Raw genomic sequence first — 57197 nt, 5'->3', positions numbered from 1 at the left:
AAGATACCCGTAAATACGGCAAACGACCAGATAATTTAAGCAGCGAAGAGCTGGCTAAACTATAAGCAGTATTAAGTTTTATAGAAAGGTCTGTATTGTAGATTTATTCTACAATATCAGGCCTTTACTTTTGTCTTTTTCATACTTACCATATACACCCCAACGAATACCAGTGTAGCCGCAATTCCCTTCGTCCAGTTCAGGGAATCTGCCCCAACCATGATGGCGAAGGTGATCGCGATAAGCGGTTGCAGGTATATGAATGCACTTATCGTTGATGCTGAAAGCTGCTTCAGGGCATAAATATTCAGTAAATAGGTCATAAACGTTGTTCCAAGAACCACAAATCCCATTTTCCAGATCGCATCCAATGGTAAATTGTTCCAGTCCACAGCAACAAATTCAGAATAAGTAATAGGAAGATTGATGAATACGGCGATTAAGAATAGCCACTTCATCAAAGTGATCGCATGATATTTTCTAGTCAGTGGTTTTACGAGTATAAGGTATAGACCATAAGAGAAGGCATTGACGATAAAAAGAACATTTCCTAACGGGATGTTAGGGGCGTTCTGGTTTTGATCTGAGCTAAAAAGCACCAACACCAGCGCACCTGCCATTCCTACAATGATCCCAATAGTTTTTAATAAGGTGATACGTTCTTTTATCAGGACGGAAGCAAGGATCAAAACCATTACTGGCGATAATGTAATGATGACCGAACTATTGATAGGTGTTGAAAGACTAAGCCCTTTAAAAAAGAACAGCATATTAATAACCATCCCAAAAATAGCACAGCCAATAATACGCGGCCAGTCAGAAGTTGCGATCTTTTCTTTCGGTGCAAAAATGCTTATCGACCAGAAAAGAATCGCTGCACCGGTCACTCGAAGTAATATAAAACCGAAAGGCTCGATATACAAAGGCATTAAACCTTTGGCAAGCGTATGGTTGATCCCGTAAATGGTGCTCGCTCCAATGGCTGCCAGAATGGCTAATAATCTGGTATTATCCATGTACAGAACTTTTTGCAGCTTCCACGGTCTTTTTAGAATTACCAATAAAAATTTTGTCTCCGTTAATGACCACCGGTCGCTTCAGGAATGTATAATGCTCCAGAATAAGTTCCTTATAATCAGGTTCCTCTAAAGACTTATTTTTTAGATCACGCTCTTTATACAACCTCGCCCTTTTACTGAAAAGACTCTCATAAGAACCAGCTAATAGATGCATTTCTTCCAATTGTTCCTTAGAAATAGCTTCGGTCTTGATGTCCTGAAGTTCAAAATCATCTGGAAGATCCAGCTCCTTCAAGATTCGTTTACAGGTATCACAGGTGGAAAGATGATAGACTTTTTTCATAACTGAGAGTTTTCGGAAAATGCAAAGAACGAATATTTTGTCGGGAAAACATATATTCTACGCCATCCTTAATCTTCAGATAAAACAGAAAGGTGATTGAGATTCCGTTTATTCACCTATTAAGATCATTAAAAAATCTGGATTTGAATTCCTTAATATCATTTAATAGGGTCAAAATTCACAAAATTTGAAGACATCTACGATCTATAAACTCACAGCAGTACTACGATATGGGTTGGAGGATTATGGCTCCTTCTGGCACCAATTCAGCCATTGATGCCCGATGATATCAATGGAGTTTACGAGCGATTTATTTGTAGTCTGCTGGTGATCTGGCCTGCAGTGATTTCCTATTATTTATGGAAGTCTGCTAATTTAGAAAATGCGAGTCACAATTAATTTAAACCGAAGCTATTTCAGATTTCTATATTACTCTTCTATAGTTTCTTTAGTCTTTAGATATTCTGAAATTTCTGCTCTGGAATAAGTCATTCTGAAACTTCCCGCGGAATAAGGAGCAATCTCATAAGCATTATAATGCAATACGATCTTCCCAGGATAGACACCGATATTAGCCGGAAGGTGGAACTTTTCATTTTCAAAGAAGAAACCGGTATTATTAATGCTCGCACCTTCAGGAATGTTCTGTTTAACGCGGAAATCCTGCTCTGCTTTTTTGATAAATTCCGAAGAAAAGAGGTCTTCTACGACTAATAGCTTGCCCGTTTCAGCGTCAAAATTGAGGTAACTCACACTATTATAGCCATGTGCACCACCGGTGAACATATCTGTAGTAAATTCCATGGAAACCAGCTCTTCGTTCTGCTGAATTACTTTTCCAAGCATCGTGGCTTCCCAAGGAAGGTCGTAATCGGGAAAGTCGGCTGCAGTTCTTTCATAATTCTGCAGAAATTGATCTACCAGTTTCCGGGGGGATTGTATACTATTAGCCTCTGTAAAATCCACAGTATTCTGGAGGAAGCTTTCCACTTCTAAATTGATCTTTTTCGAGATCTTTCCATCATTTTTTGCGACCGGGTAGCTGAGACTTATAAAAGTGCAATCTCCATTCTCAGGATCACAATTGTTATAACTGTTCTCAACGGTTTCCTGCTTAAATTCCAGGATTTCTATTTCGTCTTTTTTCTCCTCATCTGCACAGGAGAATAGAATCAGAATCATTAAAGCTGAAAGAATTGCTTTTTTCAAGGCTATTGGTGTTAAATTAGAGGATAAAGGTAAATTGAATTTTGTGAATGCTCAACGAGCTGATTACATTTGTTTACTACGATTTTCAGGCATTGAAAGGCTAATGTTCAAGAATGAACACAAGCACTTTTCGTAATTAAAAATTTTGCAATTTGAAGTTCAATACCAAGACTATACATGGAGGACAGGACAACGTGGATCCAGCTTATGGATCTGTCATGCCACCTATCTATCAAACCACGACCTATTCTCAAAGTTCACCCGGTGAACACAAGGGCTATGAATACTCCCGAAGTGCGAACCCAACCAGAACCGCACTGGAAAAATCACTCGCCAGTCTTGAAAACGGTGAATATGGTTTGGCATTTGGTTCGGGGCTGGCTGCAATAGATGCAGTGCTTAAAATGTTTAAACCAGGTGATGAGATCATCTCCACAAATGATCTTTACGGGGGTTCCTACAGGTTGTTTACAAAGATTTTTGAAGGTCTTGGAATAAAATTCAAATTCGTGGGAATGCAAGTTGCAGGAGATATTGAGCAGCATATCAATGAAAAAACAAAGCTCATCTGGGTAGAAACTCCTACCAATCCAATGATGAATATTATCGATATCGAGGCAGTTTCAAAGGTTGCGAAGAAGCACGAACTGCTTTTAGCTGTTGATAATACTTTTGCCACACCATATCTGCAAAGGCCTTTGGAACTTGGAGCCGATATTGTAATGCATAGCGCTACTAAATATCTGGGAGGTCACAGTGATGTGGTGATGGGTGGACTGGTCGTGAAGGACAAGGAACTTGCCGATAAATTATATTTTATCCAGAATGCGAGTGGTGCGATTTGTGGTCCTCAGGATAGTTTCCTTGTTTTGCGAGGAATCAAAACCCTGCATATCAGAATGCAAAGACACTGCGAGAATGGTCGAGCAATTGCAGGTTTTCTGAAGTCCAATGATAAAGTAAAAGACGTCTACTGGCCGGGTTTTGAAGACCATCCCAATCACGAGATCGCGAAAAAACAAATGTCAGGTTTTGGAGGAATGATCTCGTTCAATACAATAGAAAACACGCTGGAAAGCGCGCGTAAGATCGTTGAAAAATTGAAAGTTTTCACACTTGCCGAATCTCTTGGTGGTGTAGAATCGCTTGCAGGACATCCCGCCAGTATGACCCATGCCTCAATTCCAAAGGAAGAAAGAGAAAAAACAGGTGTGGTGGATTCCTTAATTAGACTTAGCGTGGGAATCGAAGATGAAGAAGACATAATCGAAGATCTTCGACAAGCTATTGGATAAATAATATTAATTTTAATTTCTGAAACCCCTCAAATGGGTTTCTTTATATATACCACGATGATTAAAACTTCAATTTTCTCACTATTACTTCTGCTAGTTTCAGGCTTTACTACTGCCCAGAATCTAAGTTCTCCAAATGCTGAACTTGAGATGAATTTTAGCCTGACCGATGCAGGTGAACCAACTTACGAATTGACGTATAAAGATAAGCCAGTGATCAAACAAAGTAAGCTAGGTCTGGCCTTGAAAGATTCAGAAGATCTGCTTAAGAATTTTGAAGTAGAAAATAGCAGTGAGACCAGCTTTGATAATACCTGGAATCCAGTTTGGGGAGAAACTAAAGATATAAGAAATAACTATAATCAACTTCAGGTTGAACTAATTCAGAAAGACACAGATCGTAAATTGATCCTTAACTTCAGACTTTTCGATGAAGGTCTTGGGTTTCGATATGAATTTCCGGAGCAACAGAATCTAACTTATTTTGTTATTGAAGAAGAACATTCTCAATTTGCAATGGCAGGAGATCACACCGCATTCTGGCTTCCCGGCGATTATGATTCACAGGAGTATGATTATACCGAATCAAAACTTTCAGAGATCAGTTCAAAATTTGATACGGCGGTTACCGGGAACGCTTCTCAGGAACAGTTTTCAAACACAGGAGTGCAGACTTCTCTTATGATGAAATCCAGGGACGGTCTATATATCAACCTGCATGAGGCCGCACTGGTTGACTATTCGCTAATGAACCTAAATCTTGATGAAGAAAATCTAATTTTTGAATCCTGGTTAACTCCGGATGCAGTTGGAAATAAAGGATACATACAGACTCCGGCAGTTTCTCCATGGAGAACGATCATGGTAAGTGACGATGCCACAGAGATCCTGGCTTCCAATATGAACCTGAACCTTAATGAGCCAAATAAACTGGAAGATACCAGCTGGATCAAGCCAGTGAAATATATTGGGGTATGGTGGGAGATGATCACAGGAAAAAGCTCCTGGGCGTATACAGATGAGTTACCTTCAGTACAACTCGGGAAAACCGACTATTCCAAAACAACTGCAAATGGCAAACATGCAGCCAATACAGAGCATGTGATGGAATATATAGACTTCGCCGCAGAGCATGGTTTTGACGCCGTTCTTGTGGAAGGCTGGAACGAAGGTTGGGAAGACTGGTTCGGCAAATCAAAAGATTACGTATTTGACTTTGTAACTCCGTATCCAGATTTTGATGTGGAAGCAATTCATAAGTATGCACAAAATAAGGGTGTGAAAATGATGATGCACCATGAGACTTCCGGAGCGATCAGGAATTATGAACGTCATATGGATACTGCCTACCAGTTCATGAATAAGTATGATTACCCTGCTGTAAAAAGCGGTTATGTTGGAGATATAATTCCGCGTGGTGAACATCACTACGGGCAGTGGGCGATCAACCATTTTTTATATGCTGTAACCAAAGCTGCAGATTATAAGATCATGGTAAATGCACATGAAGCGGTGAGACCAACAGGATTAAGGAGAACCTATCCAAACCTTATAGGTAACGAATCTGCTCGTGGTACCGAATTCCAGGCATTTGGAGGTTCCAAACCAAATCATGTGACCGTATTACCTTTTACAAGACTCATTGGCGGACCTATGGATTATACTCCCGGAATCTTTGAGATGGATATTTCTAAGCTGAATCCAGATAACAATTCCCATGTAAATAGTACGCTGGCGAATCAACTAGCTATGTATGTAACGATGTACAGCCCATTGCAAATGGCTGCTGATCTTCCTGAAAACTATATGAGATTTCCAGATGCTTTTCAGTTCATTAAAGATGTAGCATTGGATTGGGATGAAAGTGAATACCTGGAAGCGGAGCCTGGCGATTACATTACTGTTGCGAGAAAAGCAAAGGGAACCAATAACTGGTTCGTTGGAAACGTGAATGGCGAGAAAACGCGGACTTCAAAAATTGAATTTGACTTCCTGGATAAAGGTAAAACCTACATTGCAACGATCTACTCTGATACCGAAGATGCTCATTACAAAACAAATCCTCAAGCCTATGAGATCAAAAAGTACCGGGTGAATAGCAAATCCAGTTTGTCGCAGCAATCTGCTCCGGGTGGTGGGTTCGCGATCAGCATCATAGAAGCCGAAAAATCTGAAGTAAAGGACCTTAAAAAGCTATAATTTCAAATGGCCGGGATTTCTTTAGATAAGTTCCCGGTCATTAAATTTTCATAAGTGAAAAAACTTTTAGTAATAGTTCTGTTATTTATTACGGTTGAGTCATTCAGCCAGAGATACCGGGATTTTGAGGTGGGTCCAAGCATTAGTTATGCGCATACCTCCTTATATCTTTCTCAGAATGTTTTTGATAGCGGGGAGAGCGACAGCTTTACCAATTCAGGTTTTGAACCAAATTATGCAGTGGGAGTCTATGCGATCTATTACCTGTTACCAAAAGCAGGTTTTGGAGCTGAACTCTACTGGCAGCGAACTTCAGCTTCAGATCTTAGTGATAATGAACATTACAATTCTTTGACTTTTATGCCCTATGTTAATTTCGACCCCTTTAACCAGATCGAAAATGTACTCTTTGGGGCGGGAATTGGAGCGTCGTTTATTCAAAATGCTCCGGATTATGGGAATGTACTTGAAGAGGATATTCGGGTGATCACGATCCCGGCAAAATTATCTGTCTCCTACCGGGTTCGTAATCAATTTACTTTTGAAATCTCCGCACAGGCAGAGGTACTGGAAGTAGTAAAGGATCAGGTACGAAGAAACTCCATTTTACTGGGATTCAAAATACCTTTTAATCGTGTTTTCGGAAATTATCGTTAAGGCTTAAAGATCGTTTTAAAAACTTCTATCAGTTTATCAACTTCTTCCAGGGTATTGTAGTGTACCAGGCTCACTCTTATCACGCCGTTATTATCTTCCAGCTGAAGGTCCTGAATTAATTTTTTAGCATAGAAATCACCAAACCTGATCCCAATATTATGAGGATCTACTGCTTCTACAATTTCATTACTTCGGAAGTTTTGGTGCAGAAATGAAATAGTAGGCACTCTTTTTTCAGCAGCAGCACTGGGTTGTCCAATGATCTTTATTTCTGAAACTGAATTTAAATAATCCAGAAGTCTTGTGGCCAGCTTCTCTTCATGGGTAGAAATAAGCTCGTAGGTTTTATTCAATTTTTCCTTAAACTGAAGATCTTTTCCCTCGAAATGATGATCGTGCAATTCAGCATAGTAATCGGTAATTCCGGAAACCGCATAGGTAAGCTCGAAATTGAAATTTCCGGGTTGCAGTTTATAGGGAACAGCATTTTTATCTATAAAATAATGGTTGATACTTTCCAGCTCTTTCAGTAAGTCATACTTACCGTACATCATGGCCAGGTGTGGTCCATAAGTTTTGTACCAGCTAAATGTATAGAAGTCGACATCCAGCTCCTGAACGTCCACTTTTCTATGCGGAGCGTAGGCGACACCATCTACACAGATCAAAGCACCTGCTTTATGTACTATTTCAGCGTATTGCTTAACGGGATTGATCGTTCCCAGCACATTGGAGGCGTGAGTAACTGCAACGAGTCTCGTCTTATCTGTCAATAAATGTTCAAGATCTTTTATATCCAGTTCCAGGGATTCTGGATTTATCTGCCAACTCTTAACTTTGAAGCCAGACTGTTCAAGATCTGTCCATGGAGAAACATTCGCCTCATGGTCTGTATTGGTAACAATGATCTCATCTCCCTTTACCCAGTTCTTACTAATGCTTAGGCTAAGAATTCGCATAAGCATAGTTGTACTGGAACCCATCACGATCTCCTCAGGTCTGGAAGCATTGATAAGCTCTGAAACAACTTGGGTAGAAGCCTTTAATCTGTCTCCGGCTTCCTGGGAAACAGCGTAAGAAGCACCTAGCTGTACATTGGAATGAAGCAAATATTCTGTGATCTTGTTGGTGACCTGCTTTAAAACCTGTGATCCTCCAGCATTATCCATAAAAACGAAATCCCGTTCAAGCGCAGGAAATTGTTCTCTTACAAATTTGATGTCTATCATTCTTCCAATAGGTTTTCATTAAATAGTTCAAGTATTCTTCGGTATTCATCTGTCCAGCTACTAGGCTCCACGAATCCGTGATCTTCCACTGGATAAACGGCAAGTTCCCAGTTCTCTTTTCCTAATTCGATCAAACGCTGACTAAGTCGTACCACATCCTGAAAATGCACGTTTACATCTACCATTCCGTGAGCGATCAACAAATCACCTTTAAGGCCTTCAGCAAAATAAATTGGTGAGGAGCGCTTGTAGGCGATGGGATCCTGGGAAGGTTCGTTAAGAATATTGCTGGTGTAGCCGTGGTTGTAATGCGCCCAGTCTGTTACAGACCTTAAAGCAGCACCTGCCTGGAAAGTATCAGCTTCAGTAAATAAAGCCATTAAGGTGATAAATCCACCATAACTACCTCCATAAATACCCACTTTTTCAGGATTGATATCATGCTCATCTATAAGATATTTCACGCCATCCACCTGGTCGTTCAGGTCTTTTCCACCCATATGCCTGTAAATTCCAGTTCTCCAATCCCTTCCATAACCGGCACTACCACGGTAATCGATATCGATCACGGTGTAACCAAGATCAGTTAAGAGGTTATGGAACATATATTCGCGAAAATAGCTGGACCACCATTTGTGAGCATTTTGCAAATAACCTGCACCGTGTACGAAGACAACGGCAGCATCATTTTTCACATCTTCTTCAGGCAGGTATAGTCTGGCTGGAACTTTTGCGCCATCCTGCGCTGTAAATTTAATAAGTTGAGGTTCACGCCAGTCATAAGCCTTAAAGGCTTCAGATCTGCCATCGGTTACCTGGATCGTTTCAGCAGTCGTTGAGGTTTCTTTTAGAAATAGTTCTTCCGGTTTGTTCATATATGAATAGGTGATCGCCATTTGCGATTCATCTGGAGATAACCGTACATCGTTATTCCCGGTCATGGAAGTAAGTTGCTCCATGTTACCGCCCATTAAAGGCATCTTATAAAGATGTCTTTCCCCGGTATGAACTTTCGAAGAAGTGAAATACCAGTACTTTCCATCATTTGAGATCATAGGATCAAAAACTTCATATTTCCCGGGAGTAAGATCTTTCTTTTTCCCTGTTTTCGTATTCAGGATCACTAAATGAGAATAGCCTGATTCTTCAGTCTGAAAATAAATATGCTTATTATCTGGCAACCATCCCATAGTTTCATATCCGTAGTAAGTATAACCAATTCCCGGTCCTGCGAGCCATGCTTCATCCCTTTGATGGTCAAGCGTTTCAAATGTTCCGGTTTCAAGATTCACAGCCACGATCCAGCGGTCCTTATTATCTGTAGAACGTATATTTACTACCGCTTTGTCTCCTTCAGGACTAAATTTCATGGAAGATGGAATTACCGGTCGCGGCTCTTCTTTCCATTCTTTTTCAGGATAGTCTGCAGTATAATCAGGTAGTTTTGAAATTCCAGGTAGACTGGTGAAATCAAACTTTAGTACCGTATCCTTTTCAATTTGATAAAGCGCCAGTTCTGCGGAATATTTTAGATCTCCAACCTTGCTTCTGGCCGAAAGATCTTCAGTGTATCCACTTTCATCTACATAATTAGGAACGCCTGTGTTTTTTCCGCTTTCCCGGTCGATTAGGCTGAATGCAGCATATTTAGCATTTGGCGAGATCACGAAATTGCTCATGTTCTTGCTGTCCACGAAAAAAGTAAATTTTTCAGGATCGCTGGTAGATTCGCGGTACTTTTTCGATGCTTCCCTGTTCTCTCTACGCTCTCTCACAACCTGTAAAAGATCAAGGTTCTCGTCCTGAAGCCATTGATCCTTTTCGTTTAGTTTTTTATCTGCGGAAGCTTTTTTCGATCCAGATTTGATATTGGTTAGTTGCTGAAGCGTTCCGTTTTCGAGCTGATAGATAAATGCGTTGTCTTCAGCTTTAAAAAGAATTTCATTTTCTGAAGCTGAAAATTCAGGATCACTTATTCTGAAGGGCAAACTGATCAATTCCTTTTTGGATCGATCATTCATATCGTAGATGACGAGTTTTCCTTCATCTGTATACAGCATTTTCTTTCGGTCACTACTGAATTTACCGTAGGTTGGGATCATTGCTTTAGATTCTTCCGAAGAAACCTTTAAAATCTTTTGAGGATCATCTATCGTGATTTTATAAAGACTGTCTGCAGCATTCCCTTCAGGATTGTACTGAAAATAGACATTTTCACTATGAATTCCCCAACGAACTCTATCAGGAAAGTTACCCATCCATTGCGGATCCTGCATGATCTTCTCGACACTAAGTTCTGAAGTTTGGGCATTTAGCTGTAAAAATGGGAGGCATAGGATGGCGAGAAACGCGAATCTTTGAAGCATTGGTGAAAATTTACGATTTTGGAAGGCCAATATAGCCAAATTTTAACTCCGCATTAAACGTTTTCGTACCACTGCGGTCTAATTTCAAAGCAATTGTTCTAAAAAGAACGATATTGTAAAATACATCAACCAATCTTTACATTATGACAAAAAAATTATCCTTAGCCTTTTTATTTTTCATCTCCTTTTCGGCTGCATTTGCGCAAAGCACCCAGGAAATGGTGGAGAAAATCGTAAAAGAAGCAGAAGGCAATTCAGAACTTGAAAATCTTGCGCATGAATTACTGGACGTTGTAGGTCCAAGACTTGTTGGGACGCCTCAAATGAAACAGGCTAACGACTGGGCGGTAAATAAATACAAGAGCTGGGATATTGATGCGAGAAATGAAGAATGGGGAAAATGGAAAGGCTGGGAGCGCGGTATCACACATGTAGACCTTATCTCTCCAAGAATTCAGAGCCTTGAAGCACGACAGCTGGCCTGGAGTCCATCTACCGGTAAAAAAGGAGTACAGGCTGAAGTTATCATCCTTCCGGCAGCAAAAGACTCTATGGACTTCGTAAATAACTTGAAGTCGGTTAAAGGGAAATTCGTGATGATCTCGATGCCACAGCCAACAGGAAGACCGGATGATAACTGGGAAGAATGGGCTACAGAAGAGTCATTCGAAAAAATGAAAAAGGATCGTGATAGTTTAAGTGAAGTTTGGAGAGAACGTACTTCAGCCAGCGGATTATCCAGAAGAGAATTACCTCAGGCACTGGAAAAAGCAGGAGCAGCCGGGATCATTTCATCTTACTGGTCTCGAGGATTTGGAGTAAATAAAGTATTTTCTTCATATACAGAAGAAATTCCAACCATCGATATTTCACTGGAGGATTATGGGATGCTATACAGGCTTGCAGAATATGGTGATAAACCTGAATTAAAAGTAGTAGCTGAATCTCAGGAGCTGGGAGAAGTTCCTACTTTCAATACAATAGCAGAGATCAAAGGTTCAGAAAAGCCTGAAGAATATGTGATTCTTTCAGCACACTTTGACAGCTGGGATGGCGCAACTGGTGCAACTGATAATGGAACAGGAACTATCGTAATGATGGAAGCGATGAGGATTCTTAAAAAGTTGTATCCAAATCCAAAAAGAACGATTCTGGTAGGACACTGGGGTAGTGAAGAACAGGGATTGAATGGCTCCAGAGCTTTTGTGAAGGATCATCCGGAAATCGTTGAGAATACACAGGCATTATTTAATCAGGATAACGGAACTGGAAGGGTAGTAAATATTTCTGGAAACGGATTCCTGCATGCATATGACTATATAGGACGCTGGTTGTACGAAGTTCCAGAAAATGTTACTACGCATATTGAAACCAATTTCCCTGGATCTCCAGGAAGAGGAGGATCTGATTATGCATCCTTTGTAGCGGCTGGAGCACCAGCATTCAACCTAAGTTCATTGAGCTGGGATTACTGGAATTACACGTGGCATACCAACAGGGATACTTACGATAAGATCGTTTTTGACGATGTTAGAAATAACGTGATCCTTACAGCGGTACTTGCTTACATGGCTAGTGAAGATCCTGAAAAGACATCCAGAGAACAGATTAGCTTACCAAAAAGTCGTAGAACCGGAGAGCAGATGACATGGCCAGAGCCACGCGATGCAACTCGTAGAGGAGGTCTTGACGAAGATTAAAAATTAAATAATTATGGAAGCGGTCAATTTGCCAATTTCTTTTTGAGCACATTGGCCGCTTTTGTATATCCTCCATTTCCACCATCTATAAAGTGGATATGTTCATCTGTCTTTATGTTTCGAACATAGCAGGACATGATACTTTCTTCACTAATATGAAAACCATATTTAATGAGACCCTGTTTTTCAACACTATCAAGGTATTTGAAAAGTTCTTTTCTTTGATCTGCGCTACCGGTGATCACAGTATTAATTCTGCCATCGAGGCTTAGATTATCAGATAATTCCACCATTCGCTTTAAATATGTTTTTCCAAGATTGGTGTTTCTAAGATAAAACTCCCCGAACAGGCTAATCAAAACTCCTTTTAGAAATTCCGGAATATTACTGTCACCCCACTTAACCTTTACATCATTGCTAATTCGGTCAAAACTGGTGGACATTTTAAGCTTGTCTGTAGAGATTGGTCTTCTGCGTTGCGTGGAACCGTAGATCTCGTTGAGCTTTTCGAGAATATCTGAATAAACTTCCGGGTAGTTAGCATCACCGCATCCAGCTATAAGAAGGCTTAAAACTTCCTGGTTTTCCAATGGTGGTTTGATTTTGTCCCATTTACAATCCATCCCGGATAGATTCAGAGAAATTTGATCTTCTTCGATTTGCGGGGATTCAGGTCTTTCTTTGATAAGCTTTTCTGCAATTAGTAATCCCTGACCCATGATAATCGGGATCACCAGAGATTCTGTAGTACTTACGCGAGCTATCTTTAATTCGATCCCATCCCGATAAAGATCTTTCACAGGATAAGTTCCCAATGAAAGTTCGAATTTAAAATTCTTCTGAACGTTCCTGTTGTGTTTCTCAAGAACAGATAAAGCTTTGGTAGTTATACTATCAGGTATTAAAAAAGTAGCTCCATCGCCTCCAAAAAAGAATGGAACGGTGATCCCTTCAGAAATGGACAAATTTAGTATAGCGATCACACAGCCGGTAGCTACCAGGTTCACTTCTTCATGCCTGCCTTCGTTGACTGCTTTGGTAGAATCCCGAATATCTGCAACCAAGACATGCCAAGTTGGTGGAACCTCCTGAAAATTGCTTCTGTCTCGAAAAAGTTCATGAATAGCCAGATCACTAATCGGGACTTCGGTATAGAAATTACGATGCTTGTCCATCATAGAACTTCTGTCGAAATGGATGTGTAAAAATTTCGGATTTTAGAATTAATTGAGCTCAGCACCCACAGCTACTGAACAGTCATGCCCAGGTTGCCCGTGTGGAGGATTAATCGTTGGAGTGGCGCTCTGCATTCTAACAGGGCTAGTGGTCATAGGTTGGGCCGGAGTGTTTCCCTCACTTGTAAGAGGAGCTCCTACCGGTAGTTCACAACGATGACCTTCTACGCCATGAGCAGGATTGTATTTAAGCTCACTGCCTGCTGCCATATTCGTTTTCATCGAATTCGCAGTGCTTATGGTTTCTTTTTCTTCGGAAGTTTTCTCTTCTTCTTTTTTAGTCTCCTCACAAGCGATGAAGGCTATGAACAGAAGGCTTAAAAAACTAAATTTTATCAATTTTATCATATGGCTATCTTATTTAGTAAGTGTATCTAATTCTTCTTCTGAAATATTCAGAAGTCCTGATGCAGGCAATCTTTTGGTCATTTCTTTCCAGTTTTCATCTGCAGCGAAAACTTTCTTGAAAATTGGTTTTGCTTCTTCCATTCTCCCACTATTAGCAAGAGCTACAGCTTTCCAGTATTTCATTTCCAGGTTTTCAGGAAACATTTTTTCTGCAGTACCATATTCCTGAAGTGCTTTTTCCATATCGTTGGCTTCCACAGCAAGATCTCCTTTGTTCATATGCTCATAGGCACGGTGCACCTTCAGTAATCTCCCAAGTTCCATGATCGGAGTTTCGTGATCATCAACTCTAAGATCCACTTTTTTATCTTCCCAGCTTTTTTCGGTTTTTTCAGGACCTACGACAATAAGAGCAGCAGATTGTTTTCCTCGTATATCACCACCGGCTTCCTGCGCGGCCAGCATCACTGTGACCACTCTTTCAGCTAAAGCAAGATCTGAATTTGTAGCATAGGCATTTGCCATGGCAGGAACTACATTCTCATTTAACATCATATTTGCCTGTACAGAAAAATTATTACCCTGTATATCTTCCGCAGCCTGAACGCATTTATCACCAGTATAGGCAGAAACATTTCCGTTTATATCCAGAAATGCAACCTGACGGAAAGCACGGCCTTCATCTTCATCTACCATTTTAGCCAGCGCGATATCTGCAGGCATTCCATTTTCCATTAATTCAAGTCCCTGAGGACCGTAGGCCGGATTTACAAAGGATTGAGTAGCAACCACTCCAACACCAGATTTGCCCCAGGAAACTATAGAACCCACCGAAAACCAGTGACTTTGAACGCCTACAGCCATTTCACCGGTGACAGTATCTCTGGCAACAATTGAAAATGTATGCGCAAAAGCGCTTTTTTCATGTCCAATATTCTGTGCGTGAGTGCTGAATATCGATAAACAGAAAACTGCTAAAACTAATTTTTTCATACTTAACGAACTTAAAGTCTAAAGATATAGAATAAGACTGTAAATTTTAGAATTATGTGGTAGCGAAGTCTATGCCGATTTTTATAAATTCGTTCAATGGCCTCATAGTTCAATGGATAGAATAGAAGTTTCCTAAACTTTAGATCCAGGTTCGATTCCTGGTGAGGCCACTGGAAAGGGTATAGCTCAAACCAAAACCTTGTTAATCTTATGATTATCAAGGTTTTAATTTTTTTTTGGTATTATGTGAATTCATCTGAAATCAAGCATTTTGAAACGCAGATCGTCAACATTTTGTCAACAAAAATTCTTATCTTAGAAAGGCGTAAACCTGCGTAATCACTGATTTGACTTTCATATTAATGTTTCATCTAAACACGTCAAATCATGCGTACTTCGTCAACATTTTCAGTACTGTTTTGGATACACATCCAAAGAGCAAAGGGCGGTGAAGCCCCTATTTATGTTCGTATATCACTGTATAACAAAAAGTTAAACATTAGTTTAAAGCGTAAGATCGCCATAGAATTATGGGATTCCAAAAGGCAAAGATCAACGGGCGTTGACGCTTTCGATTTAGAGCTCAATGAGTTCCTAGACCAGGAATACTCTATGCTTTTTCAATATTACCAGGAATTAAGGATAGAAGGTAAGGTTCGATCCCTGGAAAATATCAAGAAAAAATACTTCGGGGAGACTGAAAAATTGTACTCTTTGGAGGATATATTCGAATACCATAATACAACTTGTTTTTCAAAGTTAAGGCCGAATACTAGGCGGCTTTATAATACCAGCCAGAACTATATCCGGAAATATTAAACAGGAGTTTGGTAGAAAGGATTATTACCTACAAGAGTTAGACTATAATTTCGTATTGAAGTTCGAAAACTTTCTAAGGATTCTAAAGCCAAAACATTATCAGAAGAATTTGCAACATAATGCGGTTATGAAGCATATTCAACGACTGAAGAAAATGATATCATTGGCTTACCGGATGGAATGGATCGATAAGAACCCTTTTTTAAAGTTTCAATCTACTTTAGAAGCCAGGGAGCGAGAATTTCTATCATCAGAGGATCTTAGGAAGATAGAAGACAAAGATCTTGAATTAGAAAGATTGGAAAGGGTACGGGATTTATTTGTTTTTAGTTGCTATACCGGGATAAGCTATGGAGATTTAAATTTACTGAAACCTGAAAATCTAACTATTGGCATTAATGGCAAACTATGGATTGTAACCAGAAGAATGAAAAATGGAAATTCTGTAAAAGTGCCCTTGTTGAGAAAGGCCGTTTCAATTATTGAAAAATATAAAAACGATATAAGCTGCCAGGTAAATGATTCTTTATTGCCTGTGATCTCTAATCAAAAGGTCAATCAATATCTAAAGGAAATCGCAATAGCTTGTGAAGTAAAAAAGCATGTAACTTTTCATTTGGCCAGGCATACTTTTGCTGCTACGGTAGCTCTATTTAACGGAATGCCTATTGAAACAGTATCGAAAATTTTAGGGCATAAAAACTTTCTACTACCCAGATCTATGCAAAGGTTGTGGAGAGAAAATTGAGCGATGATATGGATTTTCTCCAAAAAAGACTCGATGGAGAAAATGGAGATATTAGTAAAGAAGTTTCAATTAGCTGATTTTCCAAAAAAGAGGGAATATTGCATTGGCTGATGGCAGCAGGTCTTTGTTAGTTAATTTGATAAATCCGGTTTCGTTTGTTTTAGCTTGTTGAAAACATGTCTAATTATGGCACTTAGCGATTAGTATATTAGAGAGATACTTCCTCTCTTTTTCCTCATAAATTAAAACTCAATGAATCAATTTTTTTATTAAAATTCTTCTGCTTTATGCAAGAGAGTTAAATTTTTTTCTTCGATTTCAATCCTAGTTTCTAAATGGAATGGTCTGGAATTATTTCCTTTAGTGGAGCAAGCATGTCCAATAATCTAAGGTGAGGTTTAAAGAAACACTCACTAAATGCGTAGAGCATATACAACGCGTGGGTTACTCTTATTTTACATGATACCCTCAATATATCTTGCTGATTTTGGACGTATTTTATATTGAAATCCAAATTGCAATCCTATTCTAAAATAAGATAACTCATAACTGTAGGCACTATTATTATCTAGCAAACCAAGATCATATTCAGTTCGTAATTTTATACTGTAGGAAAATGAATCTGTTATTTGTTTTTCCAAACCGAACTGTCCTACCAAGCTGAGCTTTTGCTTTGAGAAAAATTCATCTTCAATCACACTTTTAACCATATCTTCATTTTTATTATAGAGTGTTCTTTTACCATTCTCAATGGTTATAATCTGAAGACGATCCTCAATTTTCAAAAAGTAATCGTTCAAGCTTAGAAATTGACCACCTAAACCAAAAGATATCCTAGTATCCTTTTTATATCCCATTGCCATCCATAATTTATTAGTAATGGAACTTTTATATAACTTAATTCACTAAGATAATGTGATCCTTCTTCAACAAAACTAAGTGCCTTACCGTTATAAGTTTGTTCCGAATACTGCATTCCCCCTTCTACCTGCCAGGAATCTGATGTATTATATTTAATTGAAATACCTAAATTATATCCTCCAGATAGGCCCTCACTTTCTACGTTAGAATCGCTCTCTGAATTTAAGGCTCCAAGAAAAAATGGGTTTAAATTAGCTTCTAATCCCCATTTGTTTTCCTGGGCTTTGACATTTAATGAAATCAAAATTATAGCAACTATGCCCATTTTTTTATCATCTATTCAATATTATTTGTTGGTTCGATTCATTTTTATCAATAATTATTCTTACACCAGATTAGTGGCACAGAGGCTGTATCAAAAATGCACAGGCACTGGTGCGCCTTGGTTGCATTTATAAGACAAGCAGTGTACCATTACTGTATTGGCACTGTACTACCAGTGAACAAGTACTGGAATCTTTGATAAACAATACAAACAGGCAAACAATAATAAACTTCCAAATGACTGGCAGGCATTTTTTACAAATTTAATTCTTTTGAAAAAAGCACCAGAGTCCAGGATTAAAGTTTCTATCTCAGGATGATTTTAGATGCTATTTCTTAGCTTTTAACTAGCCTTTGATGTATGATTATACTGATGAATAAAAAAATCATTAATTGCCCTTAAAATGCCGTATTTAAACGTTTAAATGTTTTCCATTGTATTAGGTTTAATTTATAGCAATTTGATGTTCCGCTAGTCATCAATCATGAATTCTCAGCTATTTTTTATCCATTCAAATAGCAATTTCGGAGTAATCCTGAATATCTAAATTCTAGATGCTCCAAAAAATGTTTTATTGATAAAAGTGTATTCTCAAACTTTTTACAATTAGTGCTTTCTTTTTAGAAAGTTCTGTTTGTTAAAAACAAGAATCCTATTTCATGGTAATTGCATTGCTGAAGAATGAATTAAATTACAAAATCATTTACTTTTTTTACCTGGCGCATTTTCCTTTTGCTCTTCATTGAATTTTGCATTCAGATCAAAATGAAACTAATAATGCCTTTTATCATTTACTTCTTTCAGAGCTGTATGCATTACCTTTTGATGCATGACGGCATTTCAGGATTTGAAATTAGAAATGGACTTATAAAAAGCGAAGCGGCTTTATGCAGTCCGCTAATTTCAAATGCTATTGATTTGGCATCAAAAGGTAAGGCTATGAACGATCAGAGAATTATGAATGATTGATCGGTCTTTTACAGTGAGCCCTTAATTATGGAAATCTATCCAGCGGACTTAAGTCATAAAAGTTCTTCGATTAAGTACTTTAGAAATCCATCATACTTTTTTGACTTGGGTCCAAGACGTTATGAATGAACCTCTTTTTCTGAAACGTAGCATTTGCGAAGAGAAAGGAAATGGGGTGAGTGGGATACTCTAAAATATTGTTTTTCCGTGAAAAATATATCCGTTTATAAGGCCTTCGAAGGGTTTTTCCGTGAAAAATTTTAGAGTAGAATTTCTAATTCATTCAATTTGTAGGCAATAAACCTCAAATAGACTTAAAACTAAGGGGGAATGGATTGTAACGGGGCTTGGCCCGTTACCCTCTTGCTATTCCATTCCTTCATTTCATTTTGGAATTCTCATATTATTTACCTAAACCTAATAGTTTTTAGAACGGAATTTCCATCATTGAAAAGAAGGAACATTAGAACCAATTCTTCACTTAAAAACTTCAACACTTTAATAGGAATTATTTAATTTTTTAGAATTAGATAAATATTTTTCTACATTAACCTTATTTACTTTCAGGGATTTAAATTGATCATAATATGAATATAAGTACTTACTTATTATATCCTGAGCATTTTCCTATTTTCAAGCTGAAGTTGTTTTTTCTAGTATTTAGACTAAAATCCAGAACAACCAATCCTCTCTATTTAATTTCTATAGCCTCTATAATCTTTCTGCTAATATCTTAAATAACACTCACAGCAGTCATGTAAGTAATCTAGGAGATGGAAGATTTTAAAAGTCTCATTTAAAACCAATCGAGCTATTTGGAGATTTCTAGGAGAACTTCCATAAAAAGTTTTTTCAGTTTTTAAGGAGGTTCAAGATTTGTTCAATGAAGCTCTGGTTCCAAAACGAAGTCATGTCGTAATAGAGGTTGATGGGGTTTTGGGTGTCATTACAAGTATTCTCTTAAAGTTTGTTCCTTTCATTGGGCTGAGTGTGTGTAACTCAGGTAAAGGAAGTTAAAGGGATCCCATTTATTGATCTCGTAAAAACTAAAAGGGTTGTGATAAAAATCACAAGGAAATTGAGAATAAACCTCTAGAAAATCACCTTAGGAACTCCTTAGCCAGGCATTCTTTTGTTATAATCACTATGAACAGCTAGTTAAAAAGGCGTAAAATCTTCAGTAACAACAATTGAAATAGCAATTTCCGAATTACAGAGATTTTTGAGTGATTACAGACATTATAGGGAGACTTACAATTATTTCCCTCTGAAAATTGAGAAACTATTAATGGTAGTGAAAGTTTGTCCTAAATGGATAGTCACTGGTTAAAAGCTTTTCTTTTTACTAATTTTATAAGCTAAAAAAAAGCCTATGATTTTAATCATAGGCTTTAAATGCGAATTTGATCTATTCCAACTAAAACATTTATTCGCATATTAGTTTTACCGTGAAAAAAGAGAAATGAAACTAGCTCCATCAGCTTCAAATTTTAGCTCTCCATTTTTCGGCTTTAATGATTTGCCTTTTTTAAAAGATTCCTTGCTATTAGTAGTATATAGGGTAAATGAACTTACACTTTCCGGAATTCCAATAATAGTAATTTCTCTAGTTGCGCTTTTATTCACCAGATGAAGAGCATATTCACCGTTTTTTTGATCTCCGAGGGCAGTAGCAGTAATCATTTCTTCTTTAGAAATAAGAGGAATAACGTTTAGTCCTTTAGGAGTGGTGCCCAGTTGTTTCAAATTAAAAAAGCGTTGTGTGGGATGTAATTCTTCTTCATCATTACCAAACACTCCACCGCCCGATAGCACCGAATAATCTGAGGTCAACTGCCATTGAAGAATACTCAAAGGCTGGGCTATTTTCAGTATTTTTAGGTAAATGCGTATTTCCTCAAGGGCATAAGTAGACTCTTCAAAGATCTGCGGATAACGCCATGCCCCTGCATCAATACTACCTTCACCAACAAAAAGAGGTTCATCAACACGATTCGCAATATCATGCCACTTTATAAGGTTTTCATCAGTCCAGCCTCTCCAGGAGTGAAAAGAGACACCGCCTATAAACGGTAGGCTTTCTGGATTAATCGATGCCTGAGTGGTAAAATCCCAGCCATTGGCATCTGCCGTATCTCCAAGAAGAAATTTGGTTTTTAGTCCGGCATTTTTAAAGTAATTTCCAAGTTCTTCTATTAACTGTTGATGTTCTTCAGGCGTTTGTCTCACATCAATTCCAAGGTCCGATTCATTAAAGGAGAACATCACGGTCTCCACGCCATATTCTTCTTTTAAAAATAAAATATAGGCAGTAATTGATTTATAAATTTCTTCCTTTTTGGACTGATCTAATTGATTCCCCCGGCTTCCGTCAAGATTGACTCCCTCTGCTCTTTTACCTATTATAGCCCAGTCTGGGGCAAACCAGGCAGCCAGAATCACTGGAATACCTTTTTCATCGAGTCGTTGCGCCATTTCCATGGAAGCTTTTACTTTCGGATCTAACTTTCCTTTTTTCGCCTCAGCTATTGGATCCTTGTCAGGGTCTGGATGCCACTGTTTCCATGGAAGTTCTACTCTGCTCCAGGCCACCCGTAAATTTTCCAGTGCATAATCTATCACCTGAGGATCTGCGTTCTGATTTTGTAAACGAAAGTTGCCTCCGATTCCATCAAAAGCATTTCCTTCCTGATCTGGATAAAGCTTCAAAGTCACCGGGGAATTATCCATTTCTCCGGAAACTTCAATATCAAAGGAGTTTTTATAAGTTTTATTTGCTGCAATATTTCCAGTTGCGATAGCAAAATTTAACTGGTATTCTGGATTTAGAGAGTCTGCCCCAGAAGTAATAATTAATTCGGTGGCCTCTTTTACGATAATTGTGATTTCCCGGTTTTCTGAATTGACAGTTACAGATTTTACAGGAGCTTTATATTCAGCATTTTTAAATTCTGAATGAAAATTTGAAACAGTAATCTTTTCGGGATTGCTAATTTTGAAACTGGCGTTTGTGCCAAATGCTTCCGGTAGTTTTATTCTGAAATACGCTCCCTGCAGAAGCGAGTCTTTTGGGGAAGTGAAATCTACCTGAATATTGGCTTTTCCTTCTCCGGTTGTTTGAAGCTTTTGATTCCAGCTGATGTCACGCATTCCGTAATTGAAGGTTTTAACTCCATTTTCCCTTTTAAAGTCCGTTTTCTGACCTTCCTTCCGGGTTTCCCACTCGTTACCGTTTTTATTTATAATCACAAGACTGGAGTTAAAATCGAAAAAACCGTTTTCCGTTCGAATTCCCGTAAGGTTGCCCCAGGTCTCGAATTCAGCCTGTGCTGAGACTTCCTGAGCCACACCCGTGACAAATAGTAGCAGGATTAATGTATGCTTAATTCTTAATTTCATCTTTAGTTAATGTATTTGAAAAATTATATATCTCTTTTACCCGTTCCGGGCTATTTGCAGTTTGTAGCCAGTTAGACCAGACCATAAACCAGGACCATTTTGGCTGTTTTTCCAGAATGTTTGGTTTTGGTAATTCACCCACTTCTCCAAGAGCAATAGGTTTACCCTCTGCGAGTTCCAAAAGTTCCTCATAATCTTTCTGTTCGTAATCATAATGATAAACATCGGTGGCCAGGATATCTACATATTGAGCTCCCGGATAAAAATCCTTATAAGGAAAAGCTTCATCGTAAGGAATATCACGGGGAGCATTCGCATTCCAAACCCAAATGAGGTTATTTAATTGGTGATATTCGGTTAAACGGTCGTAAAGCATTTTCCAAAGCTTTTTATAAGCCTCTGGATTATTCCCCCACCAGAACCAAACTCCGTTCATTTCATGATAGGGCCTCCAGAGAACGGGTACCCCGGCTTTCTGTAATTCTTTAAGATGCTGTGCAAGATTATCTACCTGCTTCAACCAATTTGTATGTGTAGGAGAATCGGGGGTAAGCAATTCCTGCCATTGCTCATCACTAAATTCATTCTGAACACTTTCACTCCAGCCATACGGAGGATTTTCGGATGGTCTCCCCACATGCCACATAAGGGTTATTATAGAACCTTCGTTATGTTTTTTGATGGTCGCTTTTACAATTCTTTCTCCCGGATCTTTTTCCCCATTCCAGTAAAAGGCGGTTCCCCAGACTGCCGGATATTTACCGGTAATTTCCTGGGCGAGATTATAAAACTTATCGGGGTCTTCGTTATAACTATGCTGCCCGGCTAAAATTTTGCCATTTAAGGAATAAATATATTCTAACAACTGTTTTGTTTCAGGACCGGTGTTTGGATTTACGGGTGTTTGCCCATAACATAGAACAGAGGCAAGCAATCCGACAAAAAGGATCATTTTTTTCATTTATTCTGATTTAAAAGTTGGTCTGCAGCGAGTACTAAAAAGATATAATCTGTAGTGCCGCCTCCTAAAACATATTCGGTTTGTTGCCAGAGAAATGGCCATTCCAGTAATTCAGGAAAATCTGGTCTTATTAATGCCGTTCCGGAGCCAATTCCGCCCGGGATAAACGAGAATTCCCCACGATTCACTCCATAGGCCTGGGTTAATGATCTCGAGCCAACTCCAGATGCGAAAGAGGAAGTATTCACGCCCGGGTGAGAACCAAGCACAAAATTCAGGGCATTCAGCATATATTTCTTCGGAAAGATTTCGGGATAGCTCGTATGGAAATAATATTGTTTCATTCCAAAATTCTGAATTCCCCAGCCGGCACCCCAAATATCCGGTTCATAAGGCATTCCGTAAGGTGTTTTTTTACCTAACTCTACCACCTCTTCATAATATTCCTGAACAGCAGCCTTTATCTGATTCTTAAAATTATCATTTTGGATTAGCGGTAGGGCAGGCCCGACGATCCATCCGGTATTGCTAATATTAGCTATTATTGCTTCCGAATTGTTCACAAGAAAATCTGAATATTCCTGTTTATTAGTAGTTCGAAGCATTTCAACGGCTAGTTCGCTTTTTTGAACAAATGATTCTTTCTTATGTGTGTTCCAGATTGATTCGGCGATCGATAGGCATTCTTCAGCAAGTTCTGGATTAGAATTTTTCAAAACTCTAGAAGCAGCTGCAAGGGCTGCAGCGGTAGAAAGTTCTCTCCCCGGATTTTCTTCAGTAAAAACCCAGCGATCATCTGGAGCTCCCTCTAGGCCTACAGGAATCTGTTCATCTGCTTCAGAATTCGAAAAAACCTTATTATCGCTATGATTTACGGGGTCTCCCAGTAGAATGTATTGTCTTTTGTTAGGCACGATGATTCCGCGATAAAAACGCCCCATAGACTTGTAACCTCCAACGATTGAAAGAACACCGTGTTCTATTTGCTGTAACATATCGGGTTTGCCGTCGGGTTGAAGAATTTCTACGATCCGGGTATTTTCATCGATGCTGGTATTGTCGTAATCTACCCCGAAAAGTTCATAAATATGAGACAGTCCCTGAACCGTTGAAGCCTGGGATTCCACTCTAAGGTCATAATCCCCTGCATCGTGCCAGCCACCAATATTTATTCCGGGCACGTGCTCTCCGGATTCATACTTCGTAAGAGTTTCAGAACCTTGTAAATAACCATCAAAATGGTTATAATCTGTAGGAGCCATTCGCGCATCATCCATATGGCAGAGGCCATGCCAAACCTTATACCGGTCGTTCACGCGCATATGACACATCTGGACTGGTAAAAAATACTCAAGTGTAGGTTGCCAGACATCCCTTTGATAAACATCTTCACTAATCTGAAAAGCTTCCGTTTGATAATCGCCATATTGAACAACATACATCCCCGGTTTTTTCACTTCGGTAAAATCCAGTTGATAATATTTATATCGGAGAAAATCGCCCCATTCTTCTGGTTGTTTAGAGATCACTTCAGTATAACCGCCCTCATTATCAATTCGAAGTAGTTTTGCTTCTATTTTTCTGCTATCATTTGGATCTATTTCAATAACCGCTATTTTTTCCTGGGCAGGATGGTAACCCACCTGGGAAACCTGTACTACTGGGGAATAAATGAAGTCCTTTAGCGTATTTGGAGTAATAAGCCATTCAATAGCATTTTTAGTTTTTCCTGCGGGTACCAGCGATCTTACTATAAACCAGCCGTTACTATGAATAGCTCTGCCATCTAATAATTCCAAGCTATTTTCACCTAAATTTTTAATACTTATGGTTTGTTTTGGAGTTCCGGGTGCGATAACGAGCTTATTTCCCGTTGCCATTGGTTTGAGACGAAAGTCCCCTTCTTTGGTGTTCTTTCCAGGACCATTCGCCTGAATATTAAATATGCCGAAATCATCATCCATATAATAGGATTTCCCAAAAAGGATTCCGGGAAAAAATTCAATGTTCATCCCTACTTTTCCAACCCATTCGTCTGGTAATGGTTTATCGAGATCGACTATAATTTTAAAAGATTTCCCCTGAGGCACAATTTTAAGATCGTAACTCATATCAAGCTCGGGGTAAATAATAGGATTAAATCCTGTCCGGTCTTTGGAAGGATCTGGATAGCTCATATGCACACTTATTTCCTGCGTATCACGATTTAGCTGTCGCTCTCCAACCTTCGGAACAGGCTGCCATTGGCCGGGAGCAGGTTCAAGCCTTAGATCTCCATTGGTCGCGACACGAATCCCATTCTGGATAATGCCAACTCCGCCCTGATGACTTTCCGGATAAAAATCGTGGGCAAGCATAACGTTTGCTCCCCGTCTTTCCAGGTATTCCAGGTCATTAATCCTGAAAATATCTATAGAATCGGAAGTTTTTTGAGCATAAATATTTGCTATGCCTAAAATTGAAAAGAGTAAAATAAAATTTCGCATCATCTAAAATTAGAAACTAAAAATAGGCCTATGTACGAAGCAGGACTTAATACTTTTTTATCTATTTCCCATAGGATATTTTCAGCCGTCTTTCTTATTGAAATCATTGCTATATATTTAATCTGAAAAATATTCCTTTATGAAAATACGATACTTTTTAGGACTCATGTTTCTTTCGGTTAGCACTGTTTTTTGTCAGGATAATACTTCGAATGAAGAATTCATCGCTGAAATGAAAACAGACGCTAAAGAAAATTTACTTGATAAATGGTATCCTCTGGCCATTGATAATGAGGACGGAGGTTATTACAGTGAAATCACCTATGATTTCAAACTGGGGGAAAAACATGATAAAATGATCGTGACCCAGGCCAGGCATATCTGGACCAATTCAGTAGCTGCTGAAGTATTTCCAGAAAATGCTAATTACCTTCAGTATGCCGAACATGGATTTAAGTTCTTAAGGGATGTGATGTGGGATAAGGAATATGGAGGTTTTCATAACCTGGTTTCTAAAACCGGGGAGCCAATTGCTAAAAAAGGTGAAGAGAAAACGGCTTATGGCAACGCTTTTGGATTATATGGTTTGGCGGCTTATGCCAGAGCATCGCAGAATGAAGAAGCGCTGGAACTGGCCAAAAAGACCTTTTACTGGCTGGAAGAGCATAGCCATGACTCAATTAGTAAAGGATATTACCAGTCCTTAAATATGGATGGATCACCAATTATAAGAGATTCCAGTTTTGATTCCACTTCAGACGTTGGTTATAAGGATCAGAATAGTTCTATACATTTGCTGGAAGCCTTTACGGAACTTTATAAAGTGTGGCCGGATGATCTTGTTGCAGAAAGACTGGAGGAGTTACTATTACTAATTCGTGATACTATTGTAAGCGACAAGAATTATATGAATCTCTTTTTTGAAAAGGACTGGACGCCGGTTACTTTTAATGATCAGTCAAAAGAAGTGATTGAAAAGCACTATTATCTGGATCATGTTTCTTTTGGACATGATGTTGAAACGGCTTATTTGATGCTAGAAGCTTCCGAAGCTTTGGGGCGTGAGGACACAGAAGAAACCTTGGTCAAAGGTAAAAAGATGGTAGATCATTCCCTGGAAAATGGATGGGATCCTGAATTGGGTGGATTTTATGATGGGGGCTATTATTTTGGTTCTGATAAAAATCTTACGCTGGTAAATAAAAATAAAAACTGGTGGTCTCAGGCTGAAGGTTTGAATACACTACTTATTATGGATCATTATTTTCCTGAAGACGAATATAATTACCGTTCCTATTTTAATAAGTTATGGGAATATACCAACACCTATTTTATGGACGAGCGTTTTGGTGGCTGGTATGAATGGGGACTGGATAGCAGACCGGAAACTAAGGATGACCTGAAAGGACATATTTGGAAAGCTACTTATCATAATTTCAGGGCACTCATAAATTGCATGGAAACTCTAAAGAAATAAGGTGATTACTGAAAAATGTATATCCGTTCTTCGTCATAATAGTTATCTCGTTACCCTGAATTTATTTCAGGGTGTCCATTTATAATTATGATTTACAAAACTCTAAGATTCTGAAACAAGTACAGAATAAGACCCTTTATTAAATTTTAGATACTTTAAGGACAATCAAACTAAAAAAATAAGGAAGGCGAAAATCTTAGATTTTCGCCTTCCTTATTTTAAATCATTTCCTCTTTACTTTTTGCTTAGCCTAAGCGTGATCACATCATGAGGTGGCACGACTGCTTTAAAAGGGGACTGAGTGTTTTTCAAATTTTTGTGTTTCCAAAGGTCTCTAATGCTATACGTTTCTGCATTAAAATCGACAGCATAATCAAAATCCGGATCTTTAATCTCATGATCTTTCCAGTTAAAATTTATTTCATGATCGGTATCCGAGCGATTTAAGAAGGTCACTGCCCAGTTTCCACCTGCTAAAGGCTTAAACCAGGTTTCAAGGCCGTCTTCACTGCTATATTTAAATCCCTGCACTCCAAGAGTATCCTGGTCTATAGCGATCACCTCTTTATTAGTAAGGATATTCACTGTTTCTTCACTCATATTACCCAGATCATTTCCGGCAATTAGTGGAGCAGCCAGCATTGCCCACATAGTAAAATGCGCCCGGTCTTCGCTCACGGACATTCCATTTCCAACTTCCATCATATCAGGATCATTCCAATGGCCGGGACCAGCATATTTTCTTAAACCATCCTGCATATCAAGTATTCTAAGTACTCCCCAGGAAGACCAATCGCCGTGATCTTCTTCACAATCCCAGCAAGGATAAATATCTCCCGTTGTCCTCCACAAATGCCCAATATCTTCAGCCCACTCCCAGGGCTGATTATCTCCCCATTCGCAAATGCTTAAAACAATTGGTCTGCCAGCTACATATAGTGCATCTCTCATGGTAAGGTAAGCTCCTTCAGCTTTTAAACCTTCCGTGTTACACCAGTCATATTTTAAATAATCCACTCCCCATTCAGCATAGATTTGAGCATCCTGAAACTCCCTTCCCCGGCTGCCGGGTTTACCTCCACAGGTTTGCCATCCGGCATCTGAATAAATACCAAATTTCAGTCCTTTAGAATGTACATAGTCTACCAGTGCTTTCATCCCCGAAGGAAACTTTTCCTTATCTGCATGAATAAACCCATTTTCATCTCTTTCACCATGCCAGCAATCATCAATCACAATATATTCGTAACCGGCATCTTTCATTCCGCTGGAAGCCATATTGTCTGTTGCCGTTTTGATAAGATCTTCATTAATGTCGCAGGCAAATTTGTTCCAGCTATTCCATCCCATAGGAGGAGTTTGAGCCAGATTATCAAATTTTTGAGCATTAGTTAGATGTGATCCTATGATAGTTATTAGAATAAGGAAGATTTGCTTTAAAGTCATTTCTATGGTTTCAATATTAAATTTTAAAAAAGAAATTCCCTACAGTTGCCCGTAGGGAATCAAATTATTTAGCACAAATTAAGCTAACACAAATAATCTTATAATTCTTCAAATCTTACATTGTCTATTGCAAAATTAAGTAGAATGTCTGCCCCTTCGAAGGCCATCCCAAATTCAGCATCTACCAGGCTGAAGTCTGGTACTCCTAGTGCGGTAGCGGGAATACTTACCGTAATCCAATCACCATCAGTATCCAGAGCATTTCCAGTTTCGTTCCATGGTTGCCAGTCATAAAATGCATCTACTCCATCTGAGTCATTAAATCTAATCCTGAACATCCCTGAATTAATAGGTTCGAAAATATTAATATCAAATTTTAATACATATTCATCTAGATTAGAACCCACCATGTTTGCACCATAGAAAGTAGCATCATTTCTCCAGAAAAGATCCTGCCATCCTGTTCCTCCAGTTTGAAAATTGGCTCTCCCATAATTACTTCCATCTAAACTAATAGAGGCATCATTTTCTACGGTTACATTACCCCAGTATGGGTCTTTTCCATCCCAATCAAAGAACACTGCCTCAGAATTAGCCACTGGTTCTGGTCCTCCACAACCGGGAGTATCAAAACGTACGTTATCTATTGCAAAATTTAAAAGTATATCGGCACCTTCGAATGCCATTCCAAATTCAGCGTCTATCTGGCTAAAATCGGATACCCCAATTTCAGATAAAGGAATCTCCACTGTTTCCCATCCATCTGTAGTGAATGATTCACCGAGATCATTCCATGGTTGCCAGTTATAGAAAACATCTTCCCCGTCTGCATCATTAAATCGAATTCGGAACATCCCAGCTGTAATTGGCTCGATGACATTTATATCGAATTTCAAGGAATAACCGTCAATATTATTACCTACAACACTAGCACCGTTAAATGTAGCGGCATCGTTTCTCCAAAAAAGATCTACCCATCCTGTACCTCCAGTCTGGAAATTTGCTCTACCATAATTTTCTCCATCCAGTGAAAGAGAAGGATCATTTTCTGCAGTAACATTTCCCCAATATGGATCTTTTCCATTCCAGTCAAAAAATACTAAAGATTCGTCTTTAACAGGGCATTGTCCACCTGCATCCGATTCAATCCCAAGAACACTTACTAAATCTGCCGGAATTAGAACTCTGTTTATTTCATGTAAGACTCCGTTAGTAGCGCCAATATTTGCATTAACGATTCCAGAAGGGATTGCTTCTTCAAATGAAGGGATTAATCTCGCATTTTCACCACTAAGATCTACAGTAATATTATCACCATATACTGTAGCAATACTTTCGCCGTCAGTTAACTGGCTAGACATTAATATTCCTGAATAAAGGTGATAAGAAAGTAGCTGTTTTAATGCTTCAATTTCTTCAGGAGTCTCAAAATCTTCTAAACTTTCAAAATTTGTAATTAATGAAAATAAAGCTGTAAAAGCATCATTATTAGGAACAAATACACTGAATTCGTCTGATTCAAGGGCACTTGTTAATCCAGCTTTTTCGGCGGCTGCAAGAAAAGAAGTATATCCTTTATCTTCGCTACGTTCCTTTAAATTTAAGGTAGCATCAAGAATTTGTTGAAATATGCTTTCTGGTAGAAGTACTTTATTAGTTCCGTGTACCACTCCATTAATTCCCTGGATATCGGTAGTAGTAAAATTACCAGTGGTATAACTGCCATCTGTTATCACTGCATCATCATTTATAGAAAAACTATCTCCCTCTAAGGTAGCCTGTTCTGTTCCTCCAATAGTTTCAAAAAGTGTATTCGCTCCACCTACCACGTGATACATTAATATTTCCTGTAGTATTTCTGTAGGCACATCGTTTAAAGATGACCACCCAAAAGCACCATTTAATTGCATCATTAAATTTTCAAAAGCTACATTCGTAGGAGCAAAAACTGTGAATGGGTAAGTTTCCAATTCAGGATCTGTCATTGAAAGAGTTTCAGAAAGGCCTGTCAATTCAATAGCTTCCGCCAGTTTTGAAAAATTAGGGTTTGCTTTCGTATGATCCAAAACTGTAGGAGGAGTTAATAGGTTATCAACAACATGTAAAACACCATTTGTGGAACCTACATCAAAGGAGCCTTGTACCGGAGTCGCCATCCCATTTAACTTCAAACCACCATCAGTATTAATAAATAGACTCAAATTGTTATCATCTGGTCCCGTTGCCATGGTGGGCGTATAACCCGTGGTTAGTGTAGAAGAGAAATCTGCGGTTGTGGTACTAAGTACATGATTCAACAAAAAGTTAGTAAGTTCCTCTTCACTCATTGAAGACATATCAAAATCACCAAAAGCTGCATTATTTGGAGCGAATAAGGTGTAAGTTGAAGTCGATCTCAACGTGGAATCCAATCCAACCTGGGTTAAGGCCTGGGCTAAAGTGGATAAATTCGCGTCATCGTTAACTATTTGAGTGAGATTCCGTGGATCGTCACCGAGTTGTGGATAAAGATCATCATCCTCATTACAAGAAGTTACTCCGGCTAAAAGAATTAGCATTACCACATAATATATTCTGGATAATTTCATCTTTTTTAATTTATTTTTATTTGAAAGAGATTCCAGAATTTCTAAATTCTGGAATCTTTATATTTTAAACTAACTATCATCAATTTAAAGAAGCCCAAAATCATCTACGTAAAATATATACTGAGCTTTACCTGTACCCGAAGCTTCCTGGAAATCCAGCCTTGTAATGGTAGCTGGTGCACCTCCATTTGGATAAAAACTTGACAAGGGTACCACGAATTTATTCCATTGATTCGGAATCAACACAAGGTTTACCTGAGCTGCAAAGTCATTTATTGCAAGATTTACAGAATCTCCAGCATCACCAGTTCCGTAGATTGAAAAGGTAAGGGCCTCATAATCATCAAATGGAATGTTCGGAGCCAAAAATGATAATCCAGACCATGCTTCACGTGTACTTTTAATAGAGAATTGACCTAAGGCAGGACTTGTATTTTCAATGTCAAAAGTTCCTCCCCATTGGCTCATTGTCCATTCTGGATTTAAGGCATCGATATAAATTGAATAACTAAATCCATAAGAATCAGATTGTGTAACTGCTCCTCTGGAGGTTTCCAGGTAAATAAATGCCTGTTCAATACCAGATGGCACTATAACCGTAACTTCAGTTTCGGAAACTGAAAGTATATCTGCCTCTATTTCCACGAGGTTCCCGTCTTCCTCTGAACCGGAGACGAAAGTTACCGAGTTTGTCTCTGAAAAATCTCCACCTAATAATGTTACTGTTTTAACTCCATCTATAGTAGCTTCGGTGAAATCATCTATAGTTAACAGTGAAAAGTCATAACTCGTAGACCCTGAAAGGTTCTCCAGCACTAACTCATTAGACTGCCCAACATAAGGAGCACTCTCAGGTACAGTTGCAAAAGTAAGATTATCTGTAGTAAGCGCAAGGTTAACACTTGCCTGGACACCATTGAAGTAAATAGCTTTAAGGGTAGAAAAATTTTCACCTCTAATGATATAGGTATTTTCCAATACACCCTGAGTAACTGCTACATCTTCCCTTGCTTCACTTACGCTGGTGATTACCGGCGGACCATCTCCGCCCTCCGGACTAATTACATCAAAATCACTGTCACATGAAAACAACAGACTAGCAAACAAGACCATGAATATTGGTTCAGCTATCCTAATTTTTATTAATTTGTTTTTCATAATATTTTTTTTAAAAAATTATTCATCATCACTAAAATCATAAGGCACCGGGGGCTCCAATAAAGCAGGGTTATTCTGAGTTTCGTTACTTGGATAAGGGAACAAAAGATCGTCCATAGTAGGTGTATACATTTCAGAATTTACAGTGGGCGGAGTAGTGTCATCATTAAAAGTACCTCGCTCCGTATTAGCTAGAAAATCTAAAGCAAATTCAGGTCCCTGACGAACTACATCATACCAGAATTCGAATTCAAAAGCTAACTCAATCCTTCTCTCGTGGAAAACATCTTCTAGAGTAGGATTTGCAATAGGGTCTAATCCGGCTCTTTCCCGAACTTTATTAAGTGATTTAACTCCTTCTTCATATGATCCCCCGCCGTTTAAAGCAGCTTCAGCATGTATTAAAAGTAGTTCTCCATATCGTAATATATAGGTATTATTAGGATAGCTTTGCTGAGCCCCACCACCATTAGTGGCAGCATTACCTACTACATACTTTTTAATACCCACGTTAGTACCTTGATGGTCCACATTTTCGGAAACGGTGTAACCTCCATTTAAATCCGGATAAAAAGATCCCGGATCCATAATCGTGGCATAATATCTTAAATCCTGTTCTTTGTCTTCATACGCATCCTGCAAATCCAAAGATGGTCCAATGGCTGAATATCCATCGGAAAATCCTGTTATTCCAGCCTGAGCAAACAAGGACTGGATACCGTTACCTTCAGAATATTGTCCAGAAGTAGACCATTGCAGCGCAAAGATTGATTCAGGATTGTTATCGTTAGCGGTTAGGAATAGATCATAATAACTTCCAGACGGATCTCCATCAGCTCCAGTACCACCATAAAGCTTAAATTCTCCCGAATTTATAACGTCATTTGAAAGTTCATATGCCCTGGCCCAGTTTTCTTCATAGAGATAGATCTTGGCGAGCATAGCTTTAGCAGAGCCGCTTGACACTCTAGCATTCAAATCGTAGTTGGAACCTCTGGTTTTATCATAGAGATTTTCCATTGCAAACATTAGATCCCTCTTAATGAATTCATACACGTCCTCAACAGGGTTTCTGGGAACTACAGGCTCCAAAACATAATCGGTATTATCAGCTATAATTGGCACAGAACCGAATATTCTTACCAAATAAAAATAAGCAGTTGCTCTAATGAACCTTGCCTCTCCCAACGAATTATTTACTACTTCCTGAGGAACACTCGGATCAACGGAATTAGGCAGAGTATTGATGAGAGAGTTGGATTGAGCAATGACAGCGTAAAGAGATTCCCATGATTGGGTTAAAGTATTATGTTCTCCAGTAATCGCGAAATTGTCAAAATCTGCATTTCTTGGATCCCATGTTCTTCCATTTCCAGAACTTAGTTCTCCAATGGCCCAAGCAACATTTGAAATAAAATTGTACCAAGGCCTGGAATAAAGATGATTAGCCGCGGCCTCTACCTGGTCCGTTGTTTTATAAAAGGTTGCTGCGCTATAAGAATCCTCCGGAGGTCTCTCCAGAAAATCTTTGCTACATGAAGGGAAGCATAAAAAAGCAGCGATCACTATTATAGTCTTTGTTTTTAAAAATTTCTTCATCATCATATAATTATAATTCTACGTTCAGTCCTATTGAAAAAGTTCTTGGGGATGGGTATCTTCCATTATCAACCCCAAGTAAAAGGGCGTTCTGATTGTAAGCACCTACCTCAGGATCGTAACCAGAATAATTTGTAAACGTGTATAAATTTTGAACACTACCGTATACTTTTAATTTTCTCAATCCTAATTGATCTGTGGTACTTGAAGACAAGTTATAACCTAAGGTCAAATTTTGAATTCGTAAATAAGAACCGTCTTCGATATAACGGTCTGAAATATTAATATTCGGAGTGTCATTTCTAGCCAACCTAGGGGCACCTGCATTTGGATTATCAATGGACCAATAATCTAAAACTGATGGCGATTGGTTAACATAATAACTATTTGCCGCGGTAAGAGTTCTTTTTACAGCATTAAAAATATCATTCCCATAAGATCCCTGTAGGAATAAGGAAAGATCAAAATTTTTATAAGAGAAATTATTTTGGAAACCAAATGTAAAATCTGGATGAGGATTACCTATAACTGTGCGATCATCATTGTTGATTAACCCATCACCATTGATATCCTTGAATTTAATATCACCAAGCCAGGTAGTTGAAAATAAAGCATCTTCAAAAGGTCTTCCAAATTGTATTGGAGCTCCTTCAATATCATCTGTTGTTCTGAAAAGTCCCTCAACCTGGTAACCATAAAACATACCAACAGGTTCTCCTACCTTGGTAAGTGTTAGGTTCTGGTTTGACTGGTTTAAACTAAGATCTCCGTTAATTGTTAGATCTCCCAATAGCTCGGTGACTTCATTCTGATAATGAGAGAATGTTAAAGTAGATTGCCAGTTGAAATCACTTTCTCCTAATGTTGAATAATTTATGGTTAAATCTACTCCTTTGTTTACCATTTCACCAAGGTTAACCCAAGGAGCCGTTATAGCTCCAGGTGAATTACCCCCTGTAATAAAATCGGTCACAGCTAATTGATAAAGAAAATCTTTTGAAACTTTGTTATATACTTCTATAGTTGTATTCAATCTTGAATCAAATAATCCAAAGCTCAAACCTAGATTCGTCTGAGTTGATGATTCCCAGGTAAGATCAGGATTTTCAAAATTGGCAAATTCAAAGCCTGTACCCAGTCCAGTAGATATGGTATTCAGTCTTACACCATACGCGAAATTTGGAATAGCCTGATTACCAACTTCCCCGTAACCACCATATACTTTTATATTCTGAATCGATTCAAAATCTTCCATAAAAGCCTCGTTGGAGAGTCTCCAGGATCCAGATACCGATGGAAAATACCCCCACTTGTTACCTTCGGCAAATTTAGAGGAGCCATCAGCTCTTAGGGATGCTGTTATATTATACCGATTATCGTAGGAATAAATCAGCCTTCCAAAATAAGATTCCAAAGCAGAACTTCCTATATACTGATCGTTAAAGTCATTAGCATCACCAGTTCCTAAAACTGGAATATCATTACTAACAAAATTACCATCCTGAGCTATAACTCCCTGCCATTTTGATTCTTGAACCTCCTGCCCCAGTAACATGGTAACATCATGTTTTTCATTGAAAGTATTATCATAAGTCAATAGGTTTTTAATAATCCAGAAATCATTATTTTCTCTTCGAACGTTTAAGGTACTTTCCCCTCTTTCCAATACTCCGTAAGTAAAAGTAGGTTGAAACCGATCACTTAAATTATTACCAAAATCTCCACCAAATTCCGTTCTGAAATTTAAATTATCAGATATATTGAACTGGGCAAAAATATTTCCGAAAATCCTATTTCTTGTTAAGGTATTACGGATGCTTAAAGCTTCTGCGATGGGATTACGAATTCCAAAAGCGATTTCATCGGCGGTTTGCGGACCAGCAAAAGTCCCGTCTGCATTGTAAACAGCAGTAGCAGGATTGTTCAATAATGATAAAGAAATGATACCATTACTAGAACTATTCAAAGTAATATCATCATTAGTTCTACTAGCAGTAAGAGCAACTCCAGTACTAATCCAATCATTTAAATCAGCATTAACATTCGTTCTAACTGTAATACGATCAAATCCAGAACCTATAACAGTACCTTCTTGATCGGTGTAAGAGGAAGAAATAAAATAATTAATCTTATCCGATGCTCCAGAAAAAGACAACTCGTGATTCATTTGCAGAGCATCATCAAAAATCTGCGCCTGCCAGTCTGTTCCAGGACCCAATAAATCTGGATTTAAAAATTCAATTTGTGGATCTAAACCATATATTTCACCAATAGTATTTTGAAGTCTTGCATATCCCGGCAGATCAAGCACATCAATCTTATTTGTAGGTCTTTGCATCGCAACATATGTGTTATAACTAAGTCTACCCGCTCCTTTTTTACCTTTCTTTGTTGTAATAATAACTACACCATTAGAACCTCTCGAACCGTATATTGCAGTAGCAGATGCATCCTTAAGAATATCAACAGATTCAATATCATTTGGGTTTAAAGCAGCCAGCGGACTTACATCTGTTGCTCCCGTACCATCTCCAATTCCACCATCGGCAGTTGACCTTCCACTGGTTGCGATATTTCTAGAATCTCCAGACACTGGCACACCATCAATAATATAAAGAGGCTCACTCGAACCGGTAATTGTATTAACCCCTCGAATCTTCACCGAGACGGCTGAACCAGGCTGCCCAGAATTCTTTGTAACCATCACTCCAGCAGCCCTACCCTGCATTAGTTGATCAACACTAACTTGAGGGATGTTTTCAAATTCCTCACTACTAATACTGGATACAGAACCGCTTATTTCTTCTTTTCGTTGAGCACCATATCCAATAACTACTACTTCATCTAAACTTTCAGAATCAGTATCCAATGTAACACTCAGTTTCTCACCTCCCGAAACACTCACTTCCTTAGTCAAAAATCCAACAAAACTAAAAACAATGACTGCATTATCATCTACACTAATTTCAAAATTCCCATCAAAATCGGTAGTGGTTCCATTCGAGGTGTTTTTCTCAATTACATTTACCCCTAATAAAGGTATACCTTCCGTATCAATCACTTTACCGGTCACAACGTTCTGCGCGAGACCAATTTGAGTGAAGGCACAAAAGAAGAGGGCAAAAAATAATATTTTGCTTCTAAGGCTACAGCTGCCTTTACATTGAAGTATCTTTCTTCGCATAAGAATTAAATTGGTTGATTTATATAAAAAATTACGGTATCAATAATATGAAAACAAAACAATTGTTATATTAACAAAAAAACACCCATATTTTTCCCATACTCAAAATTAGAAGGAAAGTTAAGGTCTTGTTAATATTATTTTATCAAATATTAATGATATTTTTTCCTACCTAGATTAATCTGGAATATGCTAATATTAATTTTATACGAAATTGGTAAGTTCAAAATATATTCAGCAGAAAAATAATAGAGAAATAGTGCTATTCAATAATTTTGGATCTGACATATTTTCCCGACTTACTAAGATTAGATAAGTCCTTTAATTCGTTATGCTTAGTACCAGGTTTAAGGGCTGCAGATGCTTCTTTTTTATCAGCTATAGACCAATTACACCATGACAAATTATTGTCATCCATAAAGTCTAACCATTTTTGAGTTTCCTCATAAAAAACTTCCCCATTACCATCGGCATTTGTAGTTCCAAATTCAGTAACAAAAATTGGTAGATTTTTCTTCATTGCATTAGCAGCTGCCTCTCTAAGTTCTTCGTGATGAGTACCTGCATAGAAATGTAATGTGTAACCAATATTAGCCTCATTAATAGGATCTTTTGCTGCGTAAACAACATCCTGTGACCATCTAGGTGTGCCACATATTATAATATTATCGGGATCGTTCTTTCTAATTGCTGAGATGATTTCCTGATGATATGGTTTTAGAACTTTACTCCAGGAAACTTCTAACGGTTCATTATAAGGCTCATATATTAAATTAGGGTATTGACCATATTTATCACTTAATTCAGAGAAAAATTTCTTTGCTTCTAAAAGATGATCTTCAGCATGATGATCATGCCAGTCTACGATAACATAAATTCCAAGCTCAATTGCTGCATCTACAACTTTATAAATTTTTCGCTTCTCTTTTTCCGGATTTTCCAGGAAACCTTCGTTTTCAATAGCCATAGCTGCTCTTATAACACTAATCCCCCAATTATCTTTCAATTGTTTTAAGGTGGTTTTATTATAATACTGCGGTTGCCATTGGCTCCAGAACAAAGACATCCCTTTTAACTGAACAACTTCTCCATGCTCACTAACCAATTTAATCCCATCGAAGCTTAACTGACCATACTTGGCTACCGGAGTCAAATTTTCTGTATTTAATGCTTTAACGGCAGATCCTTCGTTGTTTTTCTCTCTGGAAGACGAATCCATATTCATAGAAGAACAACCGCAAATAATTAATAACGGAAGTAAGAAAATAATTAACCCAGATATGCTTTTCATGAAGCCTTTAATAATATTTATAATACTCTTTTTATTCCACTAAATTCCTCCCTGTACTGGCTAGGTGTACAGTCCTTATTCTTTTTAAAAACTCGATTGAAATTTGCAATATTATTGAAACCACATTTAAAGGCAATTTCGGCTATACTTAGTTCCTTCTCAATTAACCATCGAGCAGCATAACCTATTCTTGTATCATTAACGTATTCAATAAAAGTTTTTCCGGTTCTCCGTTTAATAAATCGATTAAAAGAGACCGGGCTCATATTTACAACATCCGAGATCTCCTTCAAGCTTATCTTTTTTTGATAATTCTCCTGTATATACTCATATATTTTCTTAATCTTATCACTGTTTTCAAAGTTTTTATTTTCTGAAATATATGATGAAAGAAGGTGTTGATTTCTGGAATTTGCAAGGTCATGTAAGATGGAAATCAGCTCCAGAAAATAATCAATACTATCTATTTTAGATAATCTAAGTATTTTTGGTTTTATTTCTTTTGAAATCTTTTCTGAGAACAATATTCCGTGAGCAGACCTTTCAAACATATCCTTTATCGGTTTCATTATTCTTCGGCTTAACAGCCTATCATCAAAAAGGTCGTTATGAAATTGAATTGTTATTTCGTGAATTTTCTTATTGCTACAGTTGTGGATTTCCCAACCATGATTCAGGTTTGGCCCCACAAGTACTAATTCTATATTATCAATTTCCTCCAAACTATCACCCACTACTCGCCGAACACCTTTACCATTTAAAATAAAATTAAGCTCATACTCAGGATGAAAATGAATTGGAAAATCAAAATCATCCTTAATTCTATCAAAAACAAGGAAGCTATCTTCAGGGGCTAGGGGTGTAATTTCCCGGTGTATCTCCTTTTGCATATTCTTTTAATTACGATTGAGAAAAAATTTAATCAAGAATTGACAATATTCTATTAAAGTTCAATAACCTTGAAAGTTAAATTTGATATTTCTTAACATTTTAGGCGATTTAATTAAATTTTCCTTAAAATTTAGAGATTAAATATATAATAAGACAAAACTAAAGATAAAATATTTTACCAAAAAAATTCAAAATTTACACTTATTACATGAAATATATTGTCAAAATAGGTATTCTTCTAACATTTATTGTATGTATGACATCATGTAAAAGTATGTATCGAATAAAATTAGAGGACATTCACCTTGCTAATATTAAGGCATCAGAAAAAACTAAAATTTTATATGAAAGAATAAAAACCATTCCCAATGATGGTTTCGCTTTTGGACATCAGGATGCTACCATATATGGCATTAACTGGAAACAGCCAGATTCCCCTCTTAAGATAAGAAGTGATATCAGGGATGTTTCTGGAAAGCTTCCGGCGGTTCATGGGTACGATCTTGGGCACATTGAGTTAAATCATTCTTTCAATCTCGATACCGTTTCCTTTGTGCTTATGAGGGATCAGGTAAAAAAAATGTATAAAAAGGGTGCGATTATAACTTTCAGCTGGCACCTGGATAACCCGGTGACAGATGGGAGTTCCTGGGATACGACGGCAGCAGTTTCCGAAATTTTAAAGGGTGGTTTAAAGCGAGAAAAATATGAAAAATGGGTATCACGACTCTCGATTTTCTTTAAATCCTTAAAAGATGAAAAAGATCAGCCTATACCAGTAGTTTTTAGACCCTTTCATGAAATGAATGGCGGATGGTTTTGGTGGGGAGAAGGGAATTGCAGCGCAGAAGACTACAAGGAATTATGGAGACAAACTTTTATGCTACTTCAGCAAAACAATGTTCAAAATCTCTTATTTGCCTATTCTCTTAACATCATGCAAAGTAAAGAGGATTTTGAAAGATACTATCCCGGTGATGAATATGTTGATATTCTCGGGGTTGACATTTATAATTACGGCGGCAAAGAGGCATTCATAAAAAACATTCAAACAAATCTTGAAATCCTGAGATCTGAAGCTCAAAAAAGATCAAAGCCATATGCTCTTACTGAAACAGGAAATATTAATCCGGGCTCAGATCCTGACTGGTGGACAGAAAACTTATATCCTGGTATTAAAGATTCGGGTATTGCCTGGGTGCTACTTTGGAGGAATGCTAGGCTCGATCATTATTTCTCTACCTATAAAGATGATGTAACTGCAGAAGACTTCAGGGAATTTGAAAAACTGGAAGAAACTTTATTTTTAGATCAGGTAAAGAAAATCAACTTTAAACTTTAATTTATAATGCTACAGGGCCTTGATGTCATTATCATATTACTTTATCTCACAGGAACTATCCTTATAGGATTAGCGCTTAGAAAAAGAGCGCAAAAAAGTAAGGATGATTATTTAATGGGTGGTAAAAGCCTGCCGTGGTATATGCTTGGGCTTTCAAATGCTTCAGGGATGTTTGATATTTCTGGAACCATGTGGCTGGTTACACTAACTTTTGTGTATGGATTTAAAAGTGTCTGGATTCCCTGGTTATGGCCTGTTTTTAATCAGGTCTTTCTAATGGTATATTTGTCGGTATGGCTTAGGCGATCTAATGTAACTACCGGTGCAGAATGGATATTATTTAGGTTTGGTAGTGGAAGAGGAGGGAGACTCTCGCATACGATTATAGTAATATTTGCCATACTTAGCTGTTTGGGCTTTTTAGCTTATGGATTCATTGGGTTGGGGAAATTTGTAGAGATATTTATTCCATGGGAGGTTGTTTCAGGCTATGTGCCTTTTAATGTACCGGCCACATATATACCTCATTTCTATGGAATAATTTTCACCATGTTTGCCGTTTTTTATTCGGTTTTAGGAGGGATGTCAGGTATTGTATGGACAGATCTTTTACAGTATACGGTAATGACCATTTCATCTATTGCCATCGCAGTAATTGCATGGCAGGCAATGGGCACCAATACATTGGATGTTCCAGACGGCTGGATGAACCCATTTTTTGGCTGGGAACTCAATATGGATTGGAGTGGGATTATAGATGAGGTTAACACAAAAGTCACTTCAGATGGGTATACGCTATTTAGTATTTTCTTTATGCTCATGCTATTCAAAGGAATTTTATCAAGCATAGCTGGTCCTGCTCCCAATTACGACATGCAGAAAATACTATCTACCAAATCGCCTTTAGAAGCGGCAAAAATGAGCGCATTTTCGATATTAGCACTCATCCCCACACGGTATTTAATGGTTGGAGGCTTTGGAGTCTTAGCTGTACTATTTTACGATCAATTAGATCTTACCACAGCAGGGGTCTTGGATTTTGAAAAAATACTGCCTGCCGCGATTGAACAATTTGTTCCTGTTGGCTTACTTGGATTATTGCTCGCAGGCTTATTAGCTGCCTTCATGTCAACATTTGCAGGAACTCTTAACGCTGCCCAGGCCTATCTCGTTAACGATATTTATCTCAAACACTATAACCCCCAGGCAGCACATTCCAAAGTGAAACTGATGAACTATGGAAGTGGAATTCTTGTTGTAATTATTAGTATAATTCTTGGTTTCTTCATTCAGGACGTCAACTCCATCCTTCAATGGATCGTTTCTGCATTGTATGGAAGTTATGTAGTATCCAACGTCCTCAAATGGCATTGGTGGAGATTCAATGGAACAGGTTACTTTTGGGGAATGCTGTCAGGAATGCTTCCTGCCATGATCTTTCCTATTTTCACAGATACCCTTGATTTATATTATTTCCCGATCATACTTTTAATTTCTATTGCGGGAAGTATCATTGGAACTTATTCTGCTCCACCTACAGAAGAAGAGGTTCTTAAAGATTTTTATAGACGTACAAAACCATGGGGCTTCTGGAAACCAATCTGTGAAAAAGTTAAGGCAGAAGATCCAGCTTTCGAAAGAAACAAGGCTTTTGGGCGTGATATGTTTAACGTAGTAATTGGAACTATTGCTCAGACACTTCTGGTAGTAGCTCCTCTTTATCTTATTCTGCACAAAAATTTACCATTACTGGTTTCACTTGCAGTTCTAGGTATTTGCATATTAATCCTCAAAAAGAACTGGTGGGATAAAATAAAAATTGAAAATAATATTAGAAGTAAATACTAATACAATGGATTTTACGCAAAAAAACAAAGACTCCGGGAAAATGGTTAATTATGACCGTTTATTGAAAAATCATACGGAATTGCTCGAAAGACCAAATTTCCCGGAGGAATATTCTAATGGAATATTTGAAAGATACACTAATCCGGTAGTGACTGCAAGACACACTCCGTTAGCCTGGAGATATGATTTTAATCCGGAAACGAATCCTTTCGGTCTTGAAAGAATTGGTATCAATGCCACATTCAACCCGGGAGCTATGAAGTGGCAGGGAAAATATATTCTTGCTGTTAGGGTTGAGGGAAATGATAGAAAATCATTTTTCGCGATGGCGGAAAGTCCAAATGGCGTAGATAACTTTAAATTCTGGGAAAAACCAGTGGTTATGCCCCAATACGGTGAGCCCGATACTAATGTTTATGACATGCGCCTAACTCAACATGAAGATGGGTGGGTCTATGGTATTTTTTGTACGGAAAGAAAAGATAAAATGACTGGAGATACTACCGCAGCTGTTGCCAATGCCGGAATAGCCAGGACAAAAGACCTTATAAACTGGGAGAGACTGCCAGACCTTATATCAAATTCCGGTCAACAGCGAAACGTGGTGATGCATCCCGAATTGGTAAATGGGAAGTATGCTCTTTATACCAGACCTCAGGACGGATTTATTGAAGTGGGAAGCGGTGGCGGAATTGGCCTTGGATTTATTAAGGATATCACCAATCCTGTGTTGGAAGATGAAAAGATCATCAATCAAAAGGTGTATCATACGATCTATGAAATGAAAAACGGTCTTGGCCCGGCTCCTATCAAAACGGAAGAAGGCTGGCTACATCTTGCTCATGGGGTACGGAACACTGCAGGAGGATTAAGATATACGCTATATCTATTCATGACCGATTTGGACGATATTTCTAAAGTTACTTATCAGCCTGCGGGTTATTTTATGGCTCCAAATTATGAAGAAACTGTGGGAGATGTTCCGAATGTCCTCTTCGGGAATGGATGGATAAAAGATGACGACGGCAAGATTTTTATTTATTACGCCTCTTCAGATACCAGGTCACATGTGGCGGTGTCTTCATTAAAGAGACTTTTGGATTATGTAAAAAACACTAAGCAGGATGAATTTACCTCTGCTGCTTCGGTTAAAAACATTCTGTGTCAAATAGAGAAAAATAAAAAGTTTAAAAATGACTGATCTCTCTTCCGATATAAAAACTGAGCTAAATGAAGAACTGAAAAATATCATTCAGTACTGGAAAGCAAATAGTGTGGATGAAAAACATGGCGGTTTTTTAGGAAAACGAGACCATTTTAATAAAGAAGTTCCTTACGCAAACAAAGGAGCTATTCTAAACACCAGATTGCTTTGGACTTTTTCAGCCATAGAAAATTTTCAAAAGGATGATTCTTGTCGGAAACTTGCTGAAAGAGCCTATGATTATTTAAAAAAGTATTTCTATGATGAGGAGTACAAAGGTATTTTCTGGGAATTAGATTATAAAGGAAATCCGGTTAACAGGAGAAAACAAATCTATGCTCAGGCCTTTGCAATTTATGCTTTAACAGAATACTATAAATTAACCAATGATAGGGACGCTTTAAACTGGGCTTACCACTTATTCGTATTAATAGAAACAACAGCCCGTGATCGGGAAAAAAATGGATATCTGGAAGCTTTTCAACAGGATTGGTCACCCATAGAAGACATGCGACTGAGTGAAAAAGATGATAATTCAGCGAAAACAATGAATACCCATCTTCATATTCTGGAAGCCTATACCAATCTTTTTCTTGTTACTGAAGATACTTCCGTAAAAGGAGCATTAATAAACCTAATAGAGTTATTCCTCGAAAAATTCCTGGATACCGAAAACAAGCATTTTCAATTGTTCTTTAATACTAACTGGCAACGAGCGAACAACAACGTTTCTTACGGCCATGATATTGAGGCAGTTTGGCTAATTATTGAAGCCTGCAAAGCTGTTGGAAGTAAAAAATTCCTTGAGAAAGCCGAAATAGTGGCGATTGAAGTAGCTGAGGTTTTTCTTAAAGAGGCCTATGTCCCGAATGCGGGAGTGATTAACGAAAAAGATCTGGATTCCGGTGAAGTAGATAAAGATAGACATTGGTGGCCCCAGGTAGAGGCGATGGTAGGCCTGGAGTATGCTTTTAATATTTCTGGTGAGAAGAAATTTCTACTGGCCAAAGAAGATATCTGGGAATACACTAAACAGCATATTAAAGATCATGCCCACGGAGAATGGTATTTCCGGGTAGATAAGAATAATAATCCCTACGAAACTGAAGATAAATTAAGCATGTGGAAAGCTCCTTACCACAATTCAAGAGCCTGTATGATGCTGCTAAAAAACTAAAACAATGAAAAAACATCTATTCCTATTCGTTTTCGTATCGGGTATTTTTCTTTCCGGTTGTTCCAAGGATGAAATTATAGAAAAACCTGTACCAACGCCACCAGAAACCGGCGAGAATCCAGAGGAAATTCCTGAAGAAACTCCAGATGAAGCATTATCAATAAATTTTTTTCCATCAGAAACTCCTGCTTTTATGGTGGATGCTGGTGCTACTGCTGAAACCGTTGCTCTATTTTATAACCTAAAAGCAATTTCCTATTCCAAATTTATTGTTGGGCAACAGGATGCATTTTCTTCATTTTATAATAATAATGACGGTTTTTCTGATATGAAAAAACTAACTGGTAGCGATCCTGGAATGCTTGGCTCAGATTTTATGTTTATTACAGACGATCAAAATAACGGCGAAGCCAATAACTGGTTCTACCAACAGGAACAGCTTATCAAGGAAAAGACGATAGAAGCCTATGATAAAGGTATGGTGAATATATTCTGCTGGCATTTAAGGGAACCTTATGAGGGTGATGATTTTTACACTTCGGAAATGACAGCTTTCCAAAAGGAAAATGCCTTTAAAAGTATCCTTCCGGGAGGAGCAAATCATGATTACTATAAACAAAAGCTTCAGAAAGTAGCAGAATTCGCAAAGGGCCTTAAAGGCACAGATGGAAGTGTGATCCCCATAATATTCAGACCATTCCATGAATTTGACAAAGACTTTTTCTGGTGGGGAGCTCCCTATAGTACGCCACAGGAATTTATTTCCCTATGGAGGTTTACCGTGGAATATTTAAGAGATGATCTTGGGGTTAATAATATTCTTTATGCTTTTTCTCCGGATAACAGCTATTCTACCACCACATCCTATCTTCAAAGATATCCAGGTGATGAATATGTAGATATTGTGGGCATGGATAATTACGGAGATCTTGCCAATCAACAAGGTGCCAATCTTGCAGCTGCTAACCAGAAACTGAAAGTCGTTTCAGATCTGGCAGAAGAAAGGGTTAAAATACCTGGTTTTACTGAAACTGGATATTTTGTAAGTTCCGGAACTACTCTGGCTTCTAATTTTTATTCTAATAATCTTTATCAGGTTTTAACCGATAATGAGATCAATATTGGTTTTATGATGTTCTGGCAAAATTCTGCCGATTCCTATACCGTTCCAGCTCCGGGAACAGATGGCGCCGCTGATTTTATGGATTTTGTGGAAAAGGATAAAACCTGGCTATTAGATGATATGCCAAATATTTATGACCTCCCTGAAGATAATAACGCCTAGAATGAAAATATTCAAGATCTTTTTTTCCATCTTTTCCCTGGTACTAATTTCCTGTGGAGGAATACAGGAAGTCACTGTTAAAGATGGAAAATTCTTAAAAGGTAACAAGCCTTATTATTTTGTAGGAGCTAATTACTGGTATGGTCCGCTCATCGCTGCTAGCAATATTGGCGATAGAGATCGACTTATTAAAGAGCTGGACCTGATGGATAGCCTCGGAATTGACAATCTCAGGATCCTTGTAGGAGCTGAAGGCGGCAACGAGGACTTCCAGGTGAAACCAGCTTTACAGCCGGAACAGGGTAAATATAATCAGGATCTTTTGAACGGTTTGGATTTTCTTCTTGCGGAAATGGCTAAAAGAGAAATGTACGCCGTCCTGTACTTAAATAATAACTGGATATGGTCTGGTGGGATGTCAGCCTACCTTAATTGGAATGGATATGGTGAAGTCGCTAATCCTTTTCTTGAAAAATATAGCTGGCCAGATTATTTTGAATATACCCAGCAGTTCCATACCTGTAAGCCCTGCAGGGAAGCTTTTAAAGATCATATACGCTTTATTGTTGGAAGAACCAATGCTTATAATGGCAAGAAATATACTGAAGACAATATCATCATGTCCTGGCAGGTGGCGAATGAACCTCGCATATTTACTGAAGAAGACCGGGAACCTTTTAAAGACTGGTTAAATGAAGTGGTAAGCATTTTAGAAGAACTGGATCCTGATACATTGATTTCGACCGGTGCTGAAGGGAAAGCAAGTTACCTTCAGGAAATTGAAACTTATAAAATTCTACATGAAAATCCTGATATAGATTATTTAACCATGCATATGTGGCCCAAAAACTGGCAATGGTATTCTCCGGAAAATGAAGTAGAAACACTTCAAACATCTATCGGAAATGCAAAAGAGTATATTCAGGAGCATATTAAGGTAGCTGAAGATCTCAACAAACCCATCGTTATATCTGAATTTGGATTTCCAAGAGCCAAAGAGAGTTTATCGCCTGAAGCTTCTGTGAAGAATCGCAATGATTTTTATGAGGCGCTTTTCTTGGAACTAAAGCAGAGTTTTGAAAACAAAGGAGTGCTAGCCGGAGTGAATTTTTGGGGCTTTGGTGGTTTTGCAAAAACAAATCCTATCACCGGGAAATGGGAGAAAGGTGACGATTTTAGTGCAGACCCTCCTCAGGAACCTCAGGGGCTGAATACTGTTTTTTCCTCAGATAAATCTACGCTGCAAATAATCAAAAAATATAATAAAATTGTTAATCCAGAAGCGGTAGAATAGATGACAAAAAGTAGAAATAATTCGTTGGTTTTCTTTTTTTCTTTGGAAAAGCCAAGGCTCTTTGTTTTGCTTATATTCTTAATGTTTCCACAGTTTTATTTTTACTCTCAGGAAATGCCTTTTTTGAAGGTTAGTAATGACCAGCATTTCCTGGAAACTGAATCTGGCGAACCTTTCTTCTGGATGGGTGATACTGCATGGGAGTTAGTACATCGCCTGGATAAGGAAGAAGTTTTAATCTACTTAAAGGATCGCCGGGAGAAAGGTTTTTCTGTTATTCAAACGGTGATTTTAGCTGAGCAGGAGGGGTTGAATGTTCCTAATGCTTATGGGGAGAAACCACTTTTGAAAAATGATCCTGGCCATCTGAATGAGAAGTACTTTGAACACCTGGATTTTGTTCTAAACGAAGCTGAAAAAAGCGGACTTTATGTAGGGCTATTACCGGCGTGGGGCGACAAATTTAATAAAAAATGGGGAGTTGCTCCCGAAATCCTTACTCCGGAAAATGCCGAAGTCTATGGAGAATTACTGGGGAAAAGATATAAGCGCTACCCAAATATTATCTGGATCTTGGGAGGTGACAGGATTCCAGAAACTACAGAACATTATAAAATAATACAAAGCCTGGCTCGAGGTATAAAGAAGACAGATAATAATCACTTATTAAGTTACCATCCTTCGGGCGCGGAAATAGCTTCAGATTATTTTGAGGAGGACTGGTTGGATATTGATATGTTTCAAAGTGAGCATTCCAGCCTTGCAAAAAAATATAAATACGTTTTAAAAGAGGCAAATAAACAAACTGTTCGCCCTGTGGTGAATGGGGAAGCCCGTTATGAGGATATACCCGACCGTTTTTGGAAAGATGATTATTTCGGTCGCTTAAACGAGGCCGATGTGAGAATTTCAGCTTATTGGAGCATGCTTGCTGGTGCTGCTGGTTATACTTATGGCAGTAACGATGTTTGGCAAATGTACTCCAATGAAAGAACTGCTATAATTGATGCGCAGATAGGTTGGAAAAAAGCCCTACAACTTCCAGGAGCGGAGCAAATGAAATTTATGAAGGAGTTTTTTACATCTCTGGAATGGCAGAAAATGAGCTACGCTCCCGGACTAATTTTAAGTGAGAATCCAGAAGACACAGCTTATATCATTGCCGCAAAAGCATCGGAATTTGCTCTTTTTTACACCCCTGAAGGAAGATCGTTCAAAGCTAATTTGCAGCAAGTGAATTTTCAAAAAATTAAAGCTTATTGGTTCAATCCGCGCACAGGTGTTTTGGAAAAAATTCAGAAATCAAAGATTCTCAAAAGTGATATTTTTGAACCACCCTCTTCAGGGAAGGGCAGAGACTGTCTGCTTGCATTACTTCCAAAAGCAAACACTTTTAATTTGAATAAAATTCCGTAAAATGAGAAAAAAACTACTGTTATTTCTGCTGTTAAGTTCAGGGATTCTTCTAAGCAGTTTTTCTATTAAAAAAGATCTTAAGATGATAAATAATGATTCTACTAAAGACAGTACCGATGTTAAAGTAGATTCTCTTTTAACTATTATGACCCTGGAAGAAAAAGTGGGTCAGATGAATCAATATAACGGGTTTTGGGATGTAACCGGCCCTTCTCCAGAAGGTGGAAATGCCGAAAAGAAATATGACGACCTTCGAAAAGGAAGAGTTGGGTCCATGCTTACGGTAAGAGGTACAGATCAGGTAAGAGCAGTGCAAAAAATAGTGGTTGAAGAAAGCCGTTTGGGAATTCCGTTGATTATAGGATTTGATGTGATTCACGGCTATAAAACCTTAAGTCCAATTCCGCTAGCCGAAGCGGCAAGTTGGGATTTGGAAGCTATTAAAATATCAGCATCGGTAGCAGCGGCTGAAGCGGCTGCATCGGGTATCAACTGGACTTTTGCTCCTATGGTTGATATTTCACGAGATCCGCGCTGGGGTCGTGTGATGGAAGGTGCCGGGGAAGATCCTTTCCTGGGAAGTGCCATAGCCAGAGCCAGGGTTCGTGGTTTTCAGGGAGACGACCTCTCCGCAGTAAATACAATCGCTGCGACGGCCAAACACTTTGCTGCTTATGGTTTTGCCGAGGCTGGCCGGGAATATAATAAAGCCGACATAGGAACGGTAACCCTTCATAATATCGTATTACCTCCTTTTAAAGCTGCTGAAGAAGCAGGTGTCAAAACTTTTATGAATGGTTTTAATGAATTGAACGGAATTCCGGTCACCGGAAACGAGTTTCTTTTACGGGATATTCTTAAAGAGAAATGGAACTTTGAGGGATTCGTGATTTCAGATTGGGCTTCTATTGGAGAAATGGTTACTCACGGTTATGCAAAAGATATGGCCCATGCGGCTGAAATTGCTGTAAAAGCAGGGGTTGATATGGACATGGAATCTTCTTCTTATGTAGATGAACTCGTGGAATTAGTAAAAGCTGGCCACGTAGATGAAGCATTGGTAGATGATGCGGTTCGAAGAATCCTTCGGGTGAAATTTGAATTAGGCCTGTTTGATGATCCCTATAAATACTGTGATCCTGAAAGGGAGAAAACTGTCATTGGCAGCAAGGAAAATCAGGAGGCTGTTCTGGATATTGCTAAAAAATCTATCGTTCTTTTAAAGAATGAAAACAATCTATTGCCCTTAAAAAAGACTGGTCAGAAAATAGCGGTAATTGGTCCGCTGGCAGATGATAATAATAGTGTATTGGGAAGCTGGCGTATCGCTTCTGAAGATAATAGCGGAATTTCGATACTGGAAGGTTTAAAGCAATACTCGGGAAATGAACTCTTATTTGAAAAAGGAGCAGAACTGCTTACCAAGAAGCCTACGTTTATCAATGAACTGGAATTTAATACCACCGATAAAAGCGGATTTGAAAAGGCAATAACTGTCGCTAAAAATTCAGATGTGGTAATCCTTGTATTGGGAGAACACGGTTTCCAGAGCGGAGAAGGTCGTAGTCGTACAGCTCTCGATTTACCAGGCGTTCAGCAGGAACTGATGGAGAAAATTTATGAAGCCAACAAAAACGTAATATTGGTTCTCAATAATGGAAGACCTTTAGTGCTCAACTGGGCCTCAGAGAATATCCCCGCAATCGTGGAAGCCTGGCATTTGGGAACTCAAACAGGAAATGCGGTCGCTCAGGTGCTGTATGGAGATTATAATCCTAGTGGGAAATTACCTATGACCTTCCCCAGAAGTGTGGGGCAAATACCTATCTACTACAATCATAAGAATACCGGAAGACCAGTAGATCCTCAACCCGGTGATAATATGGTGTTCTGGTCGCATTATATCGATGAAGAAAGTTCTCCACTCTACCCGTTTGGCTTCGGATTAAGCTATACATCTTTCAATTATTCAAATCTCAAAGTAGAGAATAGCTTTGCTGTAAATCAAGAAGTAAAAGTGAGTGTAGAACTCAGTAATACCGGTGATTATGACGGTAAAGAGGTGGTGCAATTATACATTAGGGATCTTTTTGCAAAAGTAGTAAGACCGGTTAGAGAGCTCAAAGGTTTCCAATTGGTAGAGTTGAAAAAAGGTGAATCTAAAACTGTAAACTTCAGTCTTACTGAAAAAGAACTGGGGTATTATGACCAAAATGGTGATTTTATCGTCGAGCCTGGAGATTTTGAAATCTTTGTGGGTACAAACTCAAATGCGAGTCTTAAAACAAATTTTAGCCTTCAGCAATAATTATTCAATTTCTATAGTAAAACTGGAAGAGGGTAATCCTGCATCGTTGGAAATATTAGGAATACCGGTATTTGTCCAGGAATAGCGAACGAAAACCGGGTCTTTCAGTTTTCCTTTTTTAAGGACGATCTGCTCATCTTTAATTCGGAAATCTACGGGGTGAAATTCTTTATCTTCTCCGGCAATTTCAAACTGACTAGCTTTATTATGTGTGTTAACTTGTAAACCTTCTGAATGGTTGAAGCTTAGAATAATGTTATTTTTTTGAATCACAGCCTTTTCAATTATGGGAGCATAGGCTTTCACCTCTTTTTTGAATTTATCGGCCAGCACAAGATTAGCAAATCGAATACCAACTTCCTTCTTATTTTTAGGATGAATGTCATCGATATTTCCAATATCACCTGTCATCACCATTCCCGTATGAGGCAGTTTTAAAGCCTTTCGTTGCGCATCTCTTATCTTGACTCCGGAAAATTCGGTTTCGTAATTAAATGGTGCTATTTGGGCAAAATAGAAAGGCAATTCGTCCTGGAATTGAGCTCTCCAACTTTTTATAAGCGCGCTAAAAACTTCTTCATAATAATCGGCATTTGCTGTATTCGATTCCCCCTGATACCATAAAATGCCTGAAAATTTAAATTGTTTGAAAGGATTTACCATTGCATTATAAATCAAACCCGGCTTGCTTGGTCCCCATTCCGTTTCCGGAAGAAGATCTGCAGCTTTGGTTAAAGTGCTGTCATTTTTGATCGTACTAATCGGCATCCAGGGCTCGGCAGGAGTGCCTCCCCAGGTTGCATTTACCAAACCTACCGGAACGTCCAGTTCTTTACTCAGTTTCTGGGCAAAAAAGTAGGCCACAGCACTAAAATTTTTCATCGTTTCCGGAGAACTTTCGCTCCACTCACCTCTTAGATCATTTTGAGGATACTGTGCCGTGCGATGATTCACGGTAAAAAACCTAATATTACTGTTTTCCGAATTTTTTATAGCCTCTTCTCCACCTTCAATACCAGCACCCGCAGTCCATTCCATATTAGATTGTCCGGAAATTAACCAGACTTCGCCCATCAAAACATTTTTCAGTATCACTTCGGTGTAACCCTTGATGCTTATGGTTTGGCTTCCCCGCTCTTCGTTTGTTGGAATTAAAGCCTGCCAATTACCATTACTATCTGGCTTTACCTTGAAATTTTCTTGACTCCAGCTTACACTAATTTGAATTTCCTCTCCCGGTTTGGCCCAGCCCCAAATTTTTACTTCGGCATTACGTTGAAGCACCATATTATCACCAAATATTGCAGGTAAACTTACATTTGAGTAGATAAATCCCGGGATTAATATTACTGCAAAAAGGAGATTAGAAAATTTAGGTTTCATATAATAATTTAAATTATTCGTTTTTCAGAACCTTCTCCAGAAAGGGAGTTAGCTGATCGGCCATTTTCTTATGATCCTCAATATCAGGATGACCGCCACAACCGTTCGGTTTCATTTGTTCGAATTCAAAGACAAAAACCGGTTTATCGGTAAAATGATCTCTCACTTTCTGAAGACTTTCCAGCAAAATAGCCTGTTCATTTTCACCAATCATTGGGCTGGTAAGCAGCGTAATTTTAGTTTCAGGAAACTTCTGAAATATCTTTTCTACAAAGCCAATATAATTTTCTACAAATTTCTCCTGACTAAAGTCGCTTCTTTCCTTTTCCCCATCACCTAACGAGAGATCATTAGTCCCCAGTGCTATAGAAACCAGATCTGGTTTTCTATCTATACTTACTGTTTTGGAGGAATCGGCATTTAGCCTGAGATTATGATAAACCTCGGGCATTACCGGCTGGTCTTCATCATTCCAGTTTCGGTACATTCCCATCCCTGAAACACAGCTTAGCCGAAAATTGGCTTCTAAAGTTCTTGCTGCTCTTGGGCCATATGCCAGGTAAGCGTTATGCTGATCGTACCATTCTGCGGTATCACATGGAATTTCTTCTCTTTGAGCACCCATTCCGCACGTGATGCTATTACCAATAAATTCAATTAAGGGTTTTTCTTCCGCTTTCGCTTCCAATAAATTTTCCGCCAGGATTTTATTGAAGATAATATCGCCTGTGGTGGCCTCAGTAGCTTTATAAATTTTTATGTTTGAGGTATCAGATGATGATAATTTGAGTCCAATGGGATTTCTATCAACGAGAAACCTGCCTTTATAGTCTTCATTTACCTCAATCGCGACATAGGAGTGATCCTGATTTTCATTAGAAATAAAAAAGGTGCAGCTGTCTCCTACAACTTTCATTTTAGCATACGAACCGGAACTTATGAGAGCGACCGCAGAGTCGTTTAGCTGATCGGTTCTGCCTTCATATAAAATAGCAGAATTCCCGGCTAAAAAATATTCAGAAACTTTCTTTTCTGTCTTACAACTTAGTGTTAGAGTCGTTAAAATAATTAAGGCAAAATAACTGAACTTCATAAATTGATTGTTTAGACTAAGGTAATTATCTCCTGCCTTAATTTGTACACTTATTTTTTCAAAGACTTATCATATTATAACAACCTAAACGTTAAGTTTTGTTTTAATTAAATTAAACGAGAGCAAAAAGATTTAATATTAAATGATTATTTTTAATCCAGATTTATTGAATCGGTGAGTTAAAAATTCGCAGATCGTCAACAATCAAGAGATTAGCATTGGGAAAGCCTATAAATACTAGGCTGCAAAGCTAGGGTGTATAGCCCTGGTGAGGCTACAACTTCTTCATATAAACTCGGGTCCATTGTTTTCAATTGATTCTAATATTTCACATCAGAATTATATTTGCAAAATATATATTTTAGAAGATATGCTATTTGCTAATTTATATACAGCTAACTAACTGGTGTCTAAAGTCATCTGTCTGATTAATCTGCACTTAATCGAAATTATTGCAAAGTGTTAAATTGTTTATAAGTCGGATTAACGCAGTAAATATCAACCATTCGAAATTTTATGCCTGTTAATATCCTCTTCATTTAAATCGACAATTACCTTGTAATCAGTCTATTATATCAGTAAATTAAGCTATCCAAATAACCCTACCTGGACAGAACGTATTATTAACCAGTAGTGCCCTATTTGCTACATAGTATTCATGCTATGAAACCAACCGTAGTTGCAAGTCTTCAGGACGAAGTTAAAATTGATAAACAGGTTCAGTATTTATCTGTTCTAACCAAAGTTCTTTTTTCAATCGCAATTAGTCTTCTCGTGTTTCTTATTACTTCAAGTACGTATGCAGATGCTACTTTGATAAAACAGGAACAGATCTTTAAGGAATCAAAGGTAAGGGCGTCGCCTAAGCTCAGTCCGCCAGTTCCTTACTAAAAAAGCTATTTAGTTTTAGAAATCTCAGCTCAAATTTCGGGAGTAAGATTCGTATTTTTAAAAAAAATTATGAAACTTACTCCAAAAGCCCTCATTTTCGATGTAAATGAAACCCTTCTTGATCTGTCTCCGTTAAAGGAAAGCATCAATAAAGCTCTGGGTATTGAATATGCGGCTGATATCTGGTTTGCTGAACTTTTACAGTATTCATTGGTATAAACGGTAAGTGATTCCTATCACAACTTTAGCCAAATAGCACAGGAGGTATTAAGAATGAACGCCTTAAAATATGATTTAGATCTTTCCGAAGAAGAATTACAGAAAACCTTGAAACCCATCACCAGTCTTAAAGCATATCCAGATGTGATGCCAGGTTTAGAGGATTTAAAAAGTTCAGGATTTAAATTAATAGCTTACAGCAACGGTAAACCAGATGTACTTCGAAAACAACTGGAATTCGCTGAAATTGATCATTTCTTCGACCATATTGAAAGCGTTGAGAATGTGAAGAAATACAAACCTCATCTTGATAGCTACCAATACATTGTAGACGCTTCCGAAGTAAATAAAAGCGATTGTATGATGGTTGCAGCTCATGGCTGGGATATAGCAGGAGCAGGAAGGGCTGGATTGCAAACAGCTTTCGTGCGCAGGCCTGGGAAATTTCCATTTAAGCTGGCGAAAGATCCTGATCTCGTGGTAGAAACTATAGAACAACTGGCAAAAGAATTATAATAAAAAAGCCACACTGTTAGGTGTGGCTTAAAATTTATAGTATCGAGTACTAGAAGTCAAAGTTTACGGTGAAGTTCAAACGACCTCCTTCGTCTCCAACGTAGTAGCCTATATTTCCGGTAAAGGCTTTGAAAGCGTTGATGAAAATCGATCCACCCACATTAGAATGCCATTCATTACTATCATCTTCATCTACCCATACTCTACCGTAATCATAACCAATGCTGGCTCCCATACGAATTGGGATAAAATTAGTTCTGAATTGAGCGATCCCACTTCGAATATCAATATTCTGATAGAATGCATATTTACCATTAAAACGTTCATTACGATAACCTCTTAGCGTATTTCTATTTCCACCGCCAAGTGTCGCCGCATGATAGAATTCGTACTCATCGCCCAGGATCGCTTCACCACCAATTTTTGTCGCAATAGCCGCGAAACCACTTTCGTGTAACGGATAATTTAAAGATAGCATAGGTCTCACGTAAGCGAATTTATTATCAAATTCATCAATATTACTTTTATAACCTGCGGTAAGATCTACTTCAATCCCTCTTGATGGAAAGGCTGCTCTATCCTTATTATAATAATTGTAATTCAACTCTGCACCAGCATATAGTTGTTCTTCGAAAACATCATTATCCGGCTCAAAAGTTTCGGCTACAATTCTATTTGCATCGTAAGAAACCTGCTTGGATTCGATCATAGGTTTAATACTGAAGAATACATTGTTGTTCTTTCTATAAATAAGTGAGGGCGCAAGTCTCCATTGTTCAATTTTCACCCGGTTAAAATCTCTGGAAACATCGTCGTCATCATACTCTGTATCGTTTCCTGTTCCAAAATAGTTAATTACGAAATTCGGACTCGAATAATAAGCATCTACTCCTAAATTCCATTTGTAGAACACGTTTGCGAATTCACCATAGTAACCAACATCAAATCCCTGGGTCGCAAAATAGTAATTTGCAGAGAGATTATGTTGCGATGTAAAAGGATTACGAACCAGACCATAGGTAGTAAAGGTGTTTTTAACTCCTAAACTAAATCCCTGGTCAGAATTAAAGTCGGCACTAGGAAAAAAGGTGAATTGGTTACTTTTTCTCTTCTTAGGATCGTAGTTGTTAATATCATAAGAATCTACAAGCATTTTATTGGCGCCTGAAGATTTTATCGTGTTATCCTTACTCTTATAATCGTAAAGTTTCGCCTTTCTTGTATTCTGAAAGTCGTAGATATCATTCTCTTCGCCACCTATAACTTTTAGTTTTACCAGAGAAGAACCTTCGCCTATGATCTTAAATTCATCATCGCCATCTAGTCCATAGATCCAAACTTCTTTGGTTTCGTCGCTGTTGTAAGTTTTTTGAGCAACTACTTTCCCATCTTCATTGGTGAGCTCTATTTGCGTAACACCGTCAGGTTTACGAGTAATAAGGAAAACATCATCATCTTCAGTTCCAAGGAAAATATCAAATTTCACCAGGTAATCGTAGTATTCGCGTGCGATCTCCATCATATTCCCTCTTCTTACCTCAAGAGTGCTTTTGATGTCCTTTACATATTCATCATCTGCTATATCTGCAGGTAATACATCGAAAGCTTCCTGAATAACTTCATCTGTAAGTGTATTCTGAAGATATTCAGCCTGTTCCTTCCAGGTATTCCAGTTATTATCTCTAATTACGGCTTTATCTAGTGGATATCCAGCATGATTAAACCATTTTGGTCTTTTCACAGTTTCTGTAAAAGGTTCCATCGCTCTAATTTGAGGGAAACCTACTCGAAGTAAGGATAGTATAAAACCGTCTGTTTTTGAAAATACCTGGTCACGGTCCTTTGCGATAGGCACATATCTTTTCTTACCTTCTTCATCCTCGAATTCTGCCCATTCGTATTGTCCTTCATGTCTATCCCAGTCACCCAGGAACATGTCGAGAAGCCTTGCTCTAATGTAGATCTCTTCGTCTACATAAGCCTCTTTTGATTCCTGCATTTCCAGAAGTAGATCTGATGAGTTCAGAATATCTTCAGCTCCATCAAAAATTGGTAGATCTTTATTTTCTCCTCCAATATGTGCTTCGAACATATATAGTTCGTCACCATATTCCTCATTATAAACTCCAAGTGCTTCCTGCTTCGGAACATAGTAAAGTTCAGAATTCGGGTGGAAAATATTTAATTCGTCCATGAATTTTCCTGCCGGGAAAGTACCGTAAGGAAAAGCTGTAGTGTAAAAATCCTGTACATATCGCTCAGCTACCGTGTTTTCTAAATAATCTTCTACATAGTGATTTGTGATCACGGTAGTTTGTAAAAACTGAAGTGCGCTTTTCTTCAAAGCTCTCATGGTGTATTCGTGACCATCGTCATCTATAAAACCAAGCGATCTTGATTGATGTCCACCTCCGGCACCCAGTACT

The 57197-nt window shown here is 38.2% G+C and carries 42 protein-coding genes, 1 tRNA gene and 1 pseudogene; 21 read left to right on the top strand and 23 right to left on the bottom strand.

From position 1 onward, the window contains the following. Positions 1–116 precede the first annotated feature (116 nt). Together QZ620_RS01140 and QZ620_RS01135 are read right to left on the bottom strand one after the other, a co-directional pair. Positions 117–1016: a DMT family transporter gene (locus tag QZ620_RS01140; protein ID WP_295178175.1), complete on the bottom strand. Its 900-nt coding sequence runs from the start codon at positions 1014–1016 to the stop codon at positions 117–119. Then, positions 1009–1362, bottom strand: a complete 354-nt coding sequence (locus QZ620_RS01135; protein WP_295178173.1) for an ArsC/Spx/MgsR family protein — start codon at positions 1360–1362, stop codon at positions 1009–1011. Before QZ620_RS01135 ends, QZ620_RS01140 begins: the two co-directional genes overlap by 8 nt. A 276-nt stretch (positions 1363–1638) precedes the next feature. Between QZ620_RS01135 and QZ620_RS01130 the strand changes: the two genes are divergently transcribed. Next, the gene (locus tag QZ620_RS01130; RefSeq protein ID WP_295178170.1) at positions 1639–1761 is read left to right on the top strand and encodes a hypothetical protein; all 123 of its coding nucleotides are present in this window, start codon (positions 1639–1641) and stop codon (positions 1759–1761) included. Between the two features lie 30 nt (positions 1762–1791). On the opposite strand, the gene QZ620_RS01125 is transcribed toward QZ620_RS01130, so the two are convergent. After that, positions 1792–2571 carry a DUF3298 and DUF4163 domain-containing protein gene (locus QZ620_RS01125; protein ID WP_295178167.1) on the bottom strand — a complete coding sequence of 260 codons (780 nt, stop codon included), beginning with the start codon at positions 2569–2571 and terminating at the stop codon, positions 1792–1794. Between the two features lie 152 nt (positions 2572–2723). Here QZ620_RS01125 and QZ620_RS01120 point away from each other — a divergent pair, with 152 nt between their 5' ends. Genes QZ620_RS01120 through QZ620_RS01110 form a run of 3 tightly spaced genes read left to right on the top strand, consistent with a single transcriptional unit; the run spans position 2724 to position 6722 of the window. Beyond that, positions 2724–3866 (top strand): cystathionine gamma-synthase, encoded by a 1143-nt coding sequence (locus QZ620_RS01120; protein ID WP_295178165.1) that lies wholly within the window; start codon positions 2724–2726, stop codon positions 3864–3866. A gap of 57 nt (positions 3867–3923) precedes the next feature. Further along, the gene (locus QZ620_RS01115; RefSeq protein WP_295178181.1) at positions 3924–6065 is read left to right on the top strand and encodes a glycoside hydrolase family 97 protein; all 2142 of its coding nucleotides are present in this window, start codon (positions 3924–3926) and stop codon (positions 6063–6065) included. A gap of 54 nt (positions 6066–6119) precedes the next feature. Further along, complete coding sequence (locus QZ620_RS01110; RefSeq protein ID WP_295178162.1) at positions 6120–6722, top strand: outer membrane beta-barrel protein; 603 nt, start codon at positions 6120–6122, stop codon at positions 6720–6722. Here QZ620_RS01110 and QZ620_RS01105 read toward each other — a convergent pair. Together QZ620_RS01105 and QZ620_RS01100 are read right to left on the bottom strand one after the other, a co-directional pair. Then, on the bottom strand, positions 6719–7951 hold the full coding sequence (locus QZ620_RS01105) for a cysteine desulfurase-like protein (protein WP_295178160.1): 1233 nt from the start codon (positions 7949–7951) through the stop codon (positions 6719–6721). The two genes, QZ620_RS01110 and QZ620_RS01105, sit on opposite strands and share 4 nt — an antisense overlap. Beyond that, on the bottom strand, positions 7948–10317 hold the full coding sequence (locus tag QZ620_RS01100; RefSeq protein WP_295178158.1) for a S9 family peptidase: 2370 nt from the start codon (positions 10315–10317) through the stop codon (positions 7948–7950). Before QZ620_RS01100 ends, QZ620_RS01105 begins: the two co-directional genes overlap by 4 nt. A 143-nt stretch (positions 10318–10460) precedes the next feature. On the opposite strand from QZ620_RS01100, the gene QZ620_RS01095 reads away from it, so the two are divergent. Beyond that, positions 10461–12017, top strand: coding sequence for a M20/M25/M40 family metallo-hydrolase (locus QZ620_RS01095; protein ID WP_295178156.1), 1557 nt, complete (start codon positions 10461–10463; stop codon positions 12015–12017). A gap of 23 nt (positions 12018–12040) precedes the next feature. Here the strand turns inward: QZ620_RS01095 and QZ620_RS01090 are convergent, their stop codons facing one another. The 3 genes from QZ620_RS01090 to QZ620_RS01080 are packed head-to-tail and all read right to left on the bottom strand — an operon-like array spanning position 12041 to position 14593. Continuing rightward, complete coding sequence (locus QZ620_RS01090) at positions 12041–13195, bottom strand: DUF3095 family protein (protein ID WP_295178154.1); 1155 nt, start codon at positions 13193–13195, stop codon at positions 12041–12043. Positions 13196–13240: 45 nt separating this feature from the next. After that, positions 13241–13600, bottom strand: coding sequence for a hypothetical protein (locus QZ620_RS01085; RefSeq protein WP_295178152.1), 360 nt, complete (start codon positions 13598–13600; stop codon positions 13241–13243). A 9-nt stretch (positions 13601–13609) separates the two neighbouring features. Next, positions 13610–14593: a DUF1028 domain-containing protein gene (locus QZ620_RS01080; protein WP_295178150.1), complete on the bottom strand. Its 984-nt coding sequence runs from the start codon at positions 14591–14593 to the stop codon at positions 13610–13612. 98 nt (positions 14594–14691) lie between these two features. Between QZ620_RS01080 and QZ620_RS01075 the strand changes: the two genes are divergently transcribed. The 3 genes from QZ620_RS01075 to QZ620_RS01065 all read left to right on the top strand — a co-directional run bounded on the left by QZ620_RS01075 (position 14692) and on the right by QZ620_RS01065 (position 16160). Beyond that, positions 14692–14763 (top strand) — tRNA-Arg (locus QZ620_RS01075). A gap of 217 nt (positions 14764–14980) precedes the next feature. After that, positions 14981–15412 carry an Arm DNA-binding domain-containing protein gene (locus QZ620_RS01070; protein WP_295178148.1) on the top strand — a complete coding sequence of 144 codons (432 nt, stop codon included), beginning with the start codon at positions 14981–14983 and terminating at the stop codon, positions 15410–15412. Then, positions 15363–16160, top strand: a complete 798-nt coding sequence (locus QZ620_RS01065; protein WP_366935406.1) for a site-specific integrase — start codon at positions 15363–15365, stop codon at positions 16158–16160. The genes QZ620_RS01070 and QZ620_RS01065 overlap by 50 nt, the downstream gene beginning before the upstream one ends. Positions 16161–16615: 455 nt before the next feature. On the opposite strand, the gene QZ620_RS01060 is transcribed toward QZ620_RS01065, so the two are convergent. Then, positions 16616–17023 (bottom strand): hypothetical protein, encoded by a 408-nt coding sequence (locus QZ620_RS01060; RefSeq protein ID WP_295178146.1) that lies wholly within the window; start codon positions 17021–17023, stop codon positions 16616–16618. Beyond that, positions 16978–17346 carry an outer membrane beta-barrel protein gene (locus QZ620_RS01055; protein WP_295178144.1) on the bottom strand — a complete coding sequence of 123 codons (369 nt, stop codon included), beginning with the start codon at positions 17344–17346 and terminating at the stop codon, positions 16978–16980. The genes QZ620_RS01060 and QZ620_RS01055 overlap by 46 nt, the downstream gene beginning before the upstream one ends. 777 nt (positions 17347–18123) lie before the next feature. Here QZ620_RS01055 and QZ620_RS01050 point away from each other — a divergent pair. Continuing rightward, positions 18124–18315, top strand: a complete 192-nt coding sequence (locus tag QZ620_RS01050; RefSeq protein WP_295178142.1) for a hypothetical protein — start codon at positions 18124–18126, stop codon at positions 18313–18315. A gap of 1443 nt (positions 18316–19758) precedes the next feature. On the opposite strand, the gene QZ620_RS01045 is transcribed toward QZ620_RS01050, so the two are convergent. From QZ620_RS01045 to QZ620_RS01035, 3 genes are read right to left on the bottom strand one after another with little or no spacing between them, the layout of a single operon-like run. Beyond that, positions 19759–21714 (bottom strand): hypothetical protein, encoded by a 1956-nt coding sequence (locus QZ620_RS01045; protein ID WP_295178141.1) that lies wholly within the window; start codon positions 21712–21714, stop codon positions 19759–19761. Further along, complete coding sequence (locus QZ620_RS01040; protein ID WP_295178139.1) at positions 21698–22666, bottom strand: glycosyl hydrolase; 969 nt, start codon at positions 22664–22666, stop codon at positions 21698–21700. The genes QZ620_RS01045 and QZ620_RS01040 overlap by 17 nt, the downstream gene beginning before the upstream one ends. A 5-nt stretch (positions 22667–22671) precedes the next feature. Then, the gene (locus QZ620_RS01035; RefSeq protein WP_295178137.1) at positions 22672–25161 is read right to left on the bottom strand and encodes a glycoside hydrolase family 9 protein; all 2490 of its coding nucleotides are present in this window, start codon (positions 25159–25161) and stop codon (positions 22672–22674) included. A gap of 139 nt (positions 25162–25300) precedes the next feature. On the opposite strand from QZ620_RS01035, the gene QZ620_RS01030 reads away from it, so the two are divergent. Continuing rightward, positions 25301–26638, top strand: coding sequence for an AGE family epimerase/isomerase (locus QZ620_RS01030; RefSeq protein WP_295178135.1), 1338 nt, complete (start codon positions 25301–25303; stop codon positions 26636–26638). Between the two features lie 234 nt (positions 26639–26872). On the opposite strand, the gene QZ620_RS01025 is transcribed toward QZ620_RS01030, so the two are convergent. The 7 genes from QZ620_RS01025 to QZ620_RS00995 all read right to left on the bottom strand — a co-directional run bounded on the left by QZ620_RS01025 (position 26873) and on the right by QZ620_RS00995 (position 38794). Then, positions 26873–28084, bottom strand: coding sequence for a glycoside hydrolase family 27 protein (locus QZ620_RS01025; RefSeq protein WP_295178133.1), 1212 nt, complete (start codon positions 28082–28084; stop codon positions 26873–26875). Positions 28085–28182: 98 nt separating this feature from the next. Further along, entirely contained in the window at positions 28183–30672 is a 2490-nt protein-coding gene (locus QZ620_RS01020; RefSeq protein WP_295178131.1) for a glycan-binding surface protein, read from the bottom strand. An 84-nt stretch (positions 30673–30756) separates the two neighbouring features. Beyond that, entirely contained in the window at positions 30757–31830 is a 1074-nt protein-coding gene (locus QZ620_RS01015; protein ID WP_295178130.1) for a hypothetical protein, read from the bottom strand. Between the two features lie 18 nt (positions 31831–31848). Continuing rightward, complete coding sequence (locus tag QZ620_RS01010) at positions 31849–33435, bottom strand: RagB/SusD family nutrient uptake outer membrane protein (RefSeq protein ID WP_295178128.1); 1587 nt, start codon at positions 33433–33435, stop codon at positions 31849–31851. 4 nt (positions 33436–33439) lie between these two features. Further along, complete coding sequence (locus tag QZ620_RS01005; RefSeq protein ID WP_295178126.1) at positions 33440–36613, bottom strand: TonB-dependent receptor; 3174 nt, start codon at positions 36611–36613, stop codon at positions 33440–33442. Between the two features lie 262 nt (positions 36614–36875). Further along, a complete protein-coding gene (locus QZ620_RS01000; RefSeq protein WP_295178125.1) occupies positions 36876–37904 on the bottom strand; it encodes a glycoside hydrolase family 5 protein in 1029 nt (342 codons plus the stop codon). A gap of 17 nt (positions 37905–37921) precedes the next feature. Next, complete coding sequence (locus tag QZ620_RS00995) at positions 37922–38794, bottom strand: AraC family transcriptional regulator (RefSeq protein ID WP_295178123.1); 873 nt, start codon at positions 38792–38794, stop codon at positions 37922–37924. A gap of 275 nt (positions 38795–39069) precedes the next feature. On the opposite strand from QZ620_RS00995, the gene QZ620_RS00990 reads away from it, so the two are divergent. From QZ620_RS00990 to bglX, 8 genes are all read left to right on the top strand, one after another. Then, positions 39070–40137 carry a glycoside hydrolase family 26 protein gene (locus tag QZ620_RS00990; RefSeq protein ID WP_295178122.1) on the top strand — a complete coding sequence of 356 codons (1068 nt, stop codon included), beginning with the start codon at positions 39070–39072 and terminating at the stop codon, positions 40135–40137. A gap of 6 nt (positions 40138–40143) precedes the next feature. Then, complete coding sequence (locus tag QZ620_RS00985; RefSeq protein ID WP_295178119.1) at positions 40144–41985, top strand: sodium:solute symporter family protein; 1842 nt, start codon at positions 40144–40146, stop codon at positions 41983–41985. A 40-nt stretch (positions 41986–42025) separates the two neighbouring features. Then, positions 42026–43186, top strand: a complete 1161-nt coding sequence (locus QZ620_RS00980; protein WP_295178177.1) for a glycosidase — start codon at positions 42026–42028, stop codon at positions 43184–43186. After that, positions 43179–44366, top strand: a complete 1188-nt coding sequence (locus QZ620_RS00975) for an AGE family epimerase/isomerase (protein WP_295178116.1) — start codon at positions 43179–43181, stop codon at positions 44364–44366. Before QZ620_RS00980 ends, QZ620_RS00975 begins: the two co-directional genes overlap by 8 nt. A 4-nt stretch (positions 44367–44370) precedes the next feature. Continuing rightward, positions 44371–45651 carry a glycoside hydrolase family 26 protein gene (locus QZ620_RS00970; RefSeq protein ID WP_295178114.1) on the top strand — a complete coding sequence of 427 codons (1281 nt, stop codon included), beginning with the start codon at positions 44371–44373 and terminating at the stop codon, positions 45649–45651. Position 45652: 1 nt separating this feature from the next. After that, positions 45653–46945, top strand: a complete 1293-nt coding sequence (locus QZ620_RS00965; protein ID WP_295178112.1) for a cellulase family glycosylhydrolase — start codon at positions 45653–45655, stop codon at positions 46943–46945. Positions 46946–47068: 123 nt separating this feature from the next. Beyond that, the gene (locus QZ620_RS00960) at positions 47069–48361 is read left to right on the top strand and encodes a glycoside hydrolase family 140 protein (protein ID WP_295178110.1); all 1293 of its coding nucleotides are present in this window, start codon (positions 47069–47071) and stop codon (positions 48359–48361) included. Position 48362: 1 nt separating this feature from the next. Next, a complete protein-coding gene (gene bglX / locus QZ620_RS00955) occupies positions 48363–50669 on the top strand; it encodes a beta-glucosidase BglX (RefSeq protein WP_295178108.1) in 2307 nt (768 codons plus the stop codon). Here bglX and QZ620_RS00950 read toward each other — a convergent pair whose 3' ends face one another. Together QZ620_RS00950 and QZ620_RS00945 are read right to left on the bottom strand one after the other, a co-directional pair. Then, positions 50670–52052, bottom strand: coding sequence for a sialate O-acetylesterase (locus QZ620_RS00950; protein WP_295178106.1), 1383 nt, complete (start codon positions 52050–52052; stop codon positions 50670–50672). It lies immediately after the preceding gene. A gap of 13 nt (positions 52053–52065) precedes the next feature. Beyond that, positions 52066–53145: an SGNH/GDSL hydrolase family protein gene (locus QZ620_RS00945; RefSeq protein ID WP_295178105.1), complete on the bottom strand. Its 1080-nt coding sequence runs from the start codon at positions 53143–53145 to the stop codon at positions 52066–52068. A gap of 663 nt (positions 53146–53808) precedes the next feature. Between QZ620_RS00945 and QZ620_RS00940 the strand changes: the two genes are divergently transcribed. The 3 genes and pseudogenes from QZ620_RS00940 to QZ620_RS00930 form a co-directional block, all read left to right on the top strand. Then, on the top strand, positions 53809–54036 hold the full coding sequence (locus QZ620_RS00940) for a hypothetical protein (RefSeq protein ID WP_295178103.1): 228 nt from the start codon (positions 53809–53811) through the stop codon (positions 54034–54036). Between the two features lie 69 nt (positions 54037–54105). Next, positions 54106–54255, top strand: coding sequence for a hypothetical protein (locus tag QZ620_RS00935; RefSeq protein WP_295178102.1), 150 nt, complete (start codon positions 54106–54108; stop codon positions 54253–54255). Between the two features lie 18 nt (positions 54256–54273). Continuing rightward, positions 54274–54771 (top strand): annotated as a pseudogene (locus QZ620_RS00930) (haloacid dehalogenase type II); the annotation flags it as partial. Positions 54772–54820: 49 nt separating this feature from the next. Here the strand turns inward: QZ620_RS00930 and QZ620_RS00925 are convergent. Then, on the bottom strand, positions 54821–57197 hold a 2377-nt coding region (locus tag QZ620_RS00925; protein WP_295178100.1), incomplete at its 5' end, for a metallophosphatase.

This window comes from uncultured Christiangramia sp., from assembly GCF_913046405.1.
Lineage (GTDB): Bacteria > Bacteroidota > Bacteroidia > Flavobacteriales > Flavobacteriaceae > Christiangramia > Christiangramia marina.
Note: the sequence above shows the minus strand (reverse complement) of the source record. Positions and strands in the feature narration are given on the sequence as shown.

Coding starts and splice junctions, on each gene's coding strand:
- QZ620_RS01005 (WP_295178126.1), bottom strand. CDS start 36,613: ATGCGAAGAAAGATACTTCAATGTAAAGGCAGCTGTAGCCTTAGAAGC.
- QZ620_RS00995 (WP_295178123.1), bottom strand. CDS start 38,794: ATGCAAAAGGAGATACACCGGGAAATTACACCCCTAGCCCCTGAAGAT.
- QZ620_RS00970 (WP_295178114.1), top strand. CDS start 44,371: ATGAAAAAACATCTATTCCTATTCGTTTTCGTATCGGGTATTTTTCTT.
- QZ620_RS00980 (WP_295178177.1), top strand. CDS start 42,026: ATGGTTAATTATGACCGTTTATTGAAAAATCATACGGAATTGCTCGAA.
- QZ620_RS00985 (WP_295178119.1), top strand. CDS start 40,144: ATGCTACAGGGCCTTGATGTCATTATCATATTACTTTATCTCACAGGA.
- QZ620_RS01070 (WP_295178148.1), top strand. CDS start 14,981: ATGCGTACTTCGTCAACATTTTCAGTACTGTTTTGGATACACATCCAA.
- QZ620_RS01100 (WP_295178158.1), bottom strand. CDS start 10,317: ATGCTTCAAAGATTCGCGTTTCTCGCCATCCTATGCCTCCCATTTTTA.
- QZ620_RS01015 (WP_295178130.1), bottom strand. CDS start 31,830: ATGAAAAACAAATTAATAAAAATTAGGATAGCTGAACCAATATTCATG.
- QZ620_RS01030 (WP_295178135.1), top strand. CDS start 25,301: ATGAAAATACGATACTTTTTAGGACTCATGTTTCTTTCGGTTAGCACT.
- QZ620_RS01060 (WP_295178146.1), bottom strand. CDS start 17,023: ATGGCAATGGGATATAAAAAGGATACTAGGATATCTTTTGGTTTAGGT.
- QZ620_RS01085 (WP_295178152.1), bottom strand. CDS start 13,600: ATGATAAAATTGATAAAATTTAGTTTTTTAAGCCTTCTGTTCATAGCC.
- QZ620_RS00945 (WP_295178105.1), bottom strand. CDS start 53,145: ATGAAGTTCAGTTATTTTGCCTTAATTATTTTAACGACTCTAACACTA.
- QZ620_RS01050 (WP_295178142.1), top strand. CDS start 18,124: ATGCCTTTTATCATTTACTTCTTTCAGAGCTGTATGCATTACCTTTTG.
- QZ620_RS00940 (WP_295178103.1), top strand. CDS start 53,809: ATGAAACCAACCGTAGTTGCAAGTCTTCAGGACGAAGTTAAAATTGAT.
- QZ620_RS01025 (WP_295178133.1), bottom strand. CDS start 28,084: ATGACTTTAAAGCAAATCTTCCTTATTCTAATAACTATCATAGGATCA.
- QZ620_RS01010 (WP_295178128.1), bottom strand. CDS start 33,435: ATGATGATGAAGAAATTTTTAAAAACAAAGACTATAATAGTGATCGCT.
- QZ620_RS01115 (WP_295178181.1), top strand. CDS start 3,924: ATGATTAAAACTTCAATTTTCTCACTATTACTTCTGCTAGTTTCAGGC.
- QZ620_RS01040 (WP_295178139.1), bottom strand. CDS start 22,666: ATGATCCTTTTTGTCGGATTGCTTGCCTCTGTTCTATGTTATGGGCAA.
- QZ620_RS01080 (WP_295178150.1), bottom strand. CDS start 14,593: ATGAAAAAATTAGTTTTAGCAGTTTTCTGTTTATCGATATTCAGCACT.
- QZ620_RS01020 (WP_295178131.1), bottom strand. CDS start 30,672: ATGAAATTATCCAGAATATATTATGTGGTAATGCTAATTCTTTTAGCC.
- QZ620_RS01105 (WP_295178160.1), bottom strand. CDS start 7,951: ATGATAGACATCAAATTTGTAAGAGAACAATTTCCTGCGCTTGAACGG.
- QZ620_RS01135 (WP_295178173.1), bottom strand. CDS start 1,362: ATGAAAAAAGTCTATCATCTTTCCACCTGTGATACCTGTAAACGAATC.
- QZ620_RS01130 (WP_295178170.1), top strand. CDS start 1,639: ATGCCCGATGATATCAATGGAGTTTACGAGCGATTTATTTGTAGTCTG.
- bglX (WP_295178108.1), top strand. CDS start 48,363: ATGAGAAAAAAACTACTGTTATTTCTGCTGTTAAGTTCAGGGATTCTT.
- QZ620_RS01090 (WP_295178154.1), bottom strand. CDS start 13,195: ATGATGGACAAGCATCGTAATTTCTATACCGAAGTCCCGATTAGTGAT.
- QZ620_RS01055 (WP_295178144.1), bottom strand. CDS start 17,346: ATGGGCATAGTTGCTATAATTTTGATTTCATTAAATGTCAAAGCCCAG.
- QZ620_RS00990 (WP_295178122.1), top strand. CDS start 39,070: ATGTATCGAATAAAATTAGAGGACATTCACCTTGCTAATATTAAGGCA.
- QZ620_RS01000 (WP_295178125.1), bottom strand. CDS start 37,904: ATGAAAAGCATATCTGGGTTAATTATTTTCTTACTTCCGTTATTAATT.
- QZ620_RS01045 (WP_295178141.1), bottom strand. CDS start 21,714: ATGAAATTAAGAATTAAGCATACATTAATCCTGCTACTATTTGTCACG.
- QZ620_RS00965 (WP_295178112.1), top strand. CDS start 45,653: ATGAAAATATTCAAGATCTTTTTTTCCATCTTTTCCCTGGTACTAATT.
- QZ620_RS01140 (WP_295178175.1), bottom strand. CDS start 1,016: ATGGATAATACCAGATTATTAGCCATTCTGGCAGCCATTGGAGCGAGC.
- QZ620_RS01095 (WP_295178156.1), top strand. CDS start 10,461: ATGACAAAAAAATTATCCTTAGCCTTTTTATTTTTCATCTCCTTTTCG.
- QZ620_RS01035 (WP_295178137.1), bottom strand. CDS start 25,161: ATGCGAAATTTTATTTTACTCTTTTCAATTTTAGGCATAGCAAATATT.
- QZ620_RS00935 (WP_295178102.1), top strand. CDS start 54,106: ATGAAACTTACTCCAAAAGCCCTCATTTTCGATGTAAATGAAACCCTT.
- QZ620_RS00950 (WP_295178106.1), bottom strand. CDS start 52,052: ATGAAACCTAAATTTTCTAATCTCCTTTTTGCAGTAATATTAATCCCG.
- QZ620_RS00975 (WP_295178116.1), top strand. CDS start 43,179: ATGACTGATCTCTCTTCCGATATAAAAACTGAGCTAAATGAAGAACTG.